This window comes from Flavitalea plasmicola, assembly GCF_030546645.1.
In the GTDB taxonomy this organism is placed as follows: Bacteria; Bacteroidota; Bacteroidia; order Chitinophagales; family Chitinophagaceae; genus Puia.
On the sequence record NZ_JAUOTO010000014.1, the window covers coordinates 1 to 42562 of the forward strand.

Here is a 42562-nt window from a genome sequence, read left to right on the forward strand (position 1 = left end):
GGAGGGGGTGAAGGAGGCGGTGGTGGTGGACCGGGAAGATGAGCAGGGCAATAAATATTTACAGGGATATGTGGTGACGGAAGGAGGAATTGAAGTGAGATCGCTCCAGGAGCGGCTACGACGCGAGCTTCCGGAGTATATGGTGCCGGAAATGCTGGTGGGACTGGCGGAGCTGCCGCTGACGGACAACGGGAAGGTGGACCGGGCGGCATTAGGCAGGCTGGAGATCCATGGTCCGGAGAAAAAAGGACAACACACCCCGCCGGCAAATGAGACGGAACGCCGGCTGATACTAATATGGCAATTGCTGTTGCGAACAGAAGTCATCGGCGTGGAAGACAACTTCTTTCAGCTGGGCGGGCATTCGCTCAAGGCGATACAGCTGGTGTCGAAGATCTACAAAGAGTTCAATGTCAAAATAGGGATAAGCGTCGTTTTCCTGCATCCAACGATCAGGCAACTCGCGCATGCCATCCGGGAAAATGACGTATCCGCCTATCGACCGATCCCCCGCGTGGCGCAGGCGTCTTATTACGACCTGTCGGCGCCTCAAAAAACAATATGGATCGCCAGCCAGGTTGAAAGCCAGGCTATCTCCTATAATATCCCGGTGATGCTATCGATAAAAGGTGCATTGGATGTGGGGATATTGGAAAATGCATTCAGGGAAATAATAAAAAGGCATGAGATACTCAGGACCGTTTTCATTTTTATCAACGGCGAACCCAGGCAAAGAGTCCTTTCCGCCGATCAACTGGATCTTCAAATGGCTTGCCTGGATATAAGGGCGGCGTCCGACAAGGAAAGCCTCATCCGGGACAACCTGGAAAAAGCGCTGTTGCAACCTTTTCACCTGCAGGAAGGGCCGTTGCTCAAGGTCAATCTCATCCGCGTGGAAGAAGATGCTTTTGTACTGCTCTTCATTGTCCATCACCTGATCGCTGACGGATGGTCGTTGGAGATAATTATAGATGAGGTGTTGTCATTTTACCAGGCAGCTTATTTGGGATCCCCGCCCGCACTGCCCTTGTTGAATATCCAGTATAAGGATTTCGCAGCCTGGCAGCATCAGGGCTTCGGGAGCATCGATCAGGACAAATTTCTGGGTTTCTGGACAGACCAGTTCAGGGAAGGCATTCCCCGGGTGCATCTTCCTTCTGATGTCGTGCCCCCGGCAGTACGGTCAGCTGCAGCAGAAAGCATTGTATTTGATATTAACGAGAAAATAACTGCCCGGCTGAGCAAGCTTGGCATCCGGCAGGAGGCGACTTTATATATGGTATTGCTGGCTGCGCTGAACGTATTTTTTTCAGCTTATTCGGATGAGCCGGATGTGGTAATAGGCACTCCTTATGCGGGGAGAGAACACCCTGACCTGGAACACCAGGTGGGACCTTACTTAAACACACTGCCCCTGCGGACAAAGTTTGATACCGGGATGCCCTTTGCAGACCTTGTGCAGCGGGTGAAGGAAAACCTTCTCAAGGTATTCGCATACGGAACATTCCCTGTAGATGATGTCATCAGCCAATTGCCCGGAAGAGACAAGGGAGGGGCTACCTTGTTTGACGTCGGATTCACCTGGCAAAACCTGGAAGGCATCTATGGACAACGGGAGATCCGGCGTTTTGAGGCGTTTCAGCTGTCTTTTATGCCATTGCCGCAACAGCAGGTGAAAACAGCTATATGGATCCATGCCTGGCCGCAGAACGGAAGCATGACCTTTTCTTTCCTCTATTCACTGGACCAGTTCAGCAAAGGTAGGATGGAGCATATCACGGGCAAATTCAAACAATTGTTGGACCATCTGGCCGAAGCACCCGATGCGGCCATCAGCCGGCACCTGGAAATTGTAAAGGATGATAAAAAAGAACCAATGATGCAGCAAAAGAAATCGTCCGACAAGAACCTGGAAAAGTTCTTGTCGATGAATAACAAGGCCCCCGCCTCCGTCCGTCAGCACCATGTCACGGAATATCTGGCGGGAGACAGGCATGGCAGCTTACCGGTTGTCATGCAAAACATAGACGGAGTGATCCTGGGGGAATGGCTGGGATACAATAAGGAGAAGGTCCAATCCATGCTCCATCGCCATGGAGGCGTGCTTTTCAGAGGGTTTGACATGGGGTCCGTCCCTGCCTTCCGGCAGTTTTCAATGGACTTCAGCAACGACCAGATGAACTATGTGGATCAGTCTTCGCCGAGAACAGCTATTGCAGATGGACTGTACACTTCTACCGACCATCCGGCCGGCGAGACGATCAACATGCATAATGAACTGTCCTATTCCCATAAGTGGCCATTGCACATCCTGTTCTGTTGTATCGAAGCCCCTGATTCAGGAGGGGAAACGCCTGTCTGCGACAGCCGGAAACTATTGCATGCGCTGTCGGACGCCACCAGGAGAAAGTTTGCAGATAAAGGCATCCTGTACGTTCGCAATCTTGTCGATGGCCTTGGGTTATCCTGGCGCGACGTTTATCAAACGCAGGACAAGCAGATAGTCGAGGAATATTGCAGGGTCAATCATATTGATCTTGAGTGGAAGAGCGACCGGCATCTGCGGATCAGCTGGCGAAAACCGGCCATAGTAGCTCATCCGGGCACCAGCGAACCTGTCTGGTTCAATCACGGGTTCTTTTTTCATGCATCTAACCTCCTTCAATCTGTCCATGACGCCGTCGCGTCCAGGGAAGACCTTCCTTTCAATACTTTTTACGGAGACGGATCAGAGATTGAAAAGGAGGTCATTGCAGAGATCAGGGCCGCCTATGACAGGCATATGGAAATATTCACATGGGAAAAAGGTGACGTTCTGATACTGGATAATATGATCATGGCGCACGGAAGGCAGCCATTTAAAGGGACGAGGAAGATCATCGTTTCGATGTGCGACCCATGTAATGTATAAATAATTTTTGGACCCGAAGGAACACGAGCTATGACAGAGGACATGAATTACTATGAGCTATCCCCATCCCAGAAGCGACTTTGGTCACTTTTCAAGATGGGTAGTTCCATGAATAACCAGGTTCATGTGGTTTTCCCCGGATCTATTGACCTGGGTGCACTGGAGAAAGCATTTCGCGCGGTAGTGGAGAAGCACGACATTTTGAGAGCAGGCTTTGCATCAGTGTCGTATCTTTCATTCCCTCTTCAATTTGCCAGGACAGCGGCGCTGCCCATGCCGGCGTGGACATTCCTCGATATAACATCGGAACATGATTCCCGCGCCCGGATCCGTGCCTGCGCCCTCGAGCTGAGAAAGAAAAATTACAATTGGCAGGAAGACACCCTGTTCGACCTGTTCGTTATTCCGACGGATCAGCAAAACGTTCATTTGATCTTTCAGATGCCTGCCATTTGCGGCGACGCCACCACCTGTCTCCATGTCATGAGAGAGATGGCCTGTCATTACTACGATCAGGAACTGCCCGGTGAAGCGACATCGTTTTTTCAATATGCACAATGGCATAATGACCTGGTAAAGGCCGGCGAAGCGGAAGATATTGAATATTGGAGGAATAAATACGCATGGGATAAGTTCGATTACAGGCTGCCAATAGAAGTGGACGTTGCGCAGCAGCCCGTTTTGAAAAGGACTGGCATTGATCTGGACGACGCTTTGATCAAAGGGATCCATAATTTTGTAAACCAGCATAAAATATCCTGTGAGGCTTTTTTCCTGGGGTTATGGCAGCTTTTTGTGCTGCAGTATTTCGAGGAAAGTGAAGAGATCGGCGTGGGCATGGTGGTTGACGGAAGGTTTTACGAAGCTTTCCAGGAGATCTGCGGACCGTTGTCCAGAACTTTGCCATTCATAACCAGGGCAGATCGGGAAGGAGATGTGGCTGATCTCCTTCATAGAACGGAATTGCAGCTGCAGGAGCTCAAAGAACGGCAATTTGCCGCGGGCATTCCTGCGCTATCCGTGTTCCCCGTTTGTTTTGAATACCTGGAGGCCGGAACTATTACTCCCACTTCCACGCAGGGCTTTCAACTGCATGAAATATTCACCCGCAGCGACGACCACAGGCTGAAGCTCCTATGCCTTCACACTACCCATGGGATCCTGCTGGATCTCGAATACATGTCGGATAGCCTGCCGGAAAGCGCGGTATCAAGCATCCGGCAAAATTTTAAAAGCTATATCACCCGCTTGCTCGGGAGTGGCAAGCTTACCGTGCGGGAATTGATCCGCCCGTCCTCCGGGGAAGAGGCGATTATCCTGCACTCTTTTAACACCCCCGCTACGCCGCCACGGGCAGCAACCACTGTCGCCTCGTTGTTTGAAGAACAGGCGCGGCTAACCCCCGGTCTTATTGCCGTGGAGGACGATGACCGGAAGCTGACCTTTGCGGAGCTGGATCGCCAGGCCAATCAACTGGCTGATTATCTCATCAAAGAGCAGAACGTGATTCCGGGTGATATCGTTGCCGTACAGCTGCCCCGGACAGTGGAAATGATCGTCGGCCTCATCGGTGTGATAAAAGCAGGAGCCGCATTTTTGCCGATCGATCCTGCCTGGCCTGAAAAACGGTTGTCCTATATACTAAAGGACAGCCATCCCAGACTTGTACTTTCAAAAATACCTGTCCTTTCAGGAACAGTGCAGGATATAACTCCGCCCCTACGTAACGGCGGGGCCTCTTCGCCCTTGTATATCATCTATACTTCAGGGTCGACAGGAGATCCAAAGGGTGTCATTATCTCCAATGCTTCCTTCCTGAATTACATCACCTGGTTCCGGGATTCATTTCACATCGGTCCAAAGGACAGTACCTGTCTTTTTTCGTCCATTGCCTATGACCTATGCTACACGGCCCTATGGTCTTCCCTTTTGTCGGGGGCAAGGCTGGTGCTCCTGCAAGAATTCCGTTACCTGGAGCCGGAACTACTGATCAACAAGCTGATCGACCATAGCATTACCTATATCAAGCTGACGCCCTCTCATTTTCGTATGCTGACGGCCGATGCGGATCTTATCGTCAATGCGAAGAGATATTGCCTGCGCCTGGTCGTCATCGGCGGTGAAAACATCATCGTCGGTGACCTGGAAAAGTATTTCCGCCACCGGGAAGATGTGGTTTTTGTCAATCACTATGGGCCAACGGAGACGACGGTGGGAGCGATCTATTGTCCCGTGACCCGCGAACAATTTGCAGCTTATAAACACAGGCCCCTGATCGGGCGGCCTGTCACCGGGAATAAAGTTTACATCCTGGGCAGGGATCACAGGCTTTTGCCGGTGGGTGTAACAGGGGAGATCGGGATTGCCGGCGCCGGCGTCGGAATGGGCTATTTTAATAACGAAAAGCTCACCCGTGAAAAGTTTATTCCAAATCCGTATGAGGCCGGAGAGACCCTTTACCTCACTGGGGATATGGGGCGCTATATGCCCGATGGCAGCATTGAGTTTCTTGGAAGGAGGGATCATCAGGTGAAGGTCAGGGGATACAGGGTAGAGCTGCAGGAAATAGCCGGGGTTATTGCCTCCTTTCCAGAGGTACTGGAAGCCGAAGTGGTGGCGGCTGATAAGCAGGAGCAGGAGATCACGCTCGCTGCCTTTTTCACCAGCGCGGTCCCTGTAGATATCCGGCAGCTGAAAGCTCATGTGGAGCAGCTGCTTCCCGCGTATATGGTACCGCCGACTTTCGTCAACATAGAAAAGTTCCCGCTGACGCAAAATGGGAAGAAAGACCACTTACGGCTTTTGGATCTCCTGCAGGACAGGAAGGGCGATGAGGGCGGATATATCGCTCCCGGTAATTTCCTGGAAACCAGGATGGCTGCCATATGGGAAGAAGTGCTGGGCCTGAGCCGGGTGGGTGCTACGGATAATTTCTTTGCCATAGGGGGACATTCGTTGAAAGCTGTCCAGATCATATCAAGGGTATATAAAGAGCTGCACATCAGGATGCAGATGCGCGATATCTTCGAGCACCCTACCATAAAGGCATTGGCCGGGAGCCTTGCTGCACTTGGGACCGTGAACTTCGAGCCCATCGGGTGCATCCCTGAAAGCCAATATTATGAGGTGTCGAATGCTCAGAAAAGATTGTGGGTCGCCAGCCAGCTGGAGACGGAAGGCGCGATCTACAATTTGCCTTTTGCCTACCTGATGGAAGGCGAGCTGAATATAGCGTCCATGGAAAAAGCATTGGACGCGATGGCCGGAAGACATGAAATGCTCCGGACAACTTTCCACGAGGTGGAAGGCCGGCTGAAGCAGCGCATCCATCCTCATGCATCCTTTCCGCTGCGGCTGAGGCAGGTGGATCTGCGATCCGATGCAGGGAGAGCAGCGCGGGTCAATGGTCTTATAAAAGATATGGCCACAGAAAGGTTTGATCTTAGCAAGGGACCCCTGGTTAAGGCGCTGCTGGTGCATATGGAAGAGGACCTGTTTGCATTTGTCCTGGTAATGCACCATATCGTTTCCGATGCCTGGTCAATGGAGGTCTTCCTGAATGAATTCCAATCGTACTACCGGGCATATAGCAGCGGTACGCCTTCTTCGCCGGCTCCGCTGCGTATCCAATACAAGGACTATGCCGTCTGGCACAACCGCCTGGTTGCCGGGGATGGCATGGCGCAGCATCGAAAATTCTGGCATAACATGTTCCAGTCGAAGGCGCCTTCCCTGGGCTTCCCGACCGACCTGCCAAGACAAAGGGTAAAATCGTTCAAAGGAGGGATCGTGGAAAGTTCTTTTACGTCCGCACAGCTGAGCTGCCTGCGATCGATAAGTGAAAAATACGATGCCACGCTGTTCATTACCCTGCTTGCGTTGTTAAATGCGATTCTATACAGGTATACGGGGGTGCAGGACATTGTGATAGGAACGCCTGTTGCACAAAGAGACCATCCTGATCTCGAAGATCAGATAGGCCTGTACCTGAACAGTCTTGCCTTGCGTACCAGGTTCAGGGGAAAGGACTCGTTTTCGGACCTGCTGCTTAAAGTCAGGGCAGTGGCCCTGGATGCTTACTCGCACCAGGTATATCCTTATGACGTCCTTGTAAGCGAACTGGACCTGAAGGCTGACGCGGGTCGTTCGCCTTTATTCGATGTGGTTATGCTGCTGAATAAAGAAAAGCTGCATGAAGAGGATAACCCGGGTCCCGGAAAGATCAAAATAAGCAGGATGGATCCCGGGGACAGGGTGAGCACGGTGGATATGCGCATCGTTTTTACGGAATCCGGAGACCGGCTTTCCTGTGCCATTGAATATGACGCCGCCCTTTTTAATGAATCTTCCATTGCGAAGTTCCTGGAGGACTTCCTGGTCATTACAGACCAGGCGGCCGGCGACAATGATATCAGGATCTTCGACTTGCTGGTAGACAATGTCGCAACGGGGTCCGCAGGCGCCGAAATAAGAACTGTGTTCAATATTTAAAACAATAAATTAATTAAATCCTTATCAATGATTGTAGAACAGGATTATACAGGCTACACGGCTGCCGATCACAATACATGGTCGGTCTTGTTCCAGCGCCAGGGCAAAGCCGTCCTTACCCATGCTGCAGGAGAGTTTAAAAAAGGGTTTTCGTCTCTGAGCCTTGACCCTCATCGGATCCCCATGCTTGAAGATGTCAACCGCCTGCTGGCCACCGTATCCGGTTGGTCGCTGGTGCCCGTCACAGGGCTCGTTCCCAACGATGTCTTTTTCGGCCTGCTGATCCAAAAACGGTTTCCCATAACCGTTTCAATGAGAAGCCCCGGGGAGATCGATTTTGCAGAACTTCCTGATATTTTCCATGATGTGTACGGGCATGTGCCCATGCTGATGAATGAGCTGTTCTGTGAATTTATGTCCGATTACAGCCATATTGCCATCAACTACCTGGACGATCCGGGGATAATCGATTATTTCGGACGCTTCTATTGGTTCACACTGGAAATGGGACTGATCAGGGAAGATGACCTGCTTAAACCCTATGGCGCGGCCATCCTGACCTCGGCAGGGGAGATCAGGAACATTCAGTCGGCTGCTACTGCCAAACGTCCTTTCGACCTGCATACGGTGATAACCACCCGCTATGATAATCTCCACCTTCAAAAGGAGTATTTCTACATAGACTCGTTCGACCAGCTGTTTGACGGCCTGAAAGGCATGCAAGCCTTGTTGGATAAAGGCGTTTTATCACACCAATGAAGAACTAATATGGAGAATAAACAATTGATATTTTCAACAGGTGCCTATTACGGGCATGCGGAATTCTGGAAAGAGAGGATTGGCGCCCTTGATAATCCTTTTCGTCTTCAGATGCACGATCGTGCGCTGGCCAATGAAAAAGAATTCGCCCAGGTGGTTTTCAATATTCCCGAAACTTGCGGACGGATGATCGGTAAATATGCCGGAGGGCGCGCCCTCGAATCATTCCTCCTGCTGCTGAGCGGCTTCTATATCCTTTTTTCAAAGTACCAGGATGCGGCCGAAGTGGTTATCAATACGCCATTGATGGTAGACGGCAGTTCCGGCAAGATCTGGGAAAAGCAGGTGCCGCTGGTGCAAAGGATCGATATGGGACAATCCATAAGGGAGCTTATCTACGAGGTAAATGCGAATGTGGTGAAGTGTTATAAATACCAGAACTACCCCCTTGACCTGTTAACCGAAATGTCCGCGATGAACACGGGCAGCCAGCTGTCAAATATCCTTGTATACCAGGATCAGCTGCACCATGAGCCGCAGGCGGATGACCTCAAAGCATATGACCTGGCGATCTGCGTGAACAAGGATGAAATAAACGGCTTTCCGCAGATCAGGGTCACCTATAATATCCACAGCTGCGATGGTGCTGTTATAAACAGCTTGGGAGAACATTTTAATCAGGTGCTTCTTCATTTCGAAAATCCCGATGCGGTGATCGGCGGCATTGCAATATTGCCTGAGGAGGAGAAGACGCTGTTGATGGAAGGATGGAATGATACATTTGTCGATTTCCCCCTGGATAGGACTGTAGTGGACATTTTTATACACCAGGCTGGATCGACCCCGGACGGGATCGCCATTTATTATGAAGATAAAAAGATAAGCTACCGGGAGTTGGATGAGCAAAGCACTTTACTGGCGGGACATATACGGGGTAAATTTTCCCTTAAGACAGGAGATTTTGTCGGCGTCATGCTGGAGAAATCCGACCTTTCCGTCATTTGTCTGCTGGCTGTTCTTAAAGCAGGTGGTGTCTATGTCCCTATAGATCCGGGTTTTCCGGCGGAAAGGATCGATTTTATGACCAGGGATGCCGGTGTGAAGCTGGTATTGACGGATGCGGTGGCCATGCCCAGGCTTACGGGCTTCACCGGACATTTGTTTGTTCCTGAATTGGAATGGCCTCCGGTGGGTGAGGCCTCGTCAACGGCGCTTACATTGCCTGGCGCTGGCGATCCTGCGTACCTGATATATACATCCGGGTCTACCGGTACGCCAAAAGGGGTCCTGCTGGGTCACAGCGGTCTCGTGAATGTGGCGCTGGACCATGTCCGGGAGCTGAAAATAAATGAAAATGACAGGTACCTGCAGTTCATGTCCCTGTCCTTCGATGGCTCGCTGCTGGATATATTCACGACGCTGCTTTCCGGAGCTGCGCTGGTAATTCCTTCATCGGAGGTATTAAGCGACATCTGGCGTTTTCTTAGCTGCGTAGCGGATTATGGGGTTACCTTATTTACGATTACCCCCTCTTACCTTCATGCCCTCGATAAGGCAGCCATGCCTTCTGTACATACGATCATATCCGCGGGTGAAGCCGCAAAGCCGGATGACGCAATGTACTATGCCGCATTCAAGAACTTTTACAACGGATATGGACCGTCAGAAATAACAGTGAATGCAACTTTATATAAAGTGCTGCCGGGGATGGAATACCTCCAGGTGCCGGTGGGCAGGGCCAGGGCCAACAAGAAGATATACATACTTGACAGGAACCTGCAGCTGAGGCCGATGGGTTTCATTGGCGAGATATGCATCGGGGGAGTCGGTCTGGCAAAAGGATATTTGAATGATGAAGCATTGACTAAAGAGAAGTTCAGGACTGCGCCCTGGGATGACAACAGCAGGATCTACCTGTCCGGTGACCTGGGGAGGTTCCTGCCTGACGGCGATATCCAGTTCCTTGGAAGGAAGGACCACCAGGTTAAGATCAATGGATACAGGATCGATCCGGGTGAGATCGAGAATTACCTGCACAAGCACGACCTCGTCAGGGAGGCCAGGGTAGTTGTTAAGCAAGAGGTGGAAAGTACGGAAAAGTCCCTTATCGCCTTCTTTACCAGGAACGGACCCGTCTCGGCGACATTTCCCGGCAGCGACGGCGGCGAGTCCACGGAAAACGTGCTTAAAGAATATTTATCGTCCTTTTTTCCAAGATATATGACACCGGCCTTCATCAGGGAGGTCAGGGAATTTCCCCTCACGTCCAATGGTAAAATCGACAACAATGCGCTGTTGAGGTCATTCGCTGAGGAAGGATCCGGGCTGAGAGCCACTACACAGCCCACTACAGCCACTGAAAGATTATTGGTCACTTACTGGACTGAAATTTTCGGAAAGGCAGGCATCGGCGCCGAAAGCGATTTCTTTATGCTGGGCGGCGATTCCATAAAGGCCATACAGATAGCAGCTAAAATGTCGGCGGCGGGCTTTAAAATGGATGTCAAACACATTTTCGATAAGCCTGTTCTCTCAGAACTTGCACAGGTGATCATGCCCCTGACCCACGCAGTGGATCAATCTCCTGTTACAGGACGTGTGCTTATGCTGCCTAATCAGGAGGCGCTGCTGGCCGGCGGTAGGTTAAATCCACATCATTACAATCAATCGGTGATGATATTTTCTGCGGGGGGATTTGACGAGCAGGCGACGGCCACCGTATTCCGCAAATTACAGGAACATCATGATGCCTTGAGAATAGTGGTCCATCCCGGTGCAGCAGGGCCTGAATTATTTAATAACGGCCTTGATCAACCATTGTCGATGGAACGAGTTGACCTTGATGCTACGGACGATGCGTTATCCTCTATAAAAGAGCATGCTAACCGTATACATCAAAGCATCGACCTGGAGAAGGGGCCGCTGATGAAGCTGGTGTTGTTCAAATCAGGAAAGGGCGACCGCCTGCTGATCGTCATACACCATCTCGTAGTGGACGCCGTATCGTGGCGTATCCTGCTGGAAGACATCAATACCTTGTACGATCAATACCATAAGGGGGAAGCGCTGAGGCTACCCCTCAAGACAGACTCGTTCCAGACATGGGCAGCCAGGCTTCATGCATATGCTGCGTCGGATGCGTGCATTTCGGAGAGACCCTACTGGCAGCGTGTGACAGACCGGTTCATTGCCGACCTCCCGGCGGATTTCCAGGGGGCGACCGACCTGGAATCGGATGCTGCGCTTGAAACATTCAGCCTGACACGGGAGGAGACCGAGGTGCTGCTGACACGAACAGGTAATGTCCTTCGTGCATCCATGCATGAGGCCCTGTTGACCTGCACGGCCATCGGGATGCGAAAGTGCTTCGGCCTGAAAGAGATCCTTGTTGGAATTGAAGGCCATGGAAGAGAAGACCTGTTCGACGATGTCACGCACGGCAGGACCGTAGGCTGGTTCACGGTGGAATACCCTTTTTTGCTTGAGATAGGAGAGGAAATCCGGCCGGAAAAGTTGGTGCATTCGGTGAAACAGCAATGGGACAGCCTACCTAAGAAAGGGATAGGTTATGGACTGCTTAAACACTTTTCTCACGCGGAAAAAGGCAAGGACCTGGTCCTGAAGAATAAACCTCATCTCGGCTATAATTACCTCGGCCAGTTCGACACGGACATACAAAGCGGACATTTTCATGTTTTACCGGATCCCACCGGTGAAGAACGGAGCGGCGACCAGGAAAGGTTGAGCGGGATCGATGTAAAGGGATTGGTAGCTACAGGGCAGCTGCATGTCACCATCTCTTATAACAGGACGAGGTTTGGGAACAGGACCATTATAAGTTTGAGGGATTCGATCATGGGCCTGCTGCAGGAGGTGGTTCGATGCTGTTCCGCAGCTGATCCCGACCGGATAGATATCGGGAGATTCACGTACAAGGACATTACCATGGAAGACATCGATTCAATTCTTAGCTGATCGTACTATCGCATGCTGACAAAAGACAATATACAGGATATATGCGCATTGGCCCCCATGCAGGAGGCAATGTTTCTTCAATTCATGCTGGACCACCGGCAGGATGCCTACTTCGAGCAGGTGTCCTTCCGGCAGAGAGGCGACCTGAACATCACTTGTGTCGAAAATGCCTTTAATAAGCTCTTTCAACGCTATGACATCCTGCGGAGTGTCTTTAAGCAAAAAGACATCGACCGCCCTCTGCAGATAATATTAAAGGAGAGGAAGCCCGATTTTTTCTTTTTAGATATCCGCCGCGAAACCGATAAGCATGAATACCTGCGGGTCTATAGGGCCAAAGATAAGTTGAAAGGGTTCGACATTGGAAAGGATGTACTGATGCGCATGGCCGTCATACAGCTGGAAGAAAAGGAATTCGAGATCATCTGGAGCTGGCATCATATCCTGCTCGATGCCTGGTGCATCGGACTCCTGAAGGCGGAATTCGCCCAGATCTATTACAATGACCTTTTGGGAAAACAGGATGATCTTCCCGCCGTCACGCCGTATAAAGCCTATTTTGAATGGCTTGGCAAACAGGACAGGCTTTCTGCGGAACTGTATTGGACGCAATACCTGAAGGACCTTCACGCGAGCACGCATGTCCCCAATGGGAGGCACGTGAACGATGGAGCTTATAGCCCCGAAAGAGCGCAACTGTTGTTCGATGAAGCAATCTCCGGCGAGGTATACCGTCTCACTGCCGCCAGCAGGGTAACGATGAATAATTTTATGCATGCCGTATGGGGCGTACTACTGGGTAAATACAACAACACCGGTGATGTCGTATTCGGATCCGTCGTTTCAGGCCGCCCTCCCGAGATCTATAACATCGACTCCATGGTGGGATTGTTCATCAATACTGTTCCCGCCCGGATGAAATACGATGACACCACTACTTTTTACGATCTCATGCGCAGCTTCCAGGAAAATAGCTACGCCAGCAGCAAACATGCCTATTTCCCATTGTCCAGGATCCTCGGATGCAGCGCATGGAAGAATAATTTATTCGATCATATTTTCCTGTTCCAGCACTTTCCGGCACAGAAAGGGGCACGCAACGGACAAAGAGAGGGCGATGTGTTGAACCTGGAGCAAACGGATGCTTTTCAAAGTTTTTTTTATAATTTAAATGTCTTCGCCTTTGCAGAAGTCAAACTGTATGTAGAGATCAAGTTTAACAGGAATGTATATGAAGAAGCCTGGATCAGGAGGGTATTGAAGCATTTCCGTAAGATAGTCCTGGATGTTGTCCGCAATCCGGCCATTCCCGTCGGAGACATCCAATTGATGGATGAGGAAGAAAAGGCCGAACTCCTGAAAGTGTCGGTTTCTCCCGATGTATTCCCTGTGGACACTCATTTTTTCAGGAATAGTTTTGAATGGCAGGCCCATCACCATCCCGACAGCATCGCCCTCGTAGATGGAGAGCATGCATATACTTACCGGGAAGTCAATGAAAAGGCCAATGGACTAGCCCTTTATTTGAAAAAGCAATACAACGTCGTCCCTGGCAATGTCATAGCTGTCCTGGCGGAAAGGTCCGGGAGAACCATTATTGCTTTACTGGCCGTTGTCAAGCTGGGAGCAGCCTTCCTTCCCGTCGAGCCAGGCTATCCCGCGCATAGGAAAAGCACGATCCTCCATGCGGGAAAGGTTGATCTGCTGCTGGCGGATTTTCACCTGCTGCAGGACATACAGGATGAATATTCCGGAAGCATTTTTTCACTGGACATTCAATTGACGGAGATCGGGCCCACTCCTGTGAACCCGCCCGCGGTGAATGACGGAGCCGATATGGCCTATATGCTTTTTACTTCCGGCTCTACGGGTGTACCCAAGGGTATCGCCATCACCTACGCCAGTTTTATGAATTATATCTGCTGGGCAAATAAATATTATTTTTCCAATAGCAAGGGTCATCACTTCCCCTTTTATACACCCCTGTCCTTCGATCTTACGCTGACAAGCATTTTTACTACCCTGGCAAGGGGCGACCGGCTGTATATCTTTGGCGACGACGGCATAGATCGCACCTTGCGGAAGATATTCGAGTCCAAAGAGATCAATTGTATCAAAATGACGCCTTCCCATGCCGCTGTTCTTAAATATGTTGAGCTGCTGCATGGCAGCATGGCGACGATCATCATCGGCGGAGAAGCCCTGGACCACGACCATGTCAGCATATTGCGAAACATTGACAAGCATTCGCGCATCTTTAATGAATATGGCCCTACCGAAGCCACCATTGGCTGCTCTGTCAAAGAGATCGGCGGACCGCAAGACAGGATCTCCATCGGCAACCCGATCGCCAATGCCCGCACTTATATCCTTGACGACGAAATGGAGCTTGTTCCCGAGGGGCTGCCCGGGGAGATCCATATTGGGGGGATCCCGCTGGCTGCCTGTTATGCAGGAGACCATGCCCTTACGGAACGATTATTTGTAAAGGATCCTTATAACACCGGAGGACGGCTGTACAAAACGGGAGACCTGGCAAAATGGTATGGAGGTGAAATGGAATTTTTGGGCAGGAAGGATGACCAGGTGAAGATCAGGGGACATCGATGCGAACCGGGCGAAATAAAAGAGGTATTGCTGCAGCGGCATGATATCACGGATGCTCATATCGCCGCCGCCAACGATCAGGCGGGGAGTACGATCCTGCTGGCCTTCGTTATAGCCGGACCGGAGGCAGACACTGGTGAGATCCTGCAATATCTTTCAAGCCGGCTGCCGGATCATTTGATCCCTGCGCGCCTGGTCCGCGTTGCCGCATTTCCCCTGACGGCGAATGGCAAGGTAGATCATCGCGCGCTCATGGAGGCAAGTGACCTCATAAGCGATAAAAAGGAAAGGATCGCGCCGCGCAATGCCATGGAACAGCAGCTGAGCGCTCTTTGGTCCGAAATATTGGGAGTGGAAGATGCCGGCATAAGAGACAATTTTTTTGTCGCCGGCGGCCATTCACTCAACGCTGTACAGCTTGTCTCCAGGATCCAGAAAGAAATGGGCGTCAGTCTCAGTCTGAAGGATCTCTTCGACGGACCTACCATTGAACAGCTGGCCTTATTGGTCGACGGCAGCGATGCACATGTATATGAAGGGATCTCTCCCTGCCCGGAGGTCGAATATTACGAATTGTCCCATCCCCAGAAAAGATTGTGGATACAGCATCAGCTGGATAAGGAAAATTGCGGGTACAACAATCTGGAAAGCTTCCCGGTCAGCGGTCTGGATGAGGCTGCTTTCGAAAAAGCATTCCAGCGGCTGATCGAAAGACATGAGGTCCTGCGCACCACCTTCCACATGGCTGGCGGCGAGCCTGGTCAGAAAATACACTCCTATGCCCCAGATCTGGTGACGGTGAGGTATTTCGGATCGGAGGAGCGGCCCCTGGACGTGTTGTCGCTCAGACTGGTGGCGCAGCAGGAAGTCCAGACGCCTTTTGACCTTTCCACGGGCCCGCTGATCAGGGCGGCAGTCGTCAGGGTGGGAGAGAATGAGCATATCTGCCTGGTGACTGTTCACCACATCATTTCCGACGGGTGGTCCACTGAGATCCTGTTGAATGAGTTCAGGGTCCTGTACAAGGCATTCAGGGAAAATGAGGAAGACCCGTTGCCGTCACTGAGGGTACAATACAAGGATTTTGCCTATTGGCAGAACCGGAAGATCTCGGCAACGGACCGCACATACTGGAATAAGGCGCTGCATGGTCCCATCGGGCTTACCCGGCTTCCGTATGACTATGCCCGGCAGGAAGGACCCGATGCTGAGGGAGAGAGCTACTTTTTCCAGGTAGAAGGAGCATTGTATGAGCTGATCAAAAGAAAGTCCCTCTCCTTCAACACTACCCTCTCCAATATTATCCTGGCTGTCTATTTCGTCCTTATCAAACAGCTGAGCGACCAGGATATAGTCCATATAGGCATTGCACACGCCAACCGCGATCATCCTGATCTTGACGGGGTAGTCGGTTTTTTCGTGAATATATTGGTCATCAGGATCATGTTTGCAGATGAGTCCGGCTTTGACGATGTTTTACAACAGGTGAACGATACGCTGCCGCGGGCGTTTGCGCATGCACATTACCCCTTCGAGCTCCTGGTAGAGGAGAAAGCCAGAGGACGCCTCTTGCGAAAGACGCCCATCATAAATGTCAGTTATTCATTCCAGAATTTCAGGGACATTTATTTAGGGCCGGGACGGGCCATAAAGCCGGACGCCACGGGAGACCCACGCAGGGGGGAAGTCCCGGGACCCGATGAGGAAACCAATGACATCCGGCTACCGGCTGCCACCACGGACCTGCACCTGATAGCTTCCGACAGGAACGACAGGATCCTGTTCAGATTCGAATTCAACAACAAAGCCTTTTCTAAAAACACGGTGAAGGGGCTGGCAGAGAGATATGTTCAGATCTGCAGGACACTTTTTGAGCACGATACAAAACAGCCAATATGAATATCATCGAGGCATTTAGGCGCAGCGTGAGGAACTATCCGGACAAGACGGCCGTCAAAGATGGCCAGGGTGCGATCACCTATGAGGAACTGGAAAGCAGGAGCGACCAGCTTGCGCAGCTCATCGCAAGCAGGAATTATGGATCAGGATTCGCCGTTGGCATTTACTTGTCGAAATCCATCAACACCATCGTCGGAATGCTGGCCGTACTGAAAGCCGGAGGTGCTTACCTGCCCGTGAACATAGAATACCCTTTTGACCGAATAAAGTTTATGCTGAATGAGGCGGAGGTAAGGTTGGTCCTCACGGAAAAAATGTTCATCCATGAGGTAAGCAACCTGCAATGGCAATGCCCGTCGCTGGAAGCCTACCTATGTCTTGACAGCGAAGCGGCCGGTGATACCCCGGACGCCACGGGTCTTAAGGAGGATGGGTTCTGGGAGTCCCTTATTAATGAGGTTGACGGAAGAAGCGGGGGCTGGATAGATGCCTATACGGGAGCTTATATATCCGGGGCGGACGTCGAAGCATACGGGGAGCATGTCCTTCAGTTGCTCATGCCCTTTGTCGACGTTGAAAAAGAGGTGCTGGAGATCGGCTGCTGCACCAGCCTGTCGATGCACAAAGTTGCACCTTTCACAAAACATTACACCGGCGCGCATTCTTCAATAGCGATCATCAGGAGGAATAAAAGGCTCAATGCGGAGGCGAAGGCCGGCAATATTTCGTACACGCACTCCGAGACGGGATTGACCGACGGGTTGGAGGGGAAAAAATATGATATTGTCATTCTCAACGGCATTGCCTGCGGGTTTAGAAGCCCTGCCGCCTTTGTCCGGGAACTCCACAGGATAATGGGACTGCTGAACGACGGAGGCATCGTGTTCATCGGTGATCTGCCGGCGCTAAATGAAAACATTGACCGGCCGGAGACGCCGGCCGGGCTTCGCTTCGCGAAGGATTTCTTCAGAGACCTGATGGCAGAATTCCATAATTTAACGTATATAGATATTCGTGAAAGAAGCCCTTTGACGCCAGATGCTGCTGAAAGGTTCGATGTCATCCTGCACGTTGGCGGAAAGAGAGGAGACAGCGGGAAAGATGCAGGGTTCAGCAGGACGAAGCATCAGTTTGGCGCCGACATATTATCTCTTTTTCCATCGACCTGCCCGGATGCGGGCATTACGCCGGACTCTGTCGCCAATATTATTTTCACTTCCGGTTCGACCGGCAGACCCAAAGGTGTTCTCAACCTGCATAAAGGACTTGTCCGTGCGACGGCAGACCTGGGATATCTTGGTATTTGCTCAAGCGATGTATGGCTGCAGACCTGTAATATCGCTTTTGATGCTTCGGGATTCGAGATCTTTGGGGCATTATTGAATGGCTGCACGCTTTGCCTGATCTCGGCCGAGGACCTTTTCAATAACGAACGGTTCGGGAAATACCTGGCAAGGCATGGTGTATCCGTCGCAGCGATCGTAGCACCTTTGTTTCACGAGCATGCATCCGTCCGGCCCACCGTATTCGCATCTCTTAAAAAGCTGATGATCGGCGGCGATACCTTGTCTCCGGCCCTTGCCGACCAGGTCCGGATATCCTGTCCGGAGCTGGACATTTACAATGTCTATGGACCTACTGAGAATTCCATCATGACCACCTATTTCAAGATCCAGGCTGCACTTCCGGCGATACCTATAGGCAAGGCGGTGCCGGGTTGCCAGGTATATATCGTGGATGATAGCCGGAAGACCCTGCCTGCAGGGGTGGCCGGAGAGCTTTGCATTACAGGGGATGGCCTTGCCCTGGGATATTTACACGATCCTGTTCTCACTGCCACGAAATTCATTAACGGTGCTTTTCATAATGGGATGCGCATGTATCTCACCGGGGATCGCGCCCGGATGAACTTCGACGGAAATATTGAATTTTTGGGCAGAAAGGATCAACAGGTGAAGATCAGGGGCAACCGGGTGGAACTGCATGAGATAGAAGAACAGCTCAAGCAGATGCAAGAAGTGGAAAATGCGGTGGTTGTCTTGAAAGGGCAGCAGGAAGAAGACAAAAGGATCTGCGCATATCTCAAGCTTTCCGGGCCTGCCCGCCTGGAAGTGATCCGGCAGGAACTTTCGAAAAGGATCCCTTATTATATGATGCCTTCTCATTTCATTATCCTGGATGCCTTTCCATTGACCACGAACAATAAGATCGACCGTAATAATTTGCCGGACCCTGAATTCGTGACGATAGATCGAAAAACAGCCTACAAAGGGCCTGTCAATGAGATACAAAGAACGGTGGCCGGACTATGGGGCCAGGTTTTGGAAACGGGATTGATCGGCATGGATGACAACTTTTTTGATATTGGAGGCAACTCGCTGAAGTTGATAAAGTTGTTCAACAAGATGAACGAAGTATTTCCAGATGTCTTCCAGATCGCCACGTTATTCGATCATCCGACTGTCCAGGGACAGGTTGATATCATCATGCGCGAAGAAATGAAGATGGATACTTCTTCGGAGTATACGGTAATCGATTATTGAGGACTAATCTATTTAAACGTTATCATGGACATCGCAATCATAGGAATGGCCGGCCGCTTTCCCGAAGCAAATAACATAGAGGAGTTCCGCAGACATCTGCAGGAAGGGCGGGACAGTGTGCGTCCTCTTTCAAGGGTGAGACTGCAAAGGACATCCCTTTCCCCGCTGGCGGAATATGAGATACTGGGCTATCTGGAAGATATCGACCTGTTCGACCACGCCTTCTTCAATATCTCGCTTGGCGAGGCCATACATATGGACCCACACCAGCGTATTATACTGGAAGTTGTTTATCAGACGTTTGAAAATGCCGGTTACAGTCCGGATCATTATGCAGGCACCCATACGGCTACCTTTGCTGCCGACGTCAACCTGGAGTATGGCCGGCATGCAACTGCCGAGGTGCCTACCCTGACGACAGGTAACCTGAACGCCATTATTGCCGGCCGCATTGCAAGGACCTTTGATCTGCGCGGCAGCGCCGTGATGATAGATACCTCCTGCTCATCTTCACTGGTGGCGCTTCATTACGCATGCAATGCCATCCGCCTTGGGGAGGTGGAAAATGCCATTGTATGCGCGGCTAATATGAAGCTGTTCCCGGAAGTGCCCGCGCACAAACAGGACATTGGCATCAGCTCTCCGGATGGGAAAACCAGGGCGTTCTCTGCCGATGCTTCCGGCACGGGTACGGGTGAAGCCGTCTGCTGCGTCCTGTTGAAGTCTTATGAAAATGCCATCAGGGACGGGGACAATATACATGCCATAATTAAAGGCTCCGCCGTTAATCAGGATGCCGCTCTTTCGGCCAGCCTCACTTCGCCCAGCAGTGTTGCGCAAGCTGAGGTTATCCGCAAGGCATGGAAAATGTCCGGCATCGATCCTGCCACCATCACCTATATAGAGGCCCACGGCACTGCCACTAAGCTGGGAGATCCCATCGAGGTACAGGGGATATCCATGGCGTTTAAGGAATATGGCTGCACGGAAAGATCATGCGGGATAGGGTCTGTAAAAAGCAATGTCGGGCATACCGCCGCCGCCGCCGGGCTGATGGGACTGATCAAGACGGTATTATCTCTCAAGTCCGGACAGCTATTCCCGTCCCTTCATTTTGAGAGGCCCAACCCATTTATCGATTTTGAACATTCTCCCGTCTATGTGGTAGATAAATTATCCGAGTGGAGGCCTGCCTCCGGCATTCGCAGGGCAGGCGTTAGTTCCTTTGGCTTTTCCGGCACCAACTGTCATGTAATACTGGAAGAAGCTCCCATGCCAATACCTTGGGAAGGGCGTACCGCAGGGGGGAATAAAGATCATCTTATCGTTGTGTCGGGAAAAAGCCGTGCCTCCCTTCATTCGAACATCAGGGCCCTGCTGGACCATATAAGAAAGGAACGCTGCGACGTTGCCGATGTTTCATTCACTTTGCTGGTGGGAAGAAAGCACCATGCCCATCGTTTTGCAACGGTGGTGAACTCAATCGAAGAATTGATAGAAGATCTCGAAGCATTTGGATCAGCCGGTGCGCCGCCCGTGGCTGCCGACGATAAAACCAGTACCAGGCTTGTCTTTACTTTTTCGGGTGATCTGAATATTTCAGCAGAACAGGTGGAATTATGCTGCCGGCAGGCTCCTGCGTTCCGGCAGTATTTCGAGGCCTGCTCCCATGCGCTTGGAAAGAACGAGCCGTCGCCGCAGTTCAGGAAATTCGCTTTCCAGTATTCTTTTTTCAAGCTATTGGAAGCAAAAGGCATCCGGGGAAATACTTTCATTAAAGAAGGCATCGGAACGCTCAGCGTGGCAGCTATCTCACAGGCGGCCACATTGGAGCAATGTGTTGAGAGACTGGCGGAGTTTCCCGGTGCGGATGCGGCAGCGGCCGGCGACCGCGACCGGCGGCTGGTAGAAAAATTCGGCAATGATGCCGTTGTCTTCGCGGAGATCGGTCCGGCAGGAAATATCCTGAAGAGCATTCCATCCTCGGGGTATGATGTGAAAGTGAGCAAAGTCAATCTCAGGATGGGAGATAAGGATGTATTACTCACCTATATAAAAGGCCTTTACCTCGCCGGTTACGGGACTGATTTGCGTTGGGCGAAAGAATGGGTCAGTGGGAGGAGAATAGAATTGCCTGCCTATGAATTTGACAGGGTAAGATGCTGGATCAGGGAGGAGATTCCTTTTTTCGACGCTTATCTGCGCATGCCGGTATGGCGGCCCAACGAGGAGCCGCTGCAGAAAAAGGACACTGGAAAACTTATCGTCCTCACCAGCGGCGTTTCCGGAGAAGGCCTGGTTGAAGCGTTGGCGCAGCAGGCGAAGGATGCAGTCTTCTTCACGGTGCGTCCCGGTGTCCCGGAAGATCATCTGGCAGTGAAGGAAATTGCACTCGAAGGAAGGAATATTGTCCACCTGGTGGGATCCCTTTCCGCCCTGGCAGAGACGGTAACTCTTTTTGAGGACGTCCTCAGATCGGGAAATGTCCGCTACACGGCCGTCACATTTGATTGCATGAAAACCACGACCGGCAGGGGGCCGGGCGATCCTGCCATGGCCATGTGCCATGGCTTTATGGTAGGCGTAAAGGAAAAATTCCCCCTGGCAGAGGTGAACTGCATCGATATAGACCAGGCTTCGGTTGAACGTTTTGCCGGCGAACTGGTAAATGGGCTCGTTTCAACAGGCACGGCAGTGTCCTTCGTGTATAGAGAGGGAAAGCGTTTTGTCCAGGATATGACCGCACTTACATCCCGGGATGACGCCGCGGCGATCCGTATAAATACAGGCGAAAGCTATCTGGCGCTGGGAGCCGGAGAGCATGTCAACGCGTATGTGCGGGCGTATATACGGGCCAAAAAGATCGGGCTTATTCACCCGGACTCCGGTGACTCCGGATCTCATGGAGATCGTGTCAGCGGGATACTTGTTTTGGATCCCGCCAGGCAGGAAGCTCCCGGGCAGGTACTTAGCCTGCTGGCGCGTCTGAAAGGAACGATACGGCAACTGGTGATATTTAATCCTTACAACCCGCAAAAACACACCGGTGCAATGACAGTGGATGCACCGGCCGATGGCTTCTGGCAGGAGCTGGCCAATCAGCAGACCGGCGAAATGCCCAGGATCGCCTGTTTGCGGATCCCTCATCCGGATGAGGATGGAAAGGACATCCCGGACAGGATCGTCATGGACCTGATCGATTCGGCATTAGGCACGGGGCTGAGCAATGTAATTATTTCACCGCCGGTGAAGCAGCAGATCCCCGGTGCAATGGACATCCGGGAAGACACTGCTGCAGGCAGCAAGATGCAAAGCGGCCCCGTCACAAAGGAACAGATCCGGATCGCCCTCGAAAAAATATGGTATGATGTGCTCAAAAAGGAACGGATAGGACAGGATGAGGATTTCTTTGAAATCGGAGGACATTCTCTCAATGGGGCGCAGGTGATCAGCCGGGTCAGACTGGAATTCCAGGTCGAGCTGGAATTCGAAGATATGCTCGAATACGGTACCATCAGGTCGCTGGCGGAATGTATCCATGATAAGCTTCCACCTGCCGCCGGCGCACAGGCACAGGCAAATGAGATCGTCCCGGTGGCAAAGCAGGCTTACTATGAAGTTTCCGCTGCCCAACGGAGGTTTTGGGTTTTACAGCAGCTTGGAAAAGATCCCTCGGCATACAACATGTCGGCTTCCTATGAATTTAAAGGAGATCTCGACATTCCTTCTTTCAGGCGGGCCATTCTGTCGCTGGTCGAAAGGCACGAATCATTGCGTACGACCTTTAACGAGATCGATGGAGCGCTTGTCCAATGTGTGCTGGATGCGGGTGCATTTGGATTCGAGCTGAATGTCAATTCGGAGCTGAAAGATAACCCTGCCTATGCGCAGATCCTGCTGGACAGGATCCGGACCGCCGCCGCCGCTCCGTTCGACCTGGGGAAGGCGCCATTGATACGGGCTGCATTGTACCAGATTGCCGGGGATAAGTTTGTGTTCTTCTTCACTGTACACCATATCATTGGGGACGGTTGGTCATTAAAGGTGATGGTAAAGGACCTGCTTACCTTGTATCAAAGCTTTTCCGGCGGACTGCCGTCCCCGCTGCCGCCGCTGAGGGTTCAGTGTAAGGACATTGTTGCCTGGCAAAACCGGCAGTTCAGCGCTCAGGCATTCGAAGCGCATCGTCTGTATTGGACAGAACAATTTGCGGGAGGCGCCTTAGACCTGGAATTCCCCGTCGATCATCCGGGATATAAGAATGGCGCCGGTGCGGGAGCGCGCCTGCGTTTTAAACTGACCAGGGAGCATAGCCGTGCATTAAGGGAGCTGACCAAACAAAACCAGGCTACCCCTTTTATAACCTTGCTGGCCGCGATCAAGCTATTACTCTACTGTCGTACGCTGAAAGAGGACATCACTGTCGGAACCCCTGTGGCAGGAAGGAACCATCCGGATATGGAGGACCAGGTCGGCTTGTACCTGAATACATTGCCCATTCGCACCCGATTCAAGCCTTATGAAACCTGCGGATCTCTTCTGGGCAGTGTTAAAAAGAACGCACTGGATGCGTTGAAATACCAGGAATATCCTATAGACAGGATCATCACCGATCTGGACCTGCCCCTGTCATCCCGTGGGAACGGCCTTTTCGATGTGGGTTTTACTTTTAATAATTACGATGAACCGGGTGATCCGGGCGGCGCTGCATGGCAGCACATCTCCGTAGAGAACCTGTATCCGGAGATCACATCTGTAAAGGCAGCTATCTGGTTCCACGGTTTCGAAAATTCCGATGAAATAGGATTCAATATCGACTACGATGCACAATTGTTCAAAAAGACCACTATGGATCGGCTTATGCTGGACTTTCAATTCATTTTAAGATCACTGCCGGAGATCCTCCCGGTTGAAATAGGGAAGGTGGTGGATCTTATTTCGGAAAACGAATCGACAGCGCTCAAAAGCCAGCAGGAGGACATAAAAAGAAGGAATGCGCTGTCGTTAAAAAAAATATAAGATATGAATCAAAATAGCAGGATGCCAGCCCTGTCGGTCTTTCAGAAATGCTTATGGAGCACGTGCGGGACGCGGATCCCACTCATTTCCTGCGTTTCCGTGCATATCGCCGGGGAGTTGGATCGCTTACGATTGCAGGATGCGGTACAGAAGGTTGCGCAAAGGCATGAGATGCTGCGTACGGTGTATAAAGAAGATCCACAGGGAAACTTGGTACCTGAGATCATGGATACGCTGGTCTGCCATCACCGGTGGCTGGAGGTAGATGATCTCAGTGAAATCGATCAGGTCTTCACGGGGCAGACGGATGGAGCGCAATTCCGGCTTGCAAATTTTATAAAGGAAGGTATTTCATACCGGATCGACCTTTGCCGGCTTTCGGACCGGGAATTCTACTTTTTGCTCACAATGCCTTCTGTTTCCGTCGATGCTCATTCGTTGCAGCAGGCGGCCCGGGAGATCTGTATGGCCTACCTGGGTCAGGACCCGGCGGGCGAGGTCATCCAATATCGTCAATTTACAGATTGGCAGGCCGGCATCGCTCAATCTCCCGAGCCGGCAGCGGAAGACTATTGGAACAGGATCGATCCCGGGGAATTCAACTTTTCACTCGTCATGCAGGATCGCTTTGAGATTTCGGAGCGTTCTGCGCAAATGTACAGGTTCACCTTGCCAACGGAGCAAACAGCGCAGTTGGGGCTGCTTTCAAAAAAGCTGGGCGCATCGGTGAGGGACATCCTGTTCACGGGTTTCGCCATTTTGATACAACGGTATGCTGAACAGGAGCATATAGGAATAGGATTTGTGAATAACAGCCGGCATTATGATGAGCTGTTACGCACTATCGGACCCATGAGCAGGACTTTGCCTGTCCAGGCGCCGATGCGTCCTACGCAATCTTTCAGAGAGGTAGCTAATAAGATAAAAAGAACATTGCAGCATGCCATCGGGTGGGAAGACTATTACCCGCCGGCGCAGAGGTTGTTCGGAGCAGGATTTGAATATTTGCAACTGGATACCATGCGCTGGGCGGATGACTACACGGTGTTTGCCATTTCGGATCTGAGATCCGAAACGGATTATTTTCCCGTAAGGTTGATCTGCTATGATTACGGAGACGAGGTTCGGTTTATACTGGCATTTGACAACGGACTTTTTTCAGAAAATGCCATACAACTGATGTCCAGGCATTTTTTACGCCTGCTGCAGGAAATACTGATCCGGCCGGACGATGCGATAGCTGCCTATTCCACCCTGGATGATCATGAATTTCAACAGGTCACTGCCGGCTTTAACAGGACGGAGCAGGCTTTTCAAAACAGGACCAGCATCCTCTCCCTATTTGAAGAACAGGCTGCGCTGTATCCTGACCGCGAAGCTGTGGTATTCGAAGCCACCAGGATGACGTATAAGCAGTTGAATGAAAAGGCGAATCAATTGGCTAACTATCTGCGGGGGCACTATGCGATCGCACCCAACGATATTATCGCGGTGAAACTCCGGAGGTCCGAGCGGATGATCATAGCCATTCTTGCTATCCTGAAAGCAGGGGGGGCGTACCTGCCGCTTCATCCATTCTATCCGGCTGAACGGAACAGGCATATCATGGAAGAGGCGGGTATAAAAGCATTACTGACGGATTCGGAATATATGTTCGATACGGCTGGTGAGCTCAACGGCCATCTATTTATACTGGATATAATGCTGGACGGTCTCGAGGAGGGTACATCCGACCCGGGTCCTGTCAATAAAGCCTCCGATCTCGCCTATGTGATCTATACTTCAGGGTCTTCCGGACAGCCCAAAGGCGTTGAGATCACCCATTATTCACTTCTGAATTATGTCAACTGGTGCAAGGACCGTCATTCCATCTGCCCCTCCGACAAGACTGTTTTATTTTCTTCCATAGCGTTCGACCTTTGTTATACCAGCTTGTGGACTTCCCTGGCCTGTGGATGCTGCCTGGTCATTTTGCCCGAGACGGATTTCCTGGACCCGCAGGCATTGATCCGGCTGATCAGGGAGGAGGGGATCACCTATATCAAGCTGACGCCTTCGCATTTCAGTATGATCATGAATGACCTGGATTTTCACGAAAATGTACAGGCATACTGCTTTCGCCTGGTGGTGTTAGGCGGCGAGCGGATCAGAACCGAAGATGTAGGCAAATTCCTGGCACACCGTCCCGAAGTGGAATTTCTCAACCATTATGGACCTACCGAGACAACGATCGGGTGTATAACGCAGCCTGTTACAAGGTGGAATTTTGAAGCCTTCTGCAAAAGGCCGGTGATCGGCAGGCCTATCAGCAATACCTCCGTTTATATTTTAAATGAAGGTATGCGTCCAGTGTCTGTCGGTGAGACCGGAGAGATCTGTATTTCCGGCGACGGCCTGGCCCGCGGATACCTTAGAAATGAAAGATTGACAAAGGAGAAATTCATAGATCACCCGTTTGCCGCCGGTGCGAAGCTTTACAGGACGGGAGACAAGGGCAGGTGGACCCTGGACGGGAAGGTGGAATTTTTAGGCAGGAATGACGACCAGATCAAGATAAGAGGCTTCCGCATAGAGGTGGGGGAGATCGAAGCCGTGCTCCTGAAGCATGCGGGGATAAAGCAAGCTGCGGTCCTTGCCGTACAGAAAGAGCATGAGCTGCAGCTCGTGGCCTACGTGGTTCCTGAAGGGAGGATCGAACTTAGCGAGGTCAGGGAGTTCCTGGGCCGGTTCCTGCCTGATTACATGATCCCTGTGTATTATGTCAGGCTTCCCAATCTGCCCCTCACCGGCAACGGCAAAGTGAATAAAAAAGCACTGCCCCATCCGAAGGACGAAAGGGAGGATCAAAAGGTGAAGTATGTGGCTCCTTCCGATGAAGTGGAAACCCAGCTGGCCGGCATATGGAAAGAAGTGCTGAACAAAGAGGACATCGGGATATTGGATAATTTTTTCGAGATCGGGGGGCATTCGCTGCGGGCGGTGCAGATGGTGTCCAGGATCTATAAGGAGCTAAACGTAAAAATCGATCTGAAGAATATATTTGATACGCCAACCATTGCTTCACTGGCGGAATTGATCAGGCAGTCTGCGAAGGTGTCCTACCAGGACATCCTGCCAGTGGCAGAGCAGGAGCATTATGATCTTTCCCATTCGCAAAAGCGCTTATGGATATTGAACCAGATCAGCGGCAACAGCATTGCCTACAACAGGCTGGCCGGGTACACGCTGGATGGCAGCCTGCATGTCCGGGCATTCGATCAGGCATTTGATGCCTTAATACAGCGCCATGAGATTCTGCGAACGGTTTTTATTTCCGTTAAGGGGGAACCCAGGCAGAAGATACTTTCGGCATCCGACGCGGGCAATAGCGTGCAGCACTATGATCTCTCCATGGAAGAAGATCCGGAAGCGCAAACGACGAAGCTGGCCGGAGAGGAAGCCCATATGCCTTTCGACCTGGAAAGAGGACCGTTGATCCGCGTTAAATTGCTGAAGATATCACCTGAGAAAAGAGTCTGTCTGTTCAATATCCATCATATCATATGCGATGGATGGACGATCAGGCTGCTGATAAATGAGCTATTGGTCCTGTATGCGGCCTTCAGTAAAGGTGCGGATAATCCTTTGCCTTCCCTGAAGATCCAATACAAGGACTATGAGAATTGGCATAGGCAACAGCTGGATTCCGGGGATGGTCTGCTGCAGAAACAATACTGGCTGGATAAGTTCAGGAATATGCCTGCGGCCCTTGCATTGGAGACGGATCATCCCAGGCCTGCCGTCAAAACATTCAATGGCGACTTTGCAGAGATCTTCATCGATGAGCAATCTGTCAGTGCTTTAAACCAATTATCCCTTCATCATGGCGCCAGCCTGTTCATGAGTGTCCTTTCGGTCCTGTATGCGCTGCTTTACCGGTGCACCGGTCAAACGGATATCGTTATCGGAACTCCCATCGCGGGAAGAGAGCATGAAGGCCTGGAGGACCAGCTGGGATTTTTTGTCAACACCCTTCCGCTTAGAAGCGATTTCCATGAGAACGACAACTTTAAAGACCTGCTGTTGCATATTAAAAAGCTTACGCTGGAAGCTTACGACAACCAGGTATATCCTTATGACAAACTGGTGGACGACCTGTCACTCCATAAGGACAGGAGCAGGAATGCGCTGTTCGATGTCAATTTTGCCTGGGGCAACCAGGATTTCGCTGTTGCAGAAGAGCTGCCTGTCCCGCAGGGACTGGAGAATATTGCCGTCTCCAGCTACCGTATCCATCACGATTTCAGCAGGTTCGACCTGTCATTCCATTGCTCGGAGGTGAATGGCGGCCTGAATATAGGGCTGATATACAATACAGACCTTTTTACGGCCCGGCGTGCCCGGCAAATGCTGCTGCATTTCAAGGAGCTGACCGCATCTGTCATAAGCGATCCGGATCTGCCCATTAGATCCCAGCGTATCCTTCCGGATGCCGAAGTCTCCTTTATTTTACAGCAGGGCAACGCAGCGGCAAGTATCGCAGATGCCGGCCATACGGCGCCGGGGCTTTTCCAACGGCAAGCCGGGCTGCACCCCGGGGACATTGCGTTGGTTGTCGGAATGGAAGAGATAAGCTATGGCCGCCTGAACAGGAGGGCCAATCAACTGGCGGACCTTCTCGGATCACTGGGGGTAGAGAAAAATTCCGTCATCGCCATCCTGGTCAGGGACCCGGTGAACCTGCATATCTCTTTAATGGGGGCCATGAAAGCGAACTTCCCCTGGTGTATCCTCGATCCGGGCCATCCGGCTGGAAGGCTGGAAAAGATGATCAGGGCCGCTGAAGCAAGCATTCTTATATCGGACAAGGAGCAGGAGGACCTTGCCGCCGGCTTACAAGACAAATGCGACGGCATAGCTGCCCGCCTGTGTTATGGCCTCTCCGGCAACCTGCAGCAAACAGACCTCGATCGCTATTCCCCGGATGACCCTGCCGGCGGGCCCTCACCGCAAAGCATCGCTTATATAAAATGTTCCTCCATCTCCACGGTCGAAATTCGATGCATCCGGATAACGCATGCTGCTTTGGCGGGTTACCTGCAATATTGTAATAAAATATTTTTTGGCGACGGGGGAGGAGGGAATATGGCGTCATTTACCTCTCCTGCCGCAGATGGTGCTTTGACCTCGCTGCTTTGCCCATTGATTGCCGGGAAGAAAGTCTTCGACTATTCCGGTAAGGACCTGGGCCAGGCTTTTTTCGAGATGTTCCTGAATCCCGGGCTGGACATTGTCAAAATATCTCCCGACCAGATCGTGGACCTTGATAAAATGCCGTACGTTCCCACGGAGATCAGGAAGATCGTTGTTCAAGGCGAACAGCTGGCCGGACGTCAGATCGACATGCTCCGGGCATTCAACCCTCAAATGCAGATTTTCCAGGAGCATGGATTTGTCGCCCATTCAGTGTCATTTGCCCTTACGGAGATCTCCGGCGATAATCATATTTGCCGTGTGGCCGGGGACCAGGTATTGATATTGGATAAAAATGGTGAGCTATTGCCTTTCGGATGTGTGGGAGAGATATGTCTTCGTGCATCCGGCGGCGAAGGAGCTTTGCTAAGAACACGACTGCTGGGGAAATGGTCGCCTGCCGGACAGCTCCTGGTGACCGGAAACAAAGAAGGCTTTGTTTCCATTGACTTCCAGGAAATTTCAATGGAGGAGATCGCGGACCTGATAAGGTCTTTAACGAATGAGGCGGCGTGCACCGTGGCCATGGAGGGACAGGCCGGCGAAAGACGCCGTATGATCGTGTACTTGACGGGGGACCATCACCTGCCCGGTGTGCAACAAAGGCTCGGGGAATATTTGCCGGCCATGATGATCCCTGCCCATCTTATCGCCCTGCCTGCTGATTGGGAAAAGAGCGGCGGATCCATACTCCCGGAGACGTTTGCCGGCAATGTAGATTTCGAGCTTGCCAGAAGAGGAGCTTATATTCCTCCCCGCGACGGGGTGGAAAGCAAGCTGGTGGAGATCTGGGAGAAAGTCCTTGGGCATAAGAACATCGGCATCAGCGATAATTTCTTCGATCTGGGCGGACACTCACTGAAAGCAATACAGGTGGTTACCGGAATTTACAGTGAATTGAATTGTGTTGTCAACATCGGGGACATATTTTCAAATCCCTGTATCCAACAGCTGCGTGATCTGATGGCAACCTTACAGAAAAAGGAGTATCAACCGATACAGCCTGTGGACATACAGGAATATTATGACGCGTCCCATGCCCAGAAACGGTTGTGGGTCGTTGACCAGGTGGACGAGGCAGGCATTGCCTACAATTCCGTAAAGTCAAAGATCTTCAACGGTGAGCTGGACGAGGCCGCATTCCAACGGTCTTTTAAAGAGCTGGTATGGCGTCATGAGATCTTACGTACCACCTTTGCCGTAATAGACGGAGAGGTCAAACAAAAGGTGAATAGTGATGGGGCCAATCATTTTGAGATGGAATGCATCGATCTCCGACATGCCGTGGAAAAGGAACAAATGGCAAAAAGCCTGTCCGACGAAATAGTCCTCAAACGATTTGACCTGGAAAAAGGCCCCCTATTGCGTGCTGTGCTGATAAGGCTGGAAGAGAAGAAATATCTTTTCCTCCTTTCGATACATCATATTATTTCAGACGCGTGGTCCATGGATGTCCTGATAGGAGAAATATCCTCTCTTTATGATGCTTTTAGCGCCGGACGGGAGAGTCCGCTCGCGCCGCTGCGCATCCAATATAAAGACTTCACCCGCTGGCAGGACCAACAATTGAAGGGGCAGCAGGGCACGGAGCTAAAGGTGTTCTGGTCGGATCTTTTGGAGGGCGCGCCACTGTTGAACCTGCCGACGGATAACAGCCGTCCGCAGATAAAGACCTTTAACGGGGCATCCTGCTTATTCTTTATGGATAAGACGCTGAAAGATGCGCTTTCTAAAAAGGCCAGGCAGTACGATGCCAGCCTGTTCATGCTGCTCTTTGCCTCCCTGAGCGCTTTGTTCTATCAATACACAGGGGAGAATGATGTCGTCCTGGGTACACCGGTGGCCGGCAGAGATCACGAAGACCTGAAAGACCAGATCGGTTTGTATGCCAATACGCTGCCCGTACGTATCAGATTTTCCCACAAGGCCGGATTCAGGCAATTAATGGATAAGGTTAAGCAGACCCTTATAGAAATCTATGCTCATTCGATGTACCCTTTTGATAGAATGGTGGAAGACCTGCATCTTCCCCAGGTGCCAGGCAGGTCTCCCCTGTTTGAAGTGATGGTAGTGTTACAAAACAACAGGGCAGACCAGGCATCGTTGCCGGCCAATGTCAGTATGGAAGGATATAGCCTGAACATCGCCTCCACCAAGTTCGATCTCTCTTTTTATTTCATCGAGCTGGATGACGGCATCGGGTGCGAGATACGGTATAACAAGGACCTGTTCAACAAGGCACGCATAGACCAGATGTCGCAGGAATTAAGGTCCCTGCTGGAATATGTGCTGCATGATGACCTGCGGCCTGTGGATGAGATACCATTGAAAAGCGAGGCGTTGAGCGCATTTCTGCAGAGTGGCAGCAAAGTAGACAAAGAGACGGATGTCGAATTCTCGTTCTGAAAAGTTAAATCGATAAGGGATATGAGCAATGAATTTATTATAGAAAGATATTGGGTAAAGCAGCTGAAGGGTGTTATACCTTCCCTGGCTGTTTTTCAGCAGGCCCTTTCCGAACCCGGCAAAGCGGCATTTGACAGCACTGTGCTGGAACTGCCCACTCAGCTGTTGGAGGACATCGACAGGATCACGAACCATTCGGCATTCGGCCGGTATTGTATCATGCTCACTGCATTGGGGATATTGTTGTCCAGGTATTCAGGAGAGGAAGACATCCTTATTACCACTGCGGAATACAAGCCAGGCAACGGCTTTGACGCTGAGAATGTTTCTTTCCTGCGCAACAACGTCGACCCAACCCTTACTTTGAAGGAATTGCTTTTGAGCTATAAAGACAAGATCCGGGAAAACTTAAAGCACCAGTCGTATGACTACCGGGTGCTCCTGGACAAGCTGCAGGCCGGCGAAAAGGAAAGGCGTAATTTGTTTCAGATCGGATTTGTCGATGGGACGTGCCAGAATGCTTGTGAGGGGATCAGGCAATGCGATGCATATATGGTCTTTTCCGGAGAGGGAACAAAGTTCAGCCTCACGCTGCATTTCTCTTCCGGCCCCACGTCCCCGCTGGCGGCGCAGTTCCTTCGTCACTATCGCGGTGTGCTGACGAAGATCATGCGTGATCCCGGGATCAGGGCAGGCAGCCTGGAAATACTGGACCCTTCTGAAAAAGAGGAAATTCTGGGAAGGGCCGGACATGACATGCGGCCGCTGGCGTTCTGTTCACTTCCCTTTTTGTTCCGGAAGACGGTGTCCCATATTCCGGATGCCAGGGCCGTGGCCTGGGGTGACCATTCCATGACCTATCAGGAACTGGATCTGGCCACGGACCAGCTGGCCCGATATCTCATAGCATATGACAATATACACGCCGGAGACGTCGTAGCCCTTTGCATGCCCACATCGATAAACTTTATGGTCTGCATTATCGGTGTGCTGAAAACAGGGGCGGCAGTGTTGCTGATGGCGCCGGCAGAAAATGTACAACGAGATGTGCATATCATGGAGGACAGCAGGGCAAAGCTGCTCATAACGGAGGATCGTTTTTCGGAAATTTCCCGGTACGGTGCGGCCTGTGACGGGTCGATCGCCCTTCCCGCCATCGACCCCAAAGGAGCCGCCTTTATATTGTATACTTCCGGCTCGACCGGAAAGCCCAAAGGGGCCTGCCTTACCCATGACAGCCTGAACAATATGCTCTTCTGGTATGCATCCTATTTCGATTTCAGGAGCACGGATGTATTTCCCCAGAAGACTACCGTTACTTTCGGGGATTCCATCGTGGAGCTATTGCTGCCATTGACCTATGGATCATCGACCGTTTACCTGCGTCCCTGGGACGACGTGATCAGGGACGCAGGTGCGCTGGTAAAATGGCTGAAGGATATTAGAACCACGATCCTGCAATTCGTGCCATCGGTGTTCGAAAGTATTGCAGGTATGGCCGATATCGGCACGCTCAGTCATTTGAGAGCGCTGGTGCTCAGCGGAGAGGAAGTAAAAGGACAGTATAATTTCAAATTCGATGTCTTTAACCTCTATGGATGCTCCGAAGGCACGGCTTCCTCTACCATTTGCAGGCTGGAGAACAACGGCAAAACGTCCAGGTCCATCGGGAAGCCGATCTTCAATACAGAGGTGCTTATCATGGATAAGCATCTTCAGCTATTGCCTCTCCTGGTAGTGGGAGAAATATATATTGCCGGTAGAAGCCTGGCCAGCGGTTATTTGAACAATAAGCAACTGACCAGCGAGAAGTTTATTCCCCATCCTTACCGCCCGGGCGAATGGATGTATAGAACGGGGGACATGGGGAAATTGAAGGAGGGCTATGAGATCGAGTACTGCGGCCGCAGGGACAATCAGATAAAGATCAATGGCATACGGATAGAGGCTTCTGAGATCGAGACAGCGCTGAGTGGTCATCCGCGGATACGCTCGGCATTCGTCAGCCTTGCAGAGGGGAGTATCCTTGCCGCCTATATTGTTCTCAGGGAGCCCGTCGGCGACACGGAGATCAGGGCCTACCTGGGACAGCGGCTGCCCTCTTATTTTGTCCCCCAAATATTCGTACGCCTGCAGGAGATACCGATGACCACCAGCGGTAAGGTCGACCGGAAGCGCCTGCCGCCGGTGAAACGGGGTGCGCTGAGGAACAACACTGAATTTGTCCCGCCAGCCACCGCAATGGAGCAACAGCTTGCCGGCATCTGGAAGGAGGTCTTCCAAAGTGAGGAGAACATCGGTGTGGAGCATAATTTTATCGACCTTGGAGGCCATTCGCTCCTTGCCATCAAGCTTCTGTCAAGGATAGAAAAAGAGCTGGGCATCAATATATCGTTCAGGAACTTTTTTCAATCGCCCACTATAAGGGGACTTGCTGCCGTCATCAGGGATGCGGAAAGCTCCCGGTACGAAGAGATCCGGCCTGCCGCGCCTAAAGCCTGTTACGAATTGTCCCGTGCGCAGAAAAGACTTTGGATCCTGGACCAGGCTGCTCCGGGGTCAATTACTTACAATATGTCGCAGTCATATACGCTGAAAGGACATTTGGATGTAAATGCATTTGTCAAAGCGTATGAAGCCATTATGCGGCGACATGAGATCTTGCGAACGATCTTTGTAATGTCCGGAGGCGAGCCGGGACAGAAAGTCCTTCCTTATGAAGAGGAAACATTCAAGCTTCATTACCATGACCTGCGTATCAATAATGATGCGGCGGCGGTAGCTGCAGCGTTGATCGAAAAGGCGACTAAGCATGCATTTGACCTGTCCCGGGCGCCCCTGATCACCGGATCTCTGTACCGCTGCGGTGAAGATGAATATGCTTTTGTTTGTGTGCTCCATCATATCCTTTCCGACGGATGGTCCTTCAGGGTAATGGTCAGGGAGCTCCTTGCCTTATATGAAGCATTCAGGCGGGGCATGCCCGACCCGCTGGAAACGCTCTCCATACAATATAAAGACTATGCGGAATGGCATAACAGGCTGCTTGCACTGGATACGGCCGGTGCAAGCAAAGCTTATTGGTCCGGCAAGCTGAAAGGGGACATCCCTGTATTAAGCTGGCCCCGCGTCGAAAGGGTAGAAAAGAGACTTGCGGATGGAGGAGCGCTTCGCCGTTTTATCATGGATGCGGATCTGACGGCAAGACTGCTGGAGTATAACGCTGAAAGGCAAATAACCTTGTTTATCAGCCTCACCGCATTTTTGAAAGTATTATTATATAAGCTGACGAGGGAGAGTGACATCCTCTTGGGTACGCCGGTAGCCGGCCGCAATCACACTATGCTTGAAAATCAGATAGGGCTTTATATCAATAACCTCGTCTTACGTGACCAGCTAAAGGAAGAAATGAGCTTTGCCGGCTGTGTAGCCGCCGTGAAGCAAACCGTTCTGGAAGCTTTCGACCACCAGGAGTATCCCTATGACCAGATCGTGGAAGATCTGCAGGTAAGCGCTCCCCGTGGAAAGAACCCGTTCTATGATGTATTGATCGTCATGGCGCCGGACGAAGGGATGGACATCGTTCCTCCGGATTTCGGTGGCGGCCTGGGGGTGGAAGCGCTACGCGTGGAACGCACGATCAGCAAGCTGGATTTGACGTTCTTCTTTTCCCTCAGCGACCATCTGCACCTGGGGATAGAATACAAGTCGCATCTTTTTGATGAAGTGACGATCGATAAAATGGCCGAAGGGTTCGAGTCCCTGGTGCGCTATGCCATGGACCACCCGGATTGCACCGTGCAGGAGCTGAAAGCTTCCATGGCAGATGCCGGCGCCAGGATGGAGCATATGAGTTTCAGCGACATGATGACAAAAGTGGTCGAAGAAGATTTTTAAACACGCAGCTATTTAAAATCATTGCATATTATGAAAGAATTCGTTCATGCTGTTTTCGATACGGTGGCGTCACAAAAGCCAAAGAATATTGCCGTCAGGGAACAGGACCAGGACATCGATTATGCCGGCCTGCGTGTCTTTTCGGACACCATCGCCGACAACATAGCTGGGCTGCCGTTGCCGGAGGGGGATGTGATAGGGGTATACCTCAACGCCGGAATATCCTATATCAGCTCGATCATCGGCATAAGTAAAGCCGGATGCATATTTTCCCCGCTGGACACGGCTTATCCGAAGAACAGGCTTGCCTATATATTGAACGAGGTCCGGCCGCGACTGGTCATGACGGATCGCGGAAATATGTCTACGCTGCTGCCATTGCTGCAGGAGATAGGGGAAGATGTCCTGATCATGCTCATCGATAGCCGGGAGGCCTCCCTTGAGATCCTCACTGCAGGTGAGGAGGGGCTTATGGCATATAGCAGGCCACTTCAGGTGGGCAAGGCCTCCGTAAAGATATTGGATAAGGACCAGAGCAATTACTTGCTGTATACTTCGGGGTCCACCGGAACGCCTAAAGCGGTGGAAGGATGTCACAAAAGCCTTAGTCATTTTATACATTGGGAAATAGGAGAGTTCTCGCTGGATGAAAGCGTCCGGACCGCCCAACTGGCGCCCGTGATGTTCGATGTAAGCCTGCGGGATATTTTCGTTCCGTTGCTATGCGGGGGCATGGTATGTATACCGGCTGCCGGCGTTATCCAGAGCCCCTCCCTGCTGCTGGCATGGCTGGCTGAAGCAGGAGTGACGCTTTTGCATATTGTGCCCTCCGTTTTCAGACTGCTTACAAAAGAAGTGGAAAACAACAAGGAACAGGCCGGCCGGCTTCAGCTGAAGCATATTTTGTTGGCAGGGGAGCCTTTGTATGGCAGGGATGTCCTCAACTGGAAGCAGGCGACTATCAGGGAAGTCCAGCTGGTGAACGTTTACGGCCCCTCTGAGACTACCCTCGCGAAGGTCTTTCACAGGATCGATGACCTGCCCACAGACCCGGCCGCTATCATACCCCTGGGGAAGCCTATCTCCAATACGGCGATCATTATCATCCGGAACAATAAGGTTTGCGAAATAGGCGAGATAGGGGAAATATATATCAAAACGCCTTTCCGGTCCAAAGGATACTATAAGAACCCGGCACTTACGGATAAAAGTTTTATCCAGAGCCCGCTGCACAACGATTTTCAGGACATCGTATACAAGACCGGGGACCTGGGAAAGTATGACATAGACCGCACCGTGCTGTTCGTAGGCAGACAGGACGGGCAAGTGAAGATCCGGGGGAACAGGGTGGAGCTTGCCGAGGTGGAAAAAGCGCTGAGATCCTATTCCACGATAGAGCAGGCGATTGCCCTGCCGCTGACGAACTGGGAGAAAGAGACGGTGCTGGCCTGCTATTATACGGAAAAGGAGCCTACGGCCCTTCCCGAATTGAAAGCGTTCTTAGGTCTTCACCTTCCCCTGTATATGCACCCTTCCTTTTTTATTCCGTTGCCGGAGCTCCCGTTGGGCATCAACGGGAAGGTCGATAGAAAGGCGTTGCCTATGCCCGAAGAATTACTGTATGAACAGCAGGAATACCGGGCGCCCTCTACGGCTTTGGAAGAGGAGCTGGCAAAAATATGGGCCGAAGCGCTTCGGTTGTCAAAGGTCGGTGTAGATCATTCCTTTTTTACATTAGGTGGCCATAGTTTGAACGCCACGAAAGTGGTCTCCAGAATATATAAGGAGCTTAATATCGAAATATCGCTGAAGGATTTTTTTGATAATCCGACGATCGCAGGTCTGGCGCGGTTGATAAATGACTCGATAAAAAAGGAATACCTCCCGATGGTACCCGCAGCAGCCAGGGAGCATTATGATCTTACGCATGCGCAGCGGCGCATGTGGGTATTGGACCACCTGGATTCCGACCGGGCTGCCAACAACCTCACCGGCGGGTATATCCTGGAAGGTGAATTCGACAGGGCTGCTTTTGATAAGGCCATCCAGGCCATCATCCACAGGTATGAGAACCTACGGACAGTTTTTATCATGGTGGATGACGAACCAAAGCAAAAGATACTGCCGGGAGACTCCTTTCATTTCCAATGTGAATACATCGATATGCAGGAGATGCCGCCTGCTGCGCGGGAAGCGCTTTTAGATACGATGGCGAGGGAACAGGCCGGCGCGTCCTTTGATCTTTCCAGGGGGCCGCTGTTCCGGATGAAAGTGATCAACCTCGAAGTGAAGAAGGTCCTTTGCTTTTTTACCATCCACCATATTATTTCCGACGGCTGGTCCCGCCGGATCCTGATCAGGGACCTCGCGGCGCTGTACAACGCCTTTCGCAATGGCCTGGAAGATCCATTGCCGCCCCTGAAAATACAATACAAGGACTATTCCGAATGGCAGAATCATCAGCTGCATGATGAGGAGAACATTAAGCGACACCGGCAGTTCTGGCTTACCCGGTTTGAAGGCGATGTGCCTGTGCTGCACCTGCCGACGGATGTTGACAGGCCGGCTGTGAAGACCTATGCGGGAAGATCGAAGTCATATGTTGTAAGCAAGGAAGTGACAAAGGCTATTGCTGAGATAAGCGAACAGCATGATACCAGCGTATTCATTGTTCTGCTGGCCGCTTTGAAAGTATTGCTATACAAATATACAGGCGAACCGGACATTGTCATCGGCGTGCCGGTGGCCGGAAGAGGGCATGAGGATCTGGAAGACCAGATCGGCCTGTTCATCAACACCCTTGCCATCCGAAGCAAGCTTGCCGTGGAAGATGATTTTTTGAGCTTCTTAAGGACGGTGAGAGAAAATATGCTGGATGCCATTGAACACCAGGTATATCCCTTTGATACGCTTGTAGACGAACTAAAGCTTAGCCGGGACCTGAGCCGGTCGCCCTTATTTGACGTGATGGCCATACCATTAAGCATGGACGGGATTGCGCAGGCGGACAATATGGAGAATATTGCTATCGAAGGATACCAGATGGAGCAGAAAAACTGCCTGTTCGATCTCACTTTCAAGTTCAGTTATCCGGGAGCTAACGGGGAACATATTTTGATCGAGCTGGAATACAATACGGATCTATTTACGGATAACCGGGCGGAAAAGATAGCAGACCATTATATCTCATTGCTGTCTGTATTGAAGAAGCCCTTTTGTAAGATAGAGGACATCGACTATATGCGTCCGGCGGAGAAACAAAGGTTACTGGAAGGCGTCCGGGCTCCGGAAACCTTTTATCGCGGCACGCTGCCGGAGCTGTTCCGGCGTCATGCGGAAAAGACGCCGGAGGCTATTGCCCTGCGATATGAAGGAGAAGAGATGAGCTACGGAGAGCTGGAGGAACGCAGCAACCGGCTGGGTCATTACCTGCGGGGCCGGGGGATAGAAAAAGAGGAGCGGGTTGGCATCTGCATGGAGCGGGGTTTTGGGATGATCGTCGGACTATTGGGTATTCTCAAGGCGGGAGGGGCTTATGTTCCGGTGGATCCCTCCTATCCTGCAGAAAGGGTCCGGTATATACTGTCCGACTGCGGGGCGAGGTGGGTGTTGAGCCAGGGAGCGTTACGAGGCGTCATAGATACGGGCGAGACAGCGCCGGTGTGGCTTGACGAGGATAGGGAAATCACCGCCTGCCCGGCGGATGCATTTCCCGCGGTAGCAGGTGAGGAGAACCTGGCCTATGTCATCTATACCTCTGGATCTACGGGAAATCCTAAAGGTGTAATGATCGAGCACAGGTCGGTGGTCAACCTGATCTGTTACCAGGCGAACGATTACGCATTTACGGCCGGGGAGCGTGTATTGCAATTCTCCAATCTTTGCTTTGATGCTTCTGTGGAGCAAATATGGCTGGCGCTGGCGACGGGTGGTGTGTCCGTGCTGGTCTCCAAAGAGAAGCTGCTGGACCCACAGGCCTTTGAAGCTTTTATGAGGGAGGAAAAGATAACACATTTGGATACCACGCCCGGCTTCCTGGGCGCCGTCAATCCGGAGATTGCGTACGACAGCCTGAAGAGGGTGATTGTGGGTGGCGAGGTTTGTCCTGTGCCGCTGGCCCAAAAGTGGTGTGATAAGGTCCGCTTCTATAATGAGTATGGTCCCACCGAAACGACTGTCATCGCCATGAAATTCAGGTATGGCCCTGAGAACAGGAATAGAAAGACCGTACCCATCGGCAAGCCGTTGGGGAATGCCCATATTTATATTTTGGACAAGCAGGGCCGGCTGGTGCCGGAGGGGGTGGCGGGAGAATTATATATCGGAGGTCTATTGGTGGGCCGTGGTTATTTGAACCGGCCGGAACTAAATGCGAAATATTTTTTAAACGACCCGTTTGCGGCGGGTCGTATGTACCGTACGGGAGACCTGGTAAGAACATTGGAAGACGGCAACCTGGAATACCTGGGACGTGGCGACGACCAGGTGAAGGTCCGGGGCTACCGCATAGAGCCGGGCGAGATCGAAAGAGTGCTGGAAAGCTGCGCGGGGGTCCGGCAATGCGCCGTAGTGACCCGGGCAGAGGGTTCGGGCGGCGTAAATACACTGGTGGGTTATGTCACCGCTGATGAGACATTCGATGTGCAGGCGGCGCAGGCAGCCATGCGCCGGCAACTGCCGGACTTTATGGTTCCGGGTATATTGGTCCGGGTACCGGAGATGCCGCTGACGGCGAATGGAAAGGTAGACCGGAAAGCGCTTGCCTGCAGGGAGCTCCACAGGCAGGAAACGGTGTCCTATGAAACGGCCCGCAATGCAACGGAGGTTTTGCTGGTAAGAATATGGAAAGAGGTCCTGGGAAGAAACGAGATAGGCATCAGCGATAATTTCTTTGAATCAGGCGGAGACTCGATCAAGGCCATCCAGATCACGGCCAGGGCATACAAGGAGGGATATAAGATCAATATGCGGGATATTTTCCAGTTCCCTTTTATCAAGGACCTGGCAAAGGTCATGAAGAAGACCGTACATATACCTGATCAATCGCCGGTGGAAGGGACCATTCCTTTAACGCCCATCCAACAGGAATTTTTCAACACAGTAAGTGTCAGGCCGGACCACTATAATCAGGCAATCCTGTTATACCATCACAACGGACTGGAAGCAGATCCTTTGAAACAGGCGCTCTCCGCCATCCTCCGGCATCACGATATGCTGAGGGCCGTATTTTACAGGGATCAGCACGGGACGATGATCCAGGAAGTGGCGCCGGGGCAAGAGTTGCCGCACTTCGAAGAGTATGATTTGCGGGGTAAGGAAGGGGCCTTGCAGCTCATGCAGGAAAAGGCGGCCGGGATACAGGCAGGAATAGACCTGCGGACGGGGCCGCTAATGAAAACCGCTTTATTTAAACTGGATGACGGCGAGCGGCTGCTGATAGTGATACACCATCTTGTCATTGATGGCGTATCCTGGCGGATACTTTTGGAGGACCTTGAGCATCTGTACAGGCATTTCAGAGAGGGGAAAGGATCGCACCTGGCGCCCAAAAGCGATTCTTACAAAGTATGGTCGGAAAGGTTGCGCGCGTACGCCGACAGTACAGTGTTCCTTAAAGAGAAGGAGCACTGGAAATTATTCAATTCATATTCGCCGGTCGTATTACACACAAGCGCGGAGACAAACCTCGTAAAGGACGCGGGAAATTTCTCTTTTTCACTTTCCGCGAATGAAACCGAGCTGCTGCTCACCCGGGTCCATATCCCCTTTTCCACCGAGATCAACGATATTCTTCTGGCTGCCCTGGCCATGGCTATTAAAAAGAGAGCAGGGCTGGCTAAGATCGCAATCGACATGGAAGGACATGGAAGGGAGGAAGTGCTGGATAATATGGATGTCAGCAGGACCATCGGGTGGTTCACTACCGTCTATCCCGTACTATTGGAACTGACACCTGGAGATGATCCCGGCCTGCAGATAAAGACGGTGAAAGAAGCATTGAGAAGAACGCCTAATAAAGGAATTGGATATGGCATCCTTAAATACCTGACCTCGCCGGAGCATAAACAGGATGTGAAATTCCACCTGAAGCCACAGATCGGGTTCAATTACCTTGGCGAACTGGCTACCAGGAACCAGGAATCTTTTTTCCGGATGTCCAGAGAAAGTAAAGGATCCATAAAAGACGCGGGCGCCGAAAGAGCACACGAGCTGGAAGTGTCGGGCTTCATAAGAGACAACCAGCTGAGCATGGACATCGAATACAATGTACATCACTTTCGCGCGGAGGAGATCCAGGCGATAGGGCTGGCTTACAAGGACGCCTTGTCAACGGTCATTTCATTTTGCGTTGCGTTCGAGGAGCGGGAATTGACGCCCAGCGACCTTGTATTTAAAGGATTGTCCATGCAGGACCTTGATACTTTCTTCGACTAAATGTAGATTATGCTTTTAAAGAAAAACATACAGAATATTTTTAGGTTATCTCCCGCCCAGGAGGGTTTGTATTTCCATTACCTGGCGGGAGATAAGCCATCGGCGTATATCGAGCAGCTGTCCTACCGGATCCATGGTTTGCTGGACGTGGGTATTGCAAAGGCGAGCTGGGAGTATTTGTTTTCCCGGCATGAGGTGCTGCGGACGGTGTTCAACCATAAGAAGATGGATATTCCGTTGCAGGTGGTGCTGAAGGAAAGGGAGGTAGACCTTTGCTATCATGATATCAGCCATGAACCTGACGCGCATGTCAAAGAGGCGCTTATCCAGGACTTTAAGAAGGTTGACCGTTCCAGGCCATTCAATCTGAATGAGGATGTGCTGGTCC

11 protein-coding genes are annotated in these 42562 nt (G+C 51.5%); all 11 read left to right on the forward strand.

Annotated features, from left to right (window positions below; translation table 11 throughout):
* A partial coding sequence (locus Q4E93_RS34170) for a condensation domain-containing protein (RefSeq protein WP_303592591.1) occupies nt 1-2911 on the forward strand: 2911 nt, incomplete at its 5' end.
* A 42-nt stretch (nt 2912-2953) separates the two neighbouring features.
* Nucleotides 2954-7402: an amino acid adenylation domain-containing protein gene (locus Q4E93_RS34175; protein ID WP_303592607.1), complete on the forward strand. Its 4449-nt coding sequence runs from the start codon at nt 2954-2956 to the stop codon at nt 7400-7402.
* 27 nt (nt 7403-7429) lie between these two features.
* Nucleotides 7430-8161 (forward strand): phenylalanine 4-monooxygenase, encoded by a 732-nt coding sequence (locus Q4E93_RS34180; protein ID WP_303592592.1) that lies wholly within the window; start codon nt 7430-7432, stop codon nt 8159-8161.
* Between the two features lie 9 nt (nt 8162-8170).
* Nucleotides 8171-12136: an amino acid adenylation domain-containing protein gene (locus Q4E93_RS34185; RefSeq protein ID WP_303592593.1), complete on the forward strand. Its 3966-nt coding sequence runs from the start codon at nt 8171-8173 to the stop codon at nt 12134-12136.
* Nucleotides 12137-12148: 12 nt separating this feature from the next.
* The gene (locus Q4E93_RS34190) at nt 12149-16642 is read left to right on the forward strand and encodes an amino acid adenylation domain-containing protein (protein WP_303592594.1); all 4494 of its coding nucleotides are present in this window, start codon (nt 12149-12151) and stop codon (nt 16640-16642) included.
* Nucleotides 16639-19185 (forward strand): AMP-binding protein, encoded by a 2547-nt coding sequence (locus Q4E93_RS34195; RefSeq protein WP_303592596.1) that lies wholly within the window; start codon nt 16639-16641, stop codon nt 19183-19185. The genes Q4E93_RS34190 and Q4E93_RS34195 overlap by 4 nt, the downstream gene beginning before the upstream one ends.
* 24 nt (nt 19186-19209) lie before the next feature.
* Nucleotides 19210-24204 carry a condensation domain-containing protein gene (locus tag Q4E93_RS34200; protein WP_303592598.1) on the forward strand — a complete coding sequence of 1665 codons (4995 nt, stop codon included), beginning with the start codon at nt 19210-19212 and terminating at the stop codon, nt 24202-24204.
* Nucleotides 24205-24207: 3 nt separating this feature from the next.
* Nucleotides 24208-31842 (forward strand): amino acid adenylation domain-containing protein, encoded by a 7635-nt coding sequence (locus Q4E93_RS34205; RefSeq protein WP_303592600.1) that lies wholly within the window; start codon nt 24208-24210, stop codon nt 31840-31842.
* A 21-nt stretch (nt 31843-31863) separates the two neighbouring features.
* A complete protein-coding gene (locus tag Q4E93_RS34210; protein WP_303592602.1) occupies nt 31864-35739 on the forward strand; it encodes a condensation domain-containing protein in 3876 nt (1291 codons plus the stop codon).
* Between the two features lie 30 nt (nt 35740-35769).
* The gene (locus tag Q4E93_RS34215) at nt 35770-42174 is read left to right on the forward strand and encodes a non-ribosomal peptide synthetase (RefSeq protein WP_303592604.1); all 6405 of its coding nucleotides are present in this window, start codon (nt 35770-35772) and stop codon (nt 42172-42174) included.
* A gap of 9 nt (nt 42175-42183) precedes the next feature.
* A partial coding sequence (locus Q4E93_RS34220) for a condensation domain-containing protein (protein ID WP_303592605.1) occupies nt 42184-42562 on the forward strand: 379 nt, incomplete at its 3' end.

Excerpts from the sequence above, each read along its gene's own strand:
- Q4E93_RS34175 (WP_303592607.1), top strand. The coding sequence starts at position 2,954 with ATGAATTACTATGAGCTATCCCCATCCCAGAAGCGACTTTGGTCACTT.
- Q4E93_RS34180 (WP_303592592.1), top strand. The coding sequence starts at position 7,430 with ATGATTGTAGAACAGGATTATACAGGCTACACGGCTGCCGATCACAAT.
- Q4E93_RS34185 (WP_303592593.1), top strand. The coding sequence starts at position 8,171 with ATGGAGAATAAACAATTGATATTTTCAACAGGTGCCTATTACGGGCAT.
- Q4E93_RS34190 (WP_303592594.1), top strand. The coding sequence starts at position 12,149 with ATGCTGACAAAAGACAATATACAGGATATATGCGCATTGGCCCCCATG.
- Q4E93_RS34195 (WP_303592596.1), top strand. The coding sequence starts at position 16,639 with ATGAATATCATCGAGGCATTTAGGCGCAGCGTGAGGAACTATCCGGAC.
- Q4E93_RS34200 (WP_303592598.1), top strand. The coding sequence starts at position 19,210 with ATGGACATCGCAATCATAGGAATGGCCGGCCGCTTTCCCGAAGCAAAT.
- Q4E93_RS34205 (WP_303592600.1), top strand. The coding sequence starts at position 24,208 with ATGAATCAAAATAGCAGGATGCCAGCCCTGTCGGTCTTTCAGAAATGC.
- Q4E93_RS34210 (WP_303592602.1), top strand. The coding sequence starts at position 31,864 with ATGAGCAATGAATTTATTATAGAAAGATATTGGGTAAAGCAGCTGAAG.
- Q4E93_RS34215 (WP_303592604.1), top strand. The coding sequence starts at position 35,770 with ATGAAAGAATTCGTTCATGCTGTTTTCGATACGGTGGCGTCACAAAAG.